General features: G+C 72.1%; 52 protein-coding genes and 1 pseudogene (1 of these 53 running past the window's edge). 28 read left to right on the top strand and 25 right to left on the bottom strand.

The features are described from left to right. The 6 genes from ABGB10_RS29900 to mptB form a co-directional block, all read right to left on the bottom strand. Nucleotides 1-522 carry the 5' portion of a hypothetical protein gene (locus ABGB10_RS29900; protein ID WP_347664331.1) on the bottom strand. 648 nt of this gene lie to the left of the window's left edge, so only the first 522 of its 1,170 coding nucleotides appear in the window; it begins with the start codon at nt 520-522; the stop codon falls past the left edge of the window. A gap of 37 nt (nt 523-559) precedes the next feature. After that, complete coding sequence (locus ABGB10_RS29895) at nt 560-1,501, bottom strand: hypothetical protein (protein ID WP_347664330.1); 942 nt, start codon at nt 1,499-1,501, stop codon at nt 560-562. Nucleotides 1,502-1,663: 162 nt separating this feature from the next. Continuing rightward, entirely contained in the window at nt 1,664-2,038 is a 375-nt protein-coding gene (locus tag ABGB10_RS29890) for a barstar family protein (RefSeq protein ID WP_347664329.1), read from the bottom strand. 82 nt (nt 2,039-2,120) lie between these two features. After that, entirely contained in the window at nt 2,121-2,570 is a 450-nt protein-coding gene (locus ABGB10_RS29885) for a ribonuclease domain-containing protein (RefSeq protein ID WP_347664328.1), read from the bottom strand. Nucleotides 2,571-2,635: 65 nt separating this feature from the next. Beyond that, nucleotides 2,636-3,856, bottom strand: a complete 1,221-nt coding sequence (locus ABGB10_RS29880; protein WP_347664327.1) for a glycosyltransferase 87 family protein — start codon at nt 3,854-3,856, stop codon at nt 2,636-2,638. Further along, the gene (gene mptB, locus ABGB10_RS29875) at nt 3,853-5,286 is read right to left on the bottom strand and encodes a polyprenol phosphomannose-dependent alpha 1,6 mannosyltransferase MptB (protein WP_347664326.1); all 1,434 of its coding nucleotides are present in this window, start codon (nt 5,284-5,286) and stop codon (nt 3,853-3,855) included. The genes ABGB10_RS29880 and mptB overlap by 4 nt, the downstream gene beginning before the upstream one ends. Nucleotides 5,287-5,471: 185 nt before the next feature. On the opposite strand from mptB, the gene ABGB10_RS29870 reads away from it, so the two are divergent. Continuing rightward, entirely contained in the window at nt 5,472-6,302 is an 831-nt protein-coding gene (locus ABGB10_RS29870; RefSeq protein ID WP_347664325.1) for a hypothetical protein, read from the top strand. 121 nt (nt 6,303-6,423) lie between these two features. On the opposite strand, the gene ABGB10_RS29865 is transcribed toward ABGB10_RS29870, so the two are convergent. The 4 genes and pseudogenes from ABGB10_RS29865 to ABGB10_RS29850 all read right to left on the bottom strand — a co-directional run. After that, nucleotides 6,424-6,993: a peroxidase gene (locus ABGB10_RS29865; RefSeq protein ID WP_347664324.1), complete on the bottom strand. Its 570-nt coding sequence runs from the start codon at nt 6,991-6,993 to the stop codon at nt 6,424-6,426. A gap of 291 nt (nt 6,994-7,284) precedes the next feature. Continuing rightward, on the bottom strand, nt 7,285-8,235 hold the full coding sequence (locus ABGB10_RS29860) for a DUF559 domain-containing protein (protein ID WP_347664323.1): 951 nt from the start codon (nt 8,233-8,235) through the stop codon (nt 7,285-7,287). 225 nt (nt 8,236-8,460) lie between these two features. Next, nucleotides 8,461-10,086, bottom strand: coding sequence for an anibiotic ABC transporter (locus tag ABGB10_RS29855; RefSeq protein WP_347664322.1), 1,626 nt, complete (start codon nt 10,084-10,086; stop codon nt 8,461-8,463). Nucleotides 10,087-10,238: 152 nt separating this feature from the next. Further along, a pseudogene (locus ABGB10_RS29850) lies at nt 10,239-11,108 on the bottom strand (ABC transporter ATP-binding protein); the annotation flags it as partial. A gap of 109 nt (nt 11,109-11,217) precedes the next feature. On the opposite strand from ABGB10_RS29850, the gene ABGB10_RS29845 reads away from it, so the two are divergent. After that, a complete protein-coding gene (locus tag ABGB10_RS29845; protein WP_347664321.1) occupies nt 11,218-12,108 on the top strand; it encodes a TetR family transcriptional regulator in 891 nt (296 codons plus the stop codon). 45 nt (nt 12,109-12,153) lie between these two features. On the opposite strand, the gene ABGB10_RS29840 is transcribed toward ABGB10_RS29845, so the two are convergent. After that, nucleotides 12,154-13,932, bottom strand: a complete 1,779-nt coding sequence (locus tag ABGB10_RS29840) for an ABC transporter ATP-binding protein (RefSeq protein ID WP_347664369.1) — start codon at nt 13,930-13,932, stop codon at nt 12,154-12,156. 97 nt (nt 13,933-14,029) lie between these two features. Here ABGB10_RS29840 and ABGB10_RS29835 point away from each other — a divergent pair, with 97 nt between their 5' ends. Next, on the top strand, nt 14,030-14,461 hold the full coding sequence (locus tag ABGB10_RS29835; protein ID WP_347664320.1) for a MarR family winged helix-turn-helix transcriptional regulator: 432 nt from the start codon (nt 14,030-14,032) through the stop codon (nt 14,459-14,461). 163 nt (nt 14,462-14,624) lie between these two features. Next, nucleotides 14,625-16,409, top strand: coding sequence for an N-acetylglutaminylglutamine amidotransferase (locus tag ABGB10_RS29830; RefSeq protein ID WP_347664319.1), 1,785 nt, complete (start codon nt 14,625-14,627; stop codon nt 16,407-16,409). 27 nt (nt 16,410-16,436) lie between these two features. Here the strand turns inward: ABGB10_RS29830 and ABGB10_RS29825 are convergent, their stop codons facing one another. From ABGB10_RS29825 to ABGB10_RS29815, 3 genes are all read right to left on the bottom strand, one after another. Then, the gene (locus ABGB10_RS29825) at nt 16,437-17,573 is read right to left on the bottom strand and encodes a glutamate--cysteine ligase (RefSeq protein ID WP_347664318.1); all 1,137 of its coding nucleotides are present in this window, start codon (nt 17,571-17,573) and stop codon (nt 16,437-16,439) included. An 88-nt stretch (nt 17,574-17,661) separates the two neighbouring features. Beyond that, on the bottom strand, nt 17,662-18,870 hold the full coding sequence (locus tag ABGB10_RS29820) for an RNA polymerase sigma factor (protein WP_347664317.1): 1,209 nt from the start codon (nt 18,868-18,870) through the stop codon (nt 17,662-17,664). A gap of 2 nt (nt 18,871-18,872) precedes the next feature. Next, nucleotides 18,873-19,232 (bottom strand): YciI family protein, encoded by a 360-nt coding sequence (locus ABGB10_RS29815; RefSeq protein ID WP_347664316.1) that lies wholly within the window; start codon nt 19,230-19,232, stop codon nt 18,873-18,875. Between the two features lie 297 nt (nt 19,233-19,529). Between ABGB10_RS29815 and ABGB10_RS29810 the strand changes: the two genes are divergently transcribed. Further along, a complete protein-coding gene (locus ABGB10_RS29810; protein WP_347664315.1) occupies nt 19,530-20,864 on the top strand; it encodes an FAD-dependent oxidoreductase in 1,335 nt (444 codons plus the stop codon). A gap of 114 nt (nt 20,865-20,978) precedes the next feature. Here ABGB10_RS29810 and ABGB10_RS29805 read toward each other — a convergent pair whose 3' ends face one another. Both ABGB10_RS29805 and ABGB10_RS29800 read right to left on the bottom strand, forming a co-directional pair. Further along, the gene (locus tag ABGB10_RS29805; protein ID WP_347664314.1) at nt 20,979-23,612 is read right to left on the bottom strand and encodes a discoidin domain-containing protein; all 2,634 of its coding nucleotides are present in this window, start codon (nt 23,610-23,612) and stop codon (nt 20,979-20,981) included. Nucleotides 23,613-23,837: 225 nt separating this feature from the next. Then, nucleotides 23,838-25,037 (bottom strand): ROK family transcriptional regulator, encoded by a 1,200-nt coding sequence (locus ABGB10_RS29800; RefSeq protein ID WP_347664313.1) that lies wholly within the window; start codon nt 25,035-25,037, stop codon nt 23,838-23,840. Between the two features lie 236 nt (nt 25,038-25,273). On the opposite strand from ABGB10_RS29800, the gene ABGB10_RS29795 reads away from it, so the two are divergent. The 5 genes from ABGB10_RS29795 to ABGB10_RS29775 all read left to right on the top strand — a co-directional run bounded on the left by ABGB10_RS29795 (nt 25,274) and on the right by ABGB10_RS29775 (nt 30,178). Beyond that, entirely contained in the window at nt 25,274-26,572 is a 1,299-nt protein-coding gene (locus tag ABGB10_RS29795) for a sugar ABC transporter substrate-binding protein (RefSeq protein ID WP_347664312.1), read from the top strand. A 14-nt stretch (nt 26,573-26,586) separates the two neighbouring features. Next, complete coding sequence (locus tag ABGB10_RS29790; protein ID WP_347664311.1) at nt 26,587-27,579, top strand: sugar ABC transporter permease; 993 nt, start codon at nt 26,587-26,589, stop codon at nt 27,577-27,579. Next, nucleotides 27,572-28,411 (top strand): carbohydrate ABC transporter permease, encoded by an 840-nt coding sequence (locus tag ABGB10_RS29785; protein ID WP_347664310.1) that lies wholly within the window; start codon nt 27,572-27,574, stop codon nt 28,409-28,411. Before ABGB10_RS29790 ends, ABGB10_RS29785 begins: the two co-directional genes overlap by 8 nt. 29 nt (nt 28,412-28,440) lie before the next feature. After that, entirely contained in the window at nt 28,441-29,817 is a 1,377-nt protein-coding gene (locus ABGB10_RS29780) for a GH1 family beta-glucosidase (RefSeq protein WP_347664309.1), read from the top strand. Nucleotides 29,818-29,929: 112 nt separating this feature from the next. Then, entirely contained in the window at nt 29,930-30,178 is a 249-nt protein-coding gene (locus ABGB10_RS29775; protein WP_347664308.1) for a hypothetical protein, read from the top strand. Here the strand turns inward: ABGB10_RS29775 and ABGB10_RS29770 are convergent. Then, nucleotides 30,165-30,746, bottom strand: coding sequence for a nucleotidyltransferase family protein (locus ABGB10_RS29770; protein ID WP_347664307.1), 582 nt, complete (start codon nt 30,744-30,746; stop codon nt 30,165-30,167). The genes ABGB10_RS29775 and ABGB10_RS29770 overlap by 14 nt on opposite strands. Before the next feature lie 126 nt (nt 30,747-30,872). On the opposite strand from ABGB10_RS29770, the gene ABGB10_RS29765 reads away from it, so the two are divergent. The 6 genes from ABGB10_RS29765 to ABGB10_RS29740 all read left to right on the top strand — a co-directional run bounded on the left by ABGB10_RS29765 (nt 30,873) and on the right by ABGB10_RS29740 (nt 36,056). After that, entirely contained in the window at nt 30,873-31,367 is a 495-nt protein-coding gene (locus ABGB10_RS29765) for a 2Fe-2S iron-sulfur cluster-binding protein (protein ID WP_347664368.1), read from the top strand. Continuing rightward, nucleotides 31,364-32,347, top strand: a complete 984-nt coding sequence (locus ABGB10_RS29760) for a xanthine dehydrogenase family protein subunit M (protein WP_347664306.1) — start codon at nt 31,364-31,366, stop codon at nt 32,345-32,347. Before ABGB10_RS29765 ends, ABGB10_RS29760 begins: the two co-directional genes overlap by 4 nt. Beyond that, a complete protein-coding gene (locus ABGB10_RS29755) occupies nt 32,344-34,425 on the top strand; it encodes a xanthine dehydrogenase family protein molybdopterin-binding subunit (RefSeq protein ID WP_347664305.1) in 2,082 nt (693 codons plus the stop codon). The genes ABGB10_RS29760 and ABGB10_RS29755 overlap by 4 nt, the downstream gene beginning before the upstream one ends. 28 nt (nt 34,426-34,453) lie before the next feature. Next, nucleotides 34,454-34,819 (top strand): metalloregulator ArsR/SmtB family transcription factor, encoded by a 366-nt coding sequence (locus ABGB10_RS29750; protein ID WP_088948476.1) that lies wholly within the window; start codon nt 34,454-34,456, stop codon nt 34,817-34,819. Next, nucleotides 34,819-35,460, top strand: coding sequence for an SRPBCC family protein (locus tag ABGB10_RS29745; RefSeq protein WP_347664304.1), 642 nt, complete (start codon nt 34,819-34,821; stop codon nt 35,458-35,460). Before ABGB10_RS29750 ends, ABGB10_RS29745 begins: the two co-directional genes overlap by 1 nt. An 80-nt stretch (nt 35,461-35,540) precedes the next feature. After that, a complete protein-coding gene (locus tag ABGB10_RS29740; protein ID WP_347664303.1) occupies nt 35,541-36,056 on the top strand; it encodes an NUDIX domain-containing protein in 516 nt (171 codons plus the stop codon). Between the two features lie 49 nt (nt 36,057-36,105). On the opposite strand, the gene ABGB10_RS29735 is transcribed toward ABGB10_RS29740, so the two are convergent. From ABGB10_RS29735 to ABGB10_RS29725, 3 genes are all read right to left on the bottom strand, one after another. Then, nucleotides 36,106-38,049, bottom strand: coding sequence for an ABC transporter ATP-binding protein (locus ABGB10_RS29735; protein WP_347664367.1), 1,944 nt, complete (start codon nt 38,047-38,049; stop codon nt 36,106-36,108). A gap of 75 nt (nt 38,050-38,124) precedes the next feature. Continuing rightward, a complete protein-coding gene (locus ABGB10_RS29730; RefSeq protein WP_347664302.1) occupies nt 38,125-39,573 on the bottom strand; it encodes an ATP-binding protein in 1,449 nt (482 codons plus the stop codon). Next, nucleotides 39,570-41,228: an FAD-dependent oxidoreductase gene (locus ABGB10_RS29725; protein WP_347664301.1), complete on the bottom strand. Its 1,659-nt coding sequence runs from the start codon at nt 41,226-41,228 to the stop codon at nt 39,570-39,572. The genes ABGB10_RS29730 and ABGB10_RS29725 overlap by 4 nt, the downstream gene beginning before the upstream one ends. Nucleotides 41,229-41,380: 152 nt before the next feature. Between ABGB10_RS29725 and ABGB10_RS29720 the strand changes: the two genes are divergently transcribed. From ABGB10_RS29720 to ABGB10_RS29695, 6 genes are all read left to right on the top strand, one after another. After that, nucleotides 41,381-43,621, top strand: a complete 2,241-nt coding sequence (locus tag ABGB10_RS29720; protein WP_347664300.1) for a hypothetical protein — start codon at nt 41,381-41,383, stop codon at nt 43,619-43,621. Between the two features lie 43 nt (nt 43,622-43,664). Further along, nucleotides 43,665-44,156, top strand: coding sequence for an SsrA-binding protein SmpB (gene smpB / locus ABGB10_RS29715; RefSeq protein ID WP_347664299.1), 492 nt, complete (start codon nt 43,665-43,667; stop codon nt 44,154-44,156). 442 nt (nt 44,157-44,598) lie between these two features. Then, nucleotides 44,599-45,021, top strand: a complete 423-nt coding sequence (locus ABGB10_RS29710) for a TOBE domain-containing protein (RefSeq protein ID WP_347664298.1) — start codon at nt 44,599-44,601, stop codon at nt 45,019-45,021. A gap of 35 nt (nt 45,022-45,056) precedes the next feature. Then, nucleotides 45,057-45,827, top strand: a complete 771-nt coding sequence (gene modA, locus ABGB10_RS29705) for a molybdate ABC transporter substrate-binding protein (protein WP_347664366.1) — start codon at nt 45,057-45,059, stop codon at nt 45,825-45,827. An 86-nt stretch (nt 45,828-45,913) separates the two neighbouring features. Beyond that, nucleotides 45,914-46,684, top strand: a complete 771-nt coding sequence (locus ABGB10_RS29700; RefSeq protein WP_347664297.1) for an ABC transporter permease — start codon at nt 45,914-45,916, stop codon at nt 46,682-46,684. Then, a complete protein-coding gene (locus tag ABGB10_RS29695; protein WP_347664296.1) occupies nt 46,681-47,748 on the top strand; it encodes an ABC transporter ATP-binding protein in 1,068 nt (355 codons plus the stop codon). The genes ABGB10_RS29700 and ABGB10_RS29695 overlap by 4 nt, the downstream gene beginning before the upstream one ends. A gap of 46 nt (nt 47,749-47,794) precedes the next feature. On the opposite strand, the gene ABGB10_RS29690 is transcribed toward ABGB10_RS29695, so the two are convergent. The 3 genes from ABGB10_RS29690 to ABGB10_RS29680 all read right to left on the bottom strand — a co-directional run bounded on the left by ABGB10_RS29690 (nt 47,795) and on the right by ABGB10_RS29680 (nt 50,158). After that, entirely contained in the window at nt 47,795-48,208 is a 414-nt protein-coding gene (locus ABGB10_RS29690; RefSeq protein ID WP_347664295.1) for a type II toxin-antitoxin system Phd/YefM family antitoxin, read from the bottom strand. A 42-nt stretch (nt 48,209-48,250) separates the two neighbouring features. Further along, nucleotides 48,251-48,811 carry a GNAT family protein gene (locus ABGB10_RS29685; protein ID WP_347664294.1) on the bottom strand — a complete coding sequence of 187 codons (561 nt, stop codon included), beginning with the start codon at nt 48,809-48,811 and terminating at the stop codon, nt 48,251-48,253. A gap of 120 nt (nt 48,812-48,931) precedes the next feature. Then, the gene (locus ABGB10_RS29680) at nt 48,932-50,158 is read right to left on the bottom strand and encodes a hypothetical protein (protein ID WP_347664293.1); all 1,227 of its coding nucleotides are present in this window, start codon (nt 50,156-50,158) and stop codon (nt 48,932-48,934) included. A 175-nt stretch (nt 50,159-50,333) separates the two neighbouring features. Between ABGB10_RS29680 and ABGB10_RS29675 the strand changes: the two genes are divergently transcribed. The 3 genes from ABGB10_RS29675 (at nt 50,334) to ABGB10_RS29665 (ending at nt 52,994) form a co-directional block, all read left to right on the top strand. Then, complete coding sequence (locus tag ABGB10_RS29675) at nt 50,334-51,893, top strand: NAD(P)/FAD-dependent oxidoreductase (RefSeq protein WP_347664292.1); 1,560 nt, start codon at nt 50,334-50,336, stop codon at nt 51,891-51,893. A 118-nt stretch (nt 51,894-52,011) separates the two neighbouring features. Beyond that, nucleotides 52,012-52,530 carry a sigma-70 family RNA polymerase sigma factor gene (locus tag ABGB10_RS29670; protein WP_347664291.1) on the top strand — a complete coding sequence of 173 codons (519 nt, stop codon included), beginning with the start codon at nt 52,012-52,014 and terminating at the stop codon, nt 52,528-52,530. Further along, nucleotides 52,527-52,994, top strand: coding sequence for a hypothetical protein (locus tag ABGB10_RS29665; RefSeq protein ID WP_347664290.1), 468 nt, complete (start codon nt 52,527-52,529; stop codon nt 52,992-52,994). The genes ABGB10_RS29670 and ABGB10_RS29665 overlap by 4 nt, the downstream gene beginning before the upstream one ends. Before the next feature lie 5 nt (nt 52,995-52,999). Here the strand turns inward: ABGB10_RS29665 and ABGB10_RS29660 are convergent, their stop codons facing one another. Beyond that, the gene (locus ABGB10_RS29660) at nt 53,000-53,497 is read right to left on the bottom strand and encodes a YcxB family protein (protein ID WP_347664289.1); all 498 of its coding nucleotides are present in this window, start codon (nt 53,495-53,497) and stop codon (nt 53,000-53,002) included. Between the two features lie 89 nt (nt 53,498-53,586). On the opposite strand from ABGB10_RS29660, the gene ABGB10_RS29655 reads away from it, so the two are divergent. After that, nucleotides 53,587-54,525 carry a PaaX family transcriptional regulator C-terminal domain-containing protein gene (locus ABGB10_RS29655; RefSeq protein ID WP_347664288.1) on the top strand — a complete coding sequence of 313 codons (939 nt, stop codon included), beginning with the start codon at nt 53,587-53,589 and terminating at the stop codon, nt 54,523-54,525. Nucleotides 54,526-54,717: 192 nt separating this feature from the next. After that, nucleotides 54,718-55,926 carry a cellulose binding domain-containing protein gene (locus ABGB10_RS29650; protein ID WP_347664287.1) on the top strand — a complete coding sequence of 403 codons (1,209 nt, stop codon included), beginning with the start codon at nt 54,718-54,720 and terminating at the stop codon, nt 55,924-55,926. Nucleotides 55,927-56,014: 88 nt separating this feature from the next. Here the strand turns inward: ABGB10_RS29650 and ABGB10_RS29645 are convergent, their stop codons facing one another. Beyond that, a complete protein-coding gene (locus tag ABGB10_RS29645; protein ID WP_347664286.1) occupies nt 56,015-56,602 on the bottom strand; it encodes a hypothetical protein in 588 nt (195 codons plus the stop codon). A gap of 520 nt (nt 56,603-57,122) precedes the next feature. On the opposite strand from ABGB10_RS29645, the gene ABGB10_RS29640 reads away from it, so the two are divergent. Continuing rightward, nucleotides 57,123-57,671 (top strand): hypothetical protein (locus tag ABGB10_RS29640; protein WP_347664285.1); only part of this gene is annotated, 549 nt, incomplete at its 3' end.

Below are 57,671 nucleotides of genomic sequence, written 5' to 3'. Positions count from 1 at the left end.
GTCCGCGACGTAGGTGGGGTTCTTCTCGGTGGCCGGGTTGACCATGGCGAACCCGAGCCGCCGCTGGCCGGCCGCGGACATCGTCTCCACGTGCGCCTTGAGGGCGTGCAGCCCGGTGGGCGCGCCCGCGCCGGCGGGGTTGCCGACGCTCGACTCGTTGGCCAGCGACACCATGGTCACGTCGTCGGCGGCTTCCAGACCACCGAGCGCGGCGGCGTAGTCGTCGCCGGCGACCTTGACCCCGTACACCTTGGACGGGCGCGGGTCCTGCAGGAACGCCAACTCCAGCGAGTTGTAGAGGGCGTTGCGGACCACGTTGCCGGCCTGCCGGCGGGCGAAGTTGGTGACCGCGTCGTCGAGGGTCTCGATCCGGACCGGCGTGTTCGCCGGCGCCGAGCCGCCGTCGGCCGTGGCCGGCGCCTTGCCGACCACGGCGATGACGCCCGGAGAGCGCTGCGCCAGCGGCGCCGGTGGTGGCACGATCCGGACCTCGATGAACGGGAATGCTGCTGTCGGTGCCACGGGTCCTCCCGGACGAAGTTGCTACTGGTCTGAGTTCTCAGGTCGAGACGGCGGCGAGTCCGATGCCGCTGCGGGCGAGCCACTGGCCGGCCCTCGCGAACCGGGCGGCCCGCTTCTGTGCGTCGGTGCCGGTGTCGCCGCCGGGCCAGCCGTCGTCGTCGAACGTCTCGACGGGGACCACCCAGACGGCGACCACCCGATGTCGTCGCCGGACGTCGTCCGGTGCGGGCACGTCCAGCCCCAACTCCTCGGCGCGGGCCCGCACCAGACGGGTCTCGACGAGCAGGTCGGCCAGGGAGAAGCCCTTGTCGCGGACCAGCACGGCTGCGGCGAACGGCAGTGGGCGCGGAGTGGGTGGGGCGGCCGACGGCGCGGCGTAGCGCAGCTTCACGGTGGCGCCGGCGGCCTGCCCGCGCATTCGTGTCACCAGGTCACCGGCGTTCGTGGCGCCGACACCCGCGAGCAGCCGGTCCAGGTGCGCGTCGGTGAACGCGGCCGGCTGGTGCAGCCCGGCCCGCAGTCGGGTCACCAGCCGCGTTCGGCGCTCGGTCTCCAACTGCGCCGGGTCGGACGGCAACGCGCCCAGGTCGGCGATGATCTGCGGGTCGACGTCGAAGGCGGGCACCGCCACGTCGAGGTCCTCGACCCGGTCCCGGGCGGCGCTGGTGCGCACCACCAGACTGCCCCGCCACAACGCGTCGATCCGCAGCGCCGAGCCGCCGAGGCCGTGCAGGCGCACCCGCAGCTCGGTACGGGTGGTCCCGGCGGAGCCCAACCACTCCCCCTCGGCCACGGTGACGGGGGCGGCGGCGAAGCCGAGGGTCAGCTCGTCGAAGACCGCCGCGTACGGCGGCGCGACCGGCATCGCCTCGGTGTCGTACGCGGCCTCGACCAGGTGCGCCAGCGACGCCTCGTCGAAGAGCGACGCGCGGGTGCCAGGGTCGGCCAACCGCACCAGCACCCCGTCGACGAAGTCCACCGCACGGCCTCCCCGTTGCCCGCGCCGGTGCACCCTGCCCGGCTCGGCACGAGGATCGCGAAGGGCCCGTCACCCGAGCGTCACCACCACCGTCACCGCACCCGCGTGCTGCCCCGACTGTCGGGAACTGAGCACCCACACAGGCGCAACCGCGGAAAGCGATCAGGAGGGCGGGGCCTCCCGAAGGACGACGCGCAGCGGGTGGGATGCGGTGGTGGCGAGGTCGCCGAGCACGGTGAGCAGCAGGGCGTACTGATCGGCCGGCTCGTCGGCGAGCAACTGACCGGCGTCGTCGACCAACAGGGTGAGCGGGCCGGAGTCCAGCCGGTCCCGGAGCACGTCGACGAGGGCATCCCACGTGTGTCCGAGATGGGTGGGCAGGGCCAGCGCGTCGGCCATCGCGGCGAAGAGCGCGGGCCGCGTCCGGGTCGCCGCACCGGCCAGCACCGCCGCGCCCCGCACCCCCGGCGCTTGCGGCGCGTCGTCACGGCACACGGTCAACCAGTCCGGCCACCGCCCGTCGTCCTCGTCGGCCATCACGTGCCTCCTGGTCTGGTCGGGTACCGAAACCGCAGGGCCGGCCGGCCGCAAGGACCGCGACCGACCGGCCCGGGGTCGGTCAGAGCCGGTAGAAGTCGGTGTAGTGGTTGGGCGAGAACCAGGTCACCCCGGTGCTGCGGTTCACCACGATCCGGTACGCGTCCCGGGCGGCGCCCTGGGTGCGGGGGTAGACGTCGTACTCGTTGTAGGTGGCGTTGGCGGGCAGTTGACCCTCGTAGTTGTAGAACTGACCGCCGGCGAAGTTGGACTTCCCACCGCTCCAGGAGTACCAGCCGCGGCTGGTCGGGAAGCCCTTGGCGGACCACCCCGAACGGGCTGCGCGGGCGTCGGCGCAGCGGCTCATCGTGCAGGAGCTGTAGACCGACGCCGAGGCGGAGTCGGTCAACCGGGGGGACACCACGGACGGGCCGACCAGCGCGGCGGCGACCATGGCGAGGAGCAGGGCGAGGGTGGTGGTACGCCGACGGATCGCGCCGAGCGTGGCCAACGGGGACACGAGGGTGGACACAGGCTGCCTCCAGACCATCCAGTGCATCGATCTGCGTGATTGTCAGATCGAGCCCAGTCTCACCTCTAGCGGCCGGTGCCAACACCCCTCGGCACCTCAACTGCTCCACAATGCTCGGTTAACCCAGGATGATCGCTCCCCGCGTCGGCACGTCGCACCGGAAGCAGCACGAGCATCCCGATGCTGACCCAGACGTTCGCGTTGGCGCCGAGGAATCCCAGCGGCCCGGCCGACCCGTTGGCGAAGATCCAGACCAGCCCACTACAGAGCACGACGTACCCGGCGACGCCGGCACGTGCGCGACGACGGGCGGACGGGTCGACCGGCGGCCACGGCAGCGTGGACGCCGCGATCACCACCAGCCCCGGGACAAGCCACACCAGGTGGTGCACCCAGGTGACCGGGCTGACCAGGCACGCGACCACACCGGTCAACGCGAAGCCGGCCCGGTCGTCGCCGTCCCGCACCGCGCGGCGTACCCGCGCCGCCCACACCACCAGCGCGACGACGACGAGCGCCAACCACAGCCGCCGGTCCGGGTGCGCCGGGTCGAGCCGGGCGACCACGCCGAGCAGGGACTGGTTGGACACGTACGCCAACCGGCCCACCCGGTCGGTGTCCCACAGCGCCTCGGTGAAGAACGTGCGGGTGGCGTCCGGCGCGACTGCCGCCGTGACCGTGGTGGCGGCGACGGCGGTGCCGATGGCCGTCGCGGCGGCCCGCCAGCGACCGGTGACCAGCAGATAACCGATGAACACCGCCGGGGTGAGCTTGACCGCCGCGGCCAGGCCGGTCCCGACGCCGGCCAGCCGACTGCCCCGCTCCAGCAACCACAGGTCCAGGTAGACCAGCGCCACCAGCACCAGGTTGACCTGCCCGAAGCTGACCGTGTCCCGCACCGGGTTGAGCCCGGCCAGCAGACAACACGACAGCGCGAGGGCGTACCAGCGGCTCCACCCGTGCCGCCGGGCCAACGGGTCCACGAGCAGATGCAGCAGGAACGCGACGGCCAGGGCGGTGAGCAGCAGGTTCGCCACGATCGTCGGGTACCAGGCCAGCGCGGCCATCGGCAGCATGCTCGCGGCGGCGAACGGCGGGTAGGTGAAGCCGTACCCGTTGCTGGTGGTCCACTCGTACAGGTCACCGCCGCGTACCCAGTGCCCGACCGCACCGTGGTAGACGCCGACGTCGAACCAGCCCCGGTGACCGGGGAGCACCGCGATCGCCACCGTGAGCGCGACCGCCAGCCCGGCCACCGTCGCCGCCCGACGCCGGTTGGCGCTCATCGGGCCACCTCCACGGCAGCCGGTGGCAACAACAGGCGCAGCGAGCCGACCGCGAGCAGCCCCACCAGTACCCCGGCGGCGGCCAGCACCGCCTGCGCCGCGTCCGGTCCGAATCCACTGGGCAGCGCCACGAACGCGAGCACCACCGCGCCCAGCGCCGCCACCGGCCGGGCCCGCCCGTTTGCCGCCGCCGCGACCAGGACCAGACCCCAGAGCGCGTACCAGGGCCGGGTCGCCGGGCCGAGCAGCGCCGCCGCCAGCAGCACCAACCCCAGCGCGTACGCCGGGCCGAGCCGCCGCCGATGCCACCACGCGGCGACCGCCACGGCCAGTACGGCGGCCACCCCCAGCGCCAGGCAGAGCCGCATCGGGGCGTCGCCGAGGTGCAGACCGGCCCGCCCGGCCGCCCGCAGCGCCACCCGACCGAGCGCGCTGGAGATCGACCAGCTGTGCCGGTACATCGGAGTGCCGAGTGCGCCGATCCACCCGTACCCGATGCCGGTGGCCCAGGTGACCGCGGCGGCGGTGCCCACCGCGACCCCGGCCGTGCGGGCCACCGAGGTCGGGAGCCCGCGGTGCCGCGCGGCGAGCGAGACGACCACCAGCAACCCGACCACCGCCGGCACCTTGACCAGCGCGGCGAGGGTGACCAGCACGGTCGCGGCACCGTAGCGGTGCTCGAAGGCGAGGCTGAGCCCGGCCACCAGCAACCCCAGCATCACCGCCTCGTTGTGCGCGCCGGCGATGAGGTGCAGCGGTACGAGAGGGTTGAGCACGCCCAGCCAGAGCGCGGCCGACGGGTCGACGCCACAGTGCCGGGCCAGCCGGGGCAGGTACGCCACCAGCAGCGCCACCCCGGCCACCGCCACCAGGCGGAGACCGAGCACACCCAGCACCAGTTTGCCGCCGGTCAGACCACTGACGACGGCCGCCACGGCGAGGAACACCGGCCCGTACGGCGCGGGGGTCTGCTGCCACATCTGCGGCACCTCGACGGCCAACGCGCCGCCCAACTGGGCCACCCCGTGCCGGTACACGTCGATGTCGGCGAGGACCATCGCGCCCTGCGCCAGATAGCTGTAGGCGTCCCGGCTGAACAGCGGCGGCGCCACCAGCAGCGGCCCCGCCCAGCAGGCCAGGGTGAGCGCGGCGGACCGCCGTACCGTCCGAGGTTCCGCTGCCGGCGCGGCGCGCTGGGCGGTTTGTGCGGGGCGCAGGTCGCGGCCCGCCCACCACCAGGCGGTCACGAGCAGGGTCAGGCCCGCGTACCCACAGAGCAGCCCCGGCCCCGCGAGTTGCCGCAGCGCGCTCCACCAGGCCGCGTGCGCGCCGACGGGCAGCGCCCCGGCGGCCAGGCCGGCGCAGGACAGCAGCGTGGCACCGACGCCCCCGAGCAGCCGGTACGCGACGACGGTCGGCAGTGTGCGCACTCGGGCAGGATGTCGTCCCCGACTGACCGGCACACGACGCCCCGACGATCACCAGGCGACGGCGTGGTGTCGCACCGGCGTGACCGACCCCGGTGGCCCCGGTCCGGCAGTGACGGCGTGGCTACGGGCAAATCGGGCACTGGTTGTTAGCGTGACACGCGGATCCGAGGCCGTGGAGGGGTGCCATGACGGACGCCCCCGACGGCAGGCCGAGGCCCACCGACAAGTGGCGACACCGGGGCATTCGCGCGCTGGTCGTCGCCCGCGACGGCAGTGTCCGCGGTTGGCGCTGGTGGGCGCGAAACTGGGATCGGCTGGTCGCCGCGCTCCAGGACGAGGCGCCCGTCGGATCCGGTGCCGCGCCGACACCCTCCGGTCCCCTGATCGAACAGCGCGACGCGCCCCGACTGATCGCCGTCCCCGCCCGGGGCTACGTGTACTCGTTCTACATCCGCGCCACCTTCGCCTGGTCGTCACCGGCGAGCATGCGAGCCGAGGTGCTGAGCTGGTATGTGCAGTACTTCCAGCCCAACGCGATCCAACGGCTGACCCGGCTCGCCGCCGACGCCGCCCGGGACCTGCCACCGCACCGGGCCGGAGACCTGGAGGTGGCGTTGCAGCAGGCGCTGGCCGAGGACCCCCGGTGGCACTACCAGCGGGGCGACATCGTCATCACCTGCCGCCCCGACGCCGCCGTCCGCCTCGACGAGCGGATCATGCCGGCGCTCCAGCCACACGTCGACCGCCTGGTAAAACTCGAATACCAGTTCGAGGAGCAGATTCGAAAGGCCCGGTACGCCGAGGAGCTGAGCCGCCAGTGGGCGACGATCCTGAACGACGACGCCGACGACCAGGACGTGGCCGACGCTCGCGACCAGATGCTCACCGCGCAGCGGGAAGCCGCCCGCTGGATCACCGAACTCCTACGACGCCACGGCGACCACCCGCCAGACCCGCCGACCACACCCCCGGTCCCACCCCAGAGCCGTCCTTCGAGATCACTTGATGGTGAGTAGCGATCCAGGGCTACAAACAGCTACGGAGCATCAAGTGATCATGCGCAGAGGCCGCGATTGCCGAGGTATCGAGGTGGCCGTGCTCAACGAGACGGCGCCTGGTCGGTGCGTTTTCGCTGGTCTAACCGCCGAAGCTCAGCGCCTGCCGCAGATCCACGTCCAGGCTCTCGTTGTACTGCGGATCGGGCTCAGCCCCGCCAGCGCTGAGGACGGTACTGAAGAAGCATCTGGCGCCGACGGCGAGGATCACACGGAAGATGTCCGCGTCATCGAGACCGTGACCGCGCAGGCCCGCGACGTCAGCCTCGGTGACGGAGTTCGCATCGGCCGCGGCCTTTCCGGCGAAGTTGACGACTGCGACCTCCTGCGCGGAGAGACCGGCGCTGCCGTGGTCGGACGCGATGGCGGCGACGGTCGGCGCGTCGAAGAACTTGTCGCGTAGGACCTTCCCATGTGCCAGGCCGCAGTAGGAGGATTTCAGGGCCCGGGCAGCGGCGAGGGTCGCCAACTCATAGCGGCGCAGCTCCATTCCGACCTTCACCGCACCGTTGAGCTGCTGCCATGCCAGATACACCGCCGGGTCGTGGGCGAACAACCTGGTGTAGTTGGGCAGGTAGCCCATCGCCTTCGTGTCCGTATCGAACATCCGCTCGGTGTCCGGCGACTGCTCTGCCTGCTGCAGGAAACTCATCCGACTCCTCCCCATGCCTGACCCGGAACGCTACGCCGGTGGGACTGTGGACGCTGTCGGGAAATCGGCCGTGCACGGGCGCCCGACGAGTTCCACCAGGCACGGTAGGGCTCACTGTCCGACAGCAGCGCCTCGGCGTGCGCCAGCGCCTCCCGCTCGTACGCGAACTGCGACGGCAAATCGTCGTCCGCTCACGAGCGGATCATGCCGGCGCTCCCAAAGCCGTCCTTGGAGATCACTTGATGGTGAGTAGCGATTCAGGGCTGCAAACGGCTACAGAGCATCAAGTGATCATGCGCGGAGGCCGCGATTGGCGAGGATGGTCAGGGTTTCCTGACGGACCTGAACCGGATCTGCGGTGAGGCGCCGATGACTGAAGCGGACGACGAGAATTCCGACGGTGGCGAGTAGTGCGTCGCGGCGGAGGTCGATCTCGCGTTCGACCGGGTCACCGTGGCTCGTCGCACCGTCCAGCTCGATGTTGACCCGTTCGGCCTCGGCGAACATGTCGAGGTAGATGGTCCGGGCGCTGACGCGCACCCGTGCCTGCCGAATAAACACCGGCATGCCCGGCCCGATGAAGACGTGATCGTGGCCCCAGATCTCCAATGGGCTCCGACAGCCGGCAGCGAGCCGATCCATCAATCTGCGCAGCGCCCTGCGGTCGGGCAACCTCGGCACCTCGCCGAGAGCGGTGACAAGCCTCTGCGGGGTGGTAAGCCGGCTGTTGACCGCACGGATGAGCAAGCTTGGTCGGTCGACCGTAGGCAACAGCGGCCAGCAGTCCACCAAAGTCCGGTCGAGCCGGGTGACCGGTGAGCCACCTCTAATCACCACGTGCGGAGGCTCAACCGCGAAGCCGGGACGGTGACGCACCACGAGGTGTGGCCACGAACGCCGACCCGATCCGGTGGGCAGGTCGAGATGCACCGGCTCGCGCGGCGGTTGCCGCCGCAGGCCCCACACGTCGAGCGCGGTCAGGCGGCTGAGTGCGGCGTTGCGACCTCCATACGCCAGCGCGGCACGGCGAGCCAGTTCCGGCTCGATTCGCGCGAGGACTGGCAGCTCGGATCGAGTGTCCCGAAGGAGCTCAGCATCGACGTAGACCTCCGGCAGCACCCGGACCATCCGACCGGCCCGGCAGGCGCCCTGGAGTGACCAGGGCGGCGCAACGCTGAGCATGTCGCGCCGTGTGGCCAGTCCACCACGCCGATCGAGCAGGGTTTGCAGGCGCGCGTTCACAAGCCCACCCTGCCGTTGAACACCGCCCTCGCGGGAGCTGCTGTGGACAGCGACGGCACGTGTGGACAGCGACCCGGGTCCTACCCATCTGTGGTACGCGCCCGTCAGTCGCTGAGCTGTCACTGGACGCCGCAGGACTCAGTCACACCCTGTACGCCCTCGAAGGCGTCGCTGCCGAAGCAGGGAATGGGTGAAGCACCGACGCCATCGTGCCGACAAAGGACGTCACGACGGGACGTCGCGGTGGCGGAAGGCCGCCACTCCGACGGCGAGCAAAGCCGCGGCGACCGCCGTCAGCACCACCAGGGGCAGCGCCGACGGGTCGACCGCGGGCACGGACGGCACATGGGTGTACGGCGACAGGTCGAGCGCGGCCTGGGGCAGCTTCAGCACCGCACCGAGTTGCCCGAGCAGCAGGAAGATCAGCAGGATCGTCCAGGACAGCACCACCGACCAGCGGGGCAGCAGCCCGAACAGTGTGGTCACCACCCCGGCCACCACGAGTAGGGCGGGTAGGCGCAGCAGCGCGGCACCGCCCAGGTCGACGGCCTGGCCGAGCGGGTCGTCGGTGACGAGGCCGTAGCCGAGCCCGGTGGTCAGGCCGGCGAGGAGCAGCAGCGCGACCGCGCCGAGGGTCGCGGCGAGCACCTGGGTGCCGAGCCAGCGGGTACGGCTGACCGCCGTGGCGAGGGCGGCTTCGAGCACTCCATCGGTTTCGTCGCCGCGTACCCGGAGGAGGGCCTGCACCACGTACGCCCCGATGGTCAGCGCGAAGAGCCCGAGCATCGCGGCCAGGTACGCGTCGATCAGGTTCGCTCCCCCGCCCATCGCGTTGATGGCCTCGGCGGCGGCCGGATTCGCATCGATCATGGCGTTGAACTCGTCGGCGGCGACGCCCATGGAGAAGCCGAGCACGGCCAACCCGACCGCCCAGCCGAGCAGCGTGCCGCGCTGCATCCGCCAGGCCAAGCCGGCGGGGCTGAGCAGGCGCGGCGCGGCACTCGCCGGTCCGCGTCGGGGCGCGATCAGCCCGGCGCCCTGGTCGCGTCGCTCCGCGAGGGCGTACGCCACCGCCACTCCGGCGAGCAGCAGCGCGACCGGGAGGGCGAGCACCCACCAGCGTTCACCGCCGAAGGCGCGCACCTGGTTGCCCCAGCCGAGCGGGGAGATCCACGAGGGCCAGGCGCTCTGCACCCGGGTGCCGTCGGCGCTCTGTTCGCCGAGCACGTCACCGCCGGCGCGCAGCACGAAGGAGATCCCGACGGCGGCGGCGGCGAGCGCGTTGGCGCCCCGGGAGGTGACGGAGAGCTGGGCGGTGACCGCGGCGATCGCGGTGAAGGCGACCCCGACACCGCCGATCGCGGCGGCGGCCGCGACGGAACCGGCCGCCGGTAGGCCGGCGCCCACCAGCGCGAACGCGAGCAGGACGGCGGCCAGCGTGTTCGCCGCGACGATGACGAGCAGCGCGGCGGTGAGCGGCGCGTACCGGCCGACCACGGAGGCGCCGAGCAACTCCGCCCGGCCGGTCTCCTCGTTCTGCCGGGTGTGCCGGGTCACCGCGAAGGTGCTCAGCAGGGCGACGATCAGGGCCAGGGTCACGTACGTCTCGGCGACGACCACGGCACCGAGGTCGGTGCCGGCGATCGGGCCGTTGAAGGCGCGGGCGACGAGGCTGGACGCCGAGGTGGTGGCGTAGCCCTGGCGGGCGGCCTGGTCCGGGTAGATGCCGGCGACGCTGCCGGCGAGGGCGTAGCCGAGCAGCGGTGTGCCGAGCACCCAGATGGCGAGGCGAACCCGGTCGCGGCGTAGCACGAGCCGGGCCAGCAGGGCCGTGCCGGTGAGGGCGCTCACCGGGCACCGGCCTGCGGGACGTCAGCCTGCGCGTCGGTGTCCGGGACACCGGCGGCCGAACCACCGACCGACGCGGCACCCGCGGCCGAAGCGCCCGCCGAAGCGGCACCCGCGGCCGAAGCACCGGCCGGAGCGGCGGCGGGGTCGTCGCCGTAGTGGCGCAGGAAGAGCTGTTCCAGGGTGGGTGGGGTGCTGGTCAGGGCACGTACGCCGGAGCGGACGAGCTGACCGAGCAGCTCGTCGAGGTGCGCCGGCTCGACCTCCAGGTGGGTGCGCCCGTCGACCTCGTGGATGTCGTGCACACCGGGCAGCGCGTCCAGGCCGGTGAGGGGGCGGGCGGTCTCGACGGTGACCGCCGTGCGGGTGAGGTGGCGCAGCTCGGTGAGGGTGCCGGACTCGACGGTACGGCCCTCGCGGATGATGCTGACCCGGTCGCAGAGCGCCTCGACCTCGGCGAGCACGTGGCTGGAGAGCAGCACGGTGGCACCGGCCTGCTTGACCCGTCGGACCTCGTCCTGGAAGACCGCCTCCATCAGGGGGTCGAGGCCCGAGGTGGGCTCGTCGAGCACGTACAGCTCCACCGGGGAGGCGAAGGCGGCGACGATGGCGACCTTCTGCCGGTTGCCCTTGGAGTACGTGCGGCAGCGGCGGGTCGGGTCCAGGTCGAAGCGTTGCAGCAGTTCGTCGCGGCGACGCCGGTCGAGGCCGCCGCGCAGCCGGCCGAACAGGTCGATGGCCTCTCCGCCGGTGAGGTTGGGCCAGAGGCTGACGTCGCCCGGCACGTACGCCAGTCGGCGGTGCAGACGGACCGCGTCGCGCCACGGGTCGGCGTCGAGCACCTGGGCGTCTCCGGAGTCGCGGCGGAGCAGCCCGAGCAGGATGCGGATGGTGGTGGACTTGCCGGAACCGTTGGGCCCGAGGAAGCCGTGCACCTCCCCCTGCTCGACCCGCAGATCCAGCCCGTCGAGTGCCCGGATGGCGCCGAACGTCTTGACCAGGTTGCCGATCGAGATGACGGGCATCGCCCCTCCTGCCGTTGAGTGCGTCGACCGCTTCCACTGTACTGACCGATGGTCAGTCGAATCAACGGTGATTGTGCCCACCGGTCAGGACGTCGCTAGGCTGGCCGGCATGACCGCCGATCCCGCGGACGACACCCGCACCCGGATCCTGCGTGCCGCGCTCGACCTGTTCGCCGAGCACGGTTACCAACGCACCTCGCTGCGGCAGATCGGCGAGCGGTTACGGCTGACCAAGACCGCGATCCTGTACCACTTCCCGGCCAAGGAAAATTTGCTCGCCGCCCTGGTCGAGCCGCTGGTGGCCGACCTGGAGGCGATGCTCGACACCGCGCGGACGCAGCCCACCGAGCAAGCGCGGTGGACGGTGCTGGAGGGCTGGGTGGACGTCATGCTCGCCCATCGCCGGCCGCTCGGCATGCTCTTCCACGACATCGCGCTGGTCGGACGCGGCGACACCTACCACCGACTGATGGAGGTCGCGATGCGGGCCAACGACCTCATCGCCGGGCCGGACGCCGGGCGCCGGGAGCGGGTCCGTGCGGTGCAGGCGGTGGCGGCGTGCAGCGATCCGATCGTCTTCTTCACCGACGTGTCCGACGAGGTGCTGCGCGCCGACATGCTCGACGGCGTACGCCGACTGCTGGCTTCGTCGCCCGTGGACGACGCGGCCCGGCCGGGCGCGACCACGCCGATCCCGACGATGGTGCGCGAAACCCCGACGCCCGCCACCGCGAGTGACTCGACCCCGAGCGGCGCGGCCGTCACCGACGCGGTCCCCGCCGTCCCGGACGCCGGGGACGCCGTCCGGGACCCCACGACTCGGCGGGACGCGGGAACGGCGAGTCGGCGTCGGCGGCCGGGGCGACCGCGGGCGCTGGGTCGCGAACAGGTGGAGGCGGCCCGGCGGATGCACGCGACGGGCACCCACTCGGTGGATGCCATCGCCGCCACGCTGGGTGTCTCGCGGGCCACCGTCTACCGACACCTTGGCGCGGAATAATGAGACAGTTTTAGCGACGGTTTCGAGACGGTTGTGAGCGGACGCTCAGGCCGCCAGTGTGGCGTAGCGGCCGTTGCGGTCCAGCAGGCTGTCATGGGTGCCGGCCTCGACGATCCGGCCGTGGTCGAGCACCGCGATCTGGTCGGCGTCGCGGACGGTGGAGAGCCGGTGGGCGATGGTGATGGTGGTCCGGCCCTCGGCCAGCACGTCGAACGCGCGTTGCACGGCGCGTTCGGTCTCGGTGTCCAGCGCACTGGTGGCCTCGTCGAGGACCAGGATGCGCGGGTCGCGCAGCAGCGTGCGGGCGATGGCGAGACGTTGCTTCTCGCCGCCGGAGAAGCGGTGGCCGCGAGAGCCGACCATGGTGTCGTAGCCGTCGGGCAGCCCGGCGATCAGGTCGTGGATCTGGGCCGCGCGGGCGGCGTCCTCGATCTCCGCGTCGGTGGCGTCCGGCCGGGCGTAGCGCAGGTTCTCCCGGACGGTCGTGTGCAGCAGGTACGTCTCCTGGCTGACCACGCCGACGATCGCGGCCAGGTCGGCCAGGCGTAGGTCGCGCAGGTCGACGCCGTCGACGGTGATCCGGCCGGAGCTCGGGTCGTGCAGCCGGCTGACCAGCCCGGCGAGGGTGCTCTTGCCGGATCCGGTCTCCCCGACCAGGGCGAGGCTGGTGCCGGCGGGCACGTCCAGGGTGACCCCGGCGAGGGCGGCGGTGTCGCTGCCGGGGTAGCCGAAGGTGACGTCCTCCAGGCGCAGGTGGCCGCGCACCCGGGCGGGGTCGAGGCTGATCGGCTCGGCGGGGTCGGCCACGTCGACCGGCAGGTCCAGGTATTCGAAGATCCGGGCGAACAGCGCCAGCGACGCGGTGAGCGAGACACCCACGTTGAGCAGGCCCATCAGCGGCCGGAACAGGCCGCCCTGCAGGGCGGTGAAGGCGACCAGGGTGCCGATGCTGAGCGTGCCGGCGGTGCCCGGCAGCCCGGCGGCGAGGTAGATGACCGCCGGCACGGCGGCGAAGATGATGCTCATCGAGGCCATCCGCCAGCGACCGGCCAGCTCGCTGCGCAGTTCCAGGTCGACCAGGCGGGCCGAGGAGGCGCTGAACCGCTCGATGAGCGCCGGGCCGGTGCCGAGGGTCTTGGCCAACTGCACGCCGCTGATCGAGAGCCCTTCCTCGACGGTGACGTTGAGGTCGGCGAGTTCGCGTTGCCGCTGGGCGGTGATCTCCCGGCGCATCCGGGCGACCCGGCGGGTCAGCCAGACGGCGGGCGGCAGCACCACGAGCGAGACCAGGGAGAGTTGCCAGGAGAGGGCGACCATGGCGACCGCGGTGGCGACCACAGTGGTGAGGTTGGACGCGACGGCGGTGGCGGTGGAGGTGACCACCGACTGCATGCCGCCGATGTCGTTGGTGATGCGGGACTGCACCTCGCCGGTGCGGGTGCGGGTGAAGAAGCCCAGCGACTGGCGCTGGAGGTGGCTGAAGACGTCGGTGCGCAGCCGGTGCATGACGTGCTGGCCGACCTGGGTGGAGATCCAGGTCTGCACGACGCCGAGGGCGGAGGTCACCGCGGCCACGGCGACCATGCCGAGGACCAGCCAGACCAGGAGCGTCACGTCGCCCTGCGGCAGGGCCCGGTCGATCACGGCGCGCAGCAGGAACGGGGTGGCCATCGCGACGATCGAGGAGGCCACGATGATCGCGATGACGGCGGCCAGCGCGGGCCGGTGAGGGGTGAACAGACGGCCGATGCGGCGCAGCGACACCTGGCGGGCCTGCGTCTTCTCTTCGGCGCTGACGGTGCGGTGGCCACGGTCGCGGCCCATGGGGGTGGGTTCCAAGGAGCACTGCCCTTCGATCGGGGACATTACTGAGGTTACCTCAACATGAGGGAACAACCGCATCTGCTGCTACGGTATTCCGGTGACCGAGCACACCCCCGCGAACGCCGACGACGAGAGCCTGGCCGAGACGTTCTGGGCGGTGGCGTCCCGTTTGCGGCAGCAGACCCGGGAGTCGTTGGCACCCTGGGACGTCACCCCCAGCCAGTCCCGGGCGCTCGGTGTGCTGGGCCGGCACGGCGAGGTACGCCCCGGCACCCTCGCCGAGCACCTGCGCATCGCGCCCCGCTCGGCGACCGAGGTCGTCGACGACCTGCAGACCCGTGGGCTCGTCGAACGTCGACCCGACCCGGCGGACCGGCGAGCCACGCTTGTCGCCCTCACCGACGAGGGCAACCGGGTCAGCACCGCCATCAGGGCGGCCCGCCGGGCCGAGGCCGACCGCTTCTTCGGCCACCTCGGCGACACCGACCGGGCCGAGCTGGCCCGCATCCTGCGCACCCTGCGCGGCTGAATCGGACGCGCGGGCCCACCGGACGCGGGATCACCGGCGGGTTTGTCCGCCTGCGGCTCGGGTAGCCAGCGGCCCCGTTTCCACCGCGGGCCCCGCCACCACCAGTCGGGGAGACCTGACAGGAGGGGCCAATGTCTGCCCTGAACCAGCACCGTCCCGCCTGATGTGCGGAATCAGCGGGGAGGCACGGTTCGACGGCCGGTCGCCCGACTCGGCAGCGGTCACCCGGATGACCGAGGCGATGCGCTCCCGCGGCCCGGACGACGAGGGCCTGTTCGCCGACGGGTGGGTGACCCTAGGGCACCGCCGGTTGACCATCATCGACCTGTCCGACGCGGGCGGGCAGCCGATGGTCCGGGACGACCTGGGCCTGGCGCTGGTCTTCAACGGCTGCATCTACAACTACCCGGAGTTGCGCGAGGAGTTGCAGAACGCCGGGTACGCCTTCGGATCCACCAGCGACACCGAGGTGATCCTGGTGGCGTACGCGCACTGGGGTGAGCGTTTCGTCGACCACCTGGTCGGCATGTTCGCGATCGGCCTGGTGGACCGGGCGCGGCAGCGGTTGGTCCTGGCCCGTGACCGGCTCGGCATCAAACCGCTCTACCTCGCCGAGACGCCCGGGCGGCTGCGGTTCGCCTCCACCCTACCCGCGCTGCTGCGGGCCGGCGACGTCGACACCGGCATCGACCCGGTGGCGCTGCACCACTACCTGTCCTGGCACTCCATCGTGCCCGCGCCCCGGACGGTGCTGCGCGGTGTGCGCAAGCTGCCGCCGGCCACCCTGCGGGTGATCGAGGCGGACGGGCGCAGCCGCGAGGAGGTGTACTGGCGACCCGACTACGTGCGCGAGCCCGCCGACGCGGGGATGGACGCCGCCGACTGGCGGGCGGCCATCGGGGCTTCGCTGCGCGCGGCGGTACGCCGACGGCTGGTCGCCGACGTACCGGTAGGCGTGCTGTTGTCCGGTGGTCTGGACTCCAGCCTCATCGTGGCGCTCCTCGCGGAGGCCGGCCAGCAGCACCTGCGGACGTTCAGCATCGGCTTCGACAGCCGTGACGGCGAGTCCGGCGACGAGTTCTACTACTCCGACCTGGTGGCCCGTGCCTTCGACACCGACCACCATCGGATCCGATTGGCCGACGACGACCTGGTGCCCGCCGTACGGCGGGCCGTGCTGGCGATGACCGAGCCGATGGGCAGCCACGACGTGGTCGCCTTCCACCTGCTGTCCGAGCAGGTGGCGCAACACGTGAAGGTGGCGCAGTCCGGGCAGGGCGCCGACGAGGTGTTCGCCGGCTACGGCTATCACCAGCCGCTCACCGAGGCGCCTCGGCACAGCGCCGCCGAGACGTTCGCCGCCGCGTTCTTCGACCGCGACCACGACGAGCTGCGCAGCCTCGTCGGCCCGGAGTACGCGCTGGAGCACGACGCCAGCCGGGAGCTGCTCGCCGGGCATCTGGCCGCGCCGGGGGCGCAGACCGCGCTGGACGCCGTGCTGCGCCTGGACACGCATGTGATGCTTCCCGACGACCCGGTCAAGCGGGTGGACAGCATGAGCATGGCGTGGGGCCTGGAGGTGCGCACGCCGTTCCTCGACCAGGACCTGGTCACCCTGGCCGCGCACTGCCCGCCGGAGCACAAGGTCGCCCAGGGCGGCAAGGGCGTGCTCAAGGAGGTCGCCCGGGAGGTGCTGCCCGCCGAGGTGATCGACCGTCCCAAGGGCTACTTTCCGGTGCCGGCGCTGCGCAAGGTGGACGGCCCGGTGCGCGAGTTGGTCGCCGCGGCGTTGCAGGCGCCGGCCGCGCGCGAGAGGGGGCTGTTCCGACCCGGGTACGTTGCCCGCCTGCTCGCCGAGCCGGACCGGGCCGAGGCGGCGGCGGGAAGTAACAAGCTGTGGCAGCTCGGCCTGCTGGAGCTGTGGTTGCAGACGCACGACGTCCGCTGAGTCCCGCCGCTCGCCGCAGGGTCGCCGTCAGGCGGCGGCCGTGCGGACGGCCAGGTCGTCGATGACGGCGCGCAGGTCACCGGTACGTTCCAGCACCCGACGCTGCCGGGTCGCGCCGGTCCCGTCGCGGCGCAGCCGGGCCAGGTGCGCCAACACGTACCCGAGGTCGCCGTGGCGCAGCAGGGCCGGGGCGATCACCGCCATCAGCTCGTCGACCATCGCCCAGGCCGGTCGGGTGCCGCCGGCGCGCAGGTCGATCAGCTCGCCGTCGAGGCCGTCGTGGGCGGCCCGCCAGTGCGCGGCGGCGACCAGACAGTCCCGGGTGTGCGGCGCGGTCACCCCGGCGCGTACGTCGTCGGCGAGGGTGGCGACGAGCGACCGGACCAGCGCGGCAACCAGCACCGTGTCGTCCACGTCGGAGCAGACGTCGCCCACCCGCACCTCCACCGTCGGGTAGGCCGACGACGGGCGGGCGTACCAGTAGACCATCGCGGCGTCGAGCATGATGCCGGCGGCGATCAGCTCGTCCACGGTCCGGTCGTAGTCGGCGGCGGAGTCGAAGTACGGCGTCGGACCGATGCTGGGCCAGCGTTCCAGCTGCATCGACCGCCAACTGGCGTGGCCGGTGTCGCGCCCGTCGTGCAGCGGCGAGTTGGTGGTGATCGCCTGGATCACCGGCAGCCACGTGCGCAGGTGGTTGCAGACCAGCACGGCCAGTTCCCGGTCGGGCAGCCCGACGTGCACGTGACACCCGCAGACCGCCGGGTCGTGCGCCACCGGGCCGTACCGGCGCGACATCGCGTGGTAGCGCGGCCGGTCGGGGACCGTCCGGTGCGGCTCGGCCACGGGGGTGGCGCCGACGGCCACCAGTCGGGCACCCGCCGCCGTGGCGGCCTCGGCGGCGAAGTGGCGCAGCGACACCAGGTGCGTGCGTAGCTCGTCGAGGTCGGCGCAGACCGGCGTGACCATCTCCACCATGCTGTGCCGGAACTCCTGGCGGCTCTGGTCGCGGGCGGGGCCGCGCAGCGCGGCGAGCACCTGGTCCGCCACCGGTAGGTTGCGCCCGCTGTCCGGGTCGAGCAGGAGGAACTCCTCCTCCACGCCGAGCGTGAGGGTGGACAGGTCGGGCGGGGTGTCCGTGGTCGTCGTCGCACGGTACGCCATGGCCGTCTCCATCCACTCCTGCGACCACGGGTGGACCGGTGGCCGGGGCGCCTCGGTTTCCCGGCCCGGCACTGCGGCAAACGCGCGGTCAGCGCGGGGCGAGGGCCGTCGCGCGTGCGGTGAGGAAGGCCCGTTCGGCCTCGTTGTCCGTCAACGCGACGGCTGTCCGGTACGCGTCGACCGCCTCCGCGTCCCGGCCGAGCCGGGCCAGCAGGTCGGCGCGTACCGCGTGGTGGACGTGGTAGCCGTCCAGGTCGAGACGATCCACCTCGGCCAGCGCCACCGCCGGCCCGGCCACCTCGGCGAGCGCGACGGCCCGGTTCAGCGCGACCACCGAACTGGGCGCGATGACTGTGAGGTGGTCGTACAGCGCGAGGATCTGGTCCCAGTCGGTGTCGGCGGCGCGCGGTGCGGCGCTGTGCACGGCGGCGATCGCGGCCTGGATCTGGTACGGCCCGGGTCGGTCGCGGCGCAGGCAGCGGCGGACCAGCGCCTGCCCTTCGGCGATCAGCTCGGCGTCCCACCTGCCACGGTCCTGCCGGGGCAGCGGAACGAGGTCGCCGTCGGCCGTGGTCCGCGCGGCACGGCGGGACTCGGTGAGCAGCATCAGCGCGAGCAACCCGAGCGCCTCGGGCTCGTCCGGCATCAGCTCGACCAGCAGACGGGTCAGCCGGATCGCCTCGACACACAGCTCGGCGCGGAACAGGTGCCGCCCGGTGCTGGCCGTGTGCCCCTCGTTGAAGATCAGGTAGAGCACCGCGAGCACGGCGTGCAGCCGGTCGGGCAGGTCGGCGTCGCGCGGTATCCGGTACGGGATCCGGGCGTGGCGGATCTTCGACTTGGCGCGGACCAGCCGCTGCGCCATGGTCGGCTCCGGCACCAGGAAGGCTCGGGCGATCTCGGCGGTGCTCAGTCCGCCGAGCAGGCGCAGGGTGAGGGCGACCCGGGCGGTCGGGGCGAGCGCCGGATGACAGCAGGCGAAGATCAGCCGTAGCCGGTCGTCGCGCACCGGGCCCTCCTCGACGGTGCCGTCGGCGGCGAACAGCAGGGCCGCCTGGGCATGCCGATCAGCCCGGGAGGTCTCGCGGCGCAGCCGGTCGATCGCCCGGTTCCGGGCGGTGGTGATGATCCAACCGGCTGGGCTGGGTGGCGGGCCGGTCGTCGGCCACCGCGCCACCGCGATGACGAAGGCCTCCTGGACGGCCTCCTCGGCGAGGTCGATGTCGCCGAGGAGGCGCACCAGGACGGCGACCGCGCGCCCGTACTCCGCGCGGAACACCGCCTCGACGTCTGTCACGGTCAGTCTCCGGCCCCGTCGTGGAAGGGGCGGACCTCGATCGGCAGCGTGGTGGCCAGCGCGTAGCGTCGGCCCCAGTCCAGGGCGGCGTCCAGGTCCGGCACGTCGATGATGGTGACGCCGCCCAGGTACTCCTTGCCCTCGACGAACGGCCCGTCGGTGACCAGGACCTCGCCGCCCTCGCGGGCCCGCAGCACGGTGGCGGTCTCCGGGCCGTGCAGACCCTGCCCGAAGACCCACGACCCGGTGGAGATCAACTCGTCCCGGAACTCACCGAGCTGGCGCATCACCCCGGCCAGGAACTCCGGGTCCGGCGGCAGCTCACCCTGTGGCTGGTGAAGGCTGAGCAGGTACAACGTCATCGTTCCTCCTCGCGGGGCGGCCGGCCTCGCACCGACCTCTCATCCTCCACACGATCGGCCACCGCCCGGATCGACAGGCCGGCAGAAATTCTCGGCGTCCGGCCCGGCCCCGGTGTCGGCGCGCCCTTTGCTCTGCACCCACGTCCTTTGCTCTGCACCCACGGATGCGACGGTGCGCCGGCCCGGGTGTCGCCTCGGTGGGTGCAGAGCAAAGGACGAAGGACAGGGGGTACGGTCCGCCCCGCGCCGCGACCGAGCCGGCAGTCATGCCTACGGCGGTTCTGGGTAGACCCCGGTGTGGCCGACGGCTTGCGGGTGGTCGTGGTCGGCGCCGGTTTCTCCGGGCTCGCCGCCGCGCTGGCGCTCACCCGTGCCGGCGCCGAGGTGCGATTGCTGGAGGCCCGTGACCGGGTGGGTGGTCGGGTGTTGACCCGCTGGCTGCCCGACGTCACCCAGCTCGACCTGGGCGCGCAGTGGATCGGCCCGACGCAGGACCGGATGTACGCGCTGGTCGCCGAGCACGGGCTGGCCACGTTCGCGTCGGCGGCGCTCGGCGCGCCCACCGTGCTCTGGGCCGGCGAGCGCCGGGCCGAGCCGCCGGCGCGGGCCGCCCGGGTCCTCGGCCTGCTCGACGAGTACGCCGCCCGTCTGGACCCGGCCGCGCCCTGGCAGGCACCGGAGGCCGCGCAGTGGGACCGGACGATCCTCGGCGGCTGGCTGCGTGCCACAGCCGGGGACGACGACACCGCCGACTACCTGGGGCGGCTGCTCGCCGGCGGGCTGCTGGCCACCGGCGCGGACGAGGTGTCGTTGTTGCACCTGCTGTTCTACCTGCGCAGCGCCGGCGGGACCGGGCCCCTGCTCGGGATGGCGGGCGGCGCGCAGCAGGACCGGATCGTGGGCGGGCCACCGGCGCTGGCCGAGCGGATGGCCGCAGCCCTTCCGCCGGGGGCGCTGACGCTGGCCGCGCCGGTGCGGGCCGTGGAACAGAACGTCGACGGGGTGACGGCGTGGACCGACACCGGGCGCGTGAACGGCGACGCCCTGGTGGTCGCGCTGGCCCCGGCTCTGGCGGGCCGGATCCGGTACGCTCCGCCGCTGCCTCCGTTGCGCGACGGGTTGACCCAGCGGATGCCGATGGGTTCGGCGCTGAAGGTGCACGCCGTCTACCCGGAGCCGTTCTGGCGGGCCGACGGGTTCTCCGGGGTGTCCACCAGCACTACCGGTCCGCTCACCGAGACGGTCGACAACTCCACCCCGACCTCCCCGCTCGGCGTGTTGACGGGGTTCAGCTACGCATCGGACGCGGCCGTGCTGCGCGAGATGTCTCCCGAGGGGCGCCGACGGTGTCTGCTGGACGCGTTCGCCACAGTGGTCGGGCCACGCGCCGGCGACCCCGTCGACCTCGTTGAGTACGACTGGTCGACCGAGGAGTGGACGCGGGGCTGCTTCTGCGGTGCGCTCACCCCGGGGGCCTGGGGCGCGTACGGCCCGCACCTGCGGGCACCGGTCGGGCGGGTGTACTGGGCGGGTACCGAGACGGCGACCCGTTGGACGGGCTACCTGGAGGGCGCGGTGCGGGCCGGTGAGCGGGCGGCGGCCGAGGTACTGGCCGGCCGACGTGCCGGCTGAGGGCGGCACGACCGTGGCCGGCCCGGTCTCGGCGGGACCGGGCCGGCCTCGGCCCTGGGTGCCACCCGGCCGACCCGGTCCGATGAGACGACCGGGCCGGCGCGGGTGCCCCGGTCAGGGGTAGGTGGTCAGGTACACCTGCTGGTTGGCCGCGTTCGCGGTGCCACCGGCGTTGTTGATCACCCGGTTGATGGTGCCGACGCCACCGAGCGAGACGGTGACCATGTTCGTGAAGCGCACGTTCGGGTTGTTGGGCACCTCGAAGGACCGCTCCTCGACCACCGCGGGGTTGACGTTGAAGTAGCTGTAGCTGCCCAGCCCCCACGCCTGGTGACTGGTCACCGAGTCGGCGACCTTGTACGCGGCGTAGCCCCGGGTCGACCCGTTCATCCAGGCGGCCTGGTTGGGTGGGTCGTACGGCAGCTCGTTCTGGTAGAAGTACGTCCGGCCGCCGTTGCCGTTCCAGATGGTCTGGTACTTCTGGTAGTGCTCGACGAAGAGGCCGTACATGGTGACGTTGTCGCCGTTGACCGTGAGCCCGGTGTCGGCGGTGTTCAGCGTCCACCCGGTGGGCACGCCCTCGGCGGCGTGGTCGGCCCGCCACAGCCACATGTGGTCGCCGATCACGTTGTCGCTGTTGACGGTCAACGTGTTGGTGGCCTTGCCGACGTGTGGCCCGCCGATGCGGAAGAACACGTCGTGCAGCGAGGTCGGGTTGGAGGCGTGGCTCGCGGACGAACCGGACGGCCCGACCTCCATCAGCACCGGCGAGTTGGTCGTACCGGCCTCGAACATGATGCCGGCGACCTTGACGCCGTCCACGTCGGCGACCCGCATTCCCACGGTGCCGTTGTCGGCCTGGATGGTGGCCAGACCGAGGCCGAGGATCACCGTGTCGGCCCGGTTGACCTGGATCGGCTCGGTGACCCGGTGCACGCCCGGCGTGAAGAGCAGGTGCCGGCCCTGGGCCAGGGCCGCGTTGATGGTGGCGGCGCTGGTGCCCGGCTGGACGACGTAGAACTGCGACAGCGAGATGGACGAGCCGGCCGGGGTCTTGTTGTACCAGCTGGTGCCAGTGGAGTTGGTGCGCAGCGCGGGCACGAAGACCCGGTACTCACCGGTGCCGTCGACGTAGAGGAACGGCTTCTCCCGGACCTGCGGAGTCTGCCCGATGACGGTGTGCGACGGGTTCGGGAAGCTGGGCGCCGGTGCGCCGGTGACGCCCTGGAAGACCATGTTCCACACCGAGCCGGTCCAGCCGTTGCCGAACTCGCTGTTGCGGGAGTACCACTGCTGCTGCGAGCCGGAGACGACCAGGCCGTCGACGCGGGTGTCGGCCATCAGGCCGCCGCTGGACCAACCGTCGCCGCCGTTCCAGAGCTGGATCTGGTTCTGCGCGCCGCGCAGGTGCATCCGCCGGTACGGGGCGGCCTGGGACACCGCCCACCGCTCCACGGTCTGCCCGGCGGGCAGGGTGACGGAGAGGTTCTCGGCGGCCCGCCAGAAGTTCTGGGTGGCGTTACCGCCGAACCAGAACGCCTCGGTGCGGACGTGCCCGTTGAGGTTGACGTCGTCGGGGCTCATGCCGAGCCCGGCGACCTGGGTGAAGAAGCCGAGGTTGACGTCGGCGGTGTAGGTGCCGGGCTTGAACAGCACCGCGTAGCGCTGCGGGCCGAACTGGTTGGTCTCCTGCTGGGTGAAGAGGGTGTTGAGTCGACTCTGGATGGTCGACGTGGGCGTGCTCGGGTCGAAGACGAACGTGTTCGGCCCGAGGTTGGGGTTGCGCGGGTCGGTCGTGTCGACCGGCGGCTCGCTGGTGCCGCCGGTGGTGTTCACCGCCAACTCCCAGAGTGAGTAGCCGTAGGCGGTGCCCCGGGCGGTGCCGTACACCCGCAGGTATCGGCCGCTGCCGCTGACGTTCAGGGTCTGCGTGCCGCCGGTGCCGGTGGTGGTCGAGTAGACGCTGGTCCAGGTGGCCCCGTCGGTCGAGGTCTGGATCTGGAAGGCCCGGGCGTACGCGGCCTCCCAGGTGAGGACCACCCGGCAGATGGTGCGGGTGCTGCCGAGGTCGACGCGCAGCCACTGCGGGTCGCTGGCGGCGCTGGCCCACCGGGTGCCGGTGTTGCCGTCCACGGCGGCGGAGGCCGCGAGGCCGGCGTCCTGGGTGGACGAGGCGGTCGCCGGGCTGCCCTGGGCCACGTTGGTGCTGCCGCAGGTCGGCGTGGTGCCACCGGTCTCGCCGTAGACCTGGAACTCCCAGAGCGAGTAGCCGTAGCCGGTACCCCGGGCGGTGCCGTTCATCCGCACGTAGCGGCCGGCGCCGGCGACGGTGAGGTTCTGGGTGCCGCCGGTGCCGGTGGTGGTCGAGTAGATCGTGGTCCAGGTGGCCCCGTCGTCGGAGGTCTGGAGCTGGAACGCGCGCCCGTAGGCGCCCTCCCAGGCCAGGTTCACCTGACTGATGGTGGCGCGGGCGCCCAGGTCGACCTGGAGCCACTGCGGGTCGCTGAACGCGCTCGCCCAGCGGGTGCCGGTGTTGCCGTCGACCGCGGCGGCGGCCGGGGTGCCGGCGTTCTCGGTGGACGACGCGGTGGCGGGCCGGCCCTGGGAGAGCAGGGTGGGTGCGGCCTGCGCGGGCGCGGTGGCCACGGCCGGGGTGAGCGCCGCGACCAGGGCCACGGTGAGCCCGACGATCAGGTGCCGGACGGCCCGTCGGGAACGCGGGCGTACGGATGTTGCACGAGATGTCATGACATCGCCTGTCGCTAGGGGGTACGGATGCCGGGCGGATGGGATCGGGACGGCCCCGTGACGCGCCGTGTGAGGGTCGGCGGCGCCGCAGACCTGAGAGCGCTCTCGTAGGAGTGTTGCGGCGAGATTGCGACGGCGTCAAGACATCGATCTATAACTTCGTTATTTATCCCGAGGATTCTTTTTGTGTAATTCGCCGCAGCCGCCACCGGTCGCGCCCACCCGCTAGCGGCGGACGCCACCCTCGGTGAGGAAGCGGGCGATCGGGAGGGTGGCCGCGCCGAGCGCCACGGCGTCCACTCCGAGTCGGCACAGCTCGATCGACGCCTGGCCGTACGGCTGACGCAGCGCCTGCCGACCGGCGGCCTCCCGGACGGCCGGCAGCAGGTCGCCCAACGCCATCGCCGCCCAGCCGCCGAGCACCACCCGCTCCGGGTTGAACAGGTTGATCAGGTTGGCCACCCCGGCCCCGAGGTAGCCGGCGGTGTCGTCGAGGACCCGTCGCGCGGTGGCCGAGGTGTCGGCGGCGGCGACCAGGGCGGCGATCTGGGACTCCTCGTCCTCACCGGGCACCGGTCGACCCCGGCGCGCCTCCCGGTAGCGGTCGATGATCGCCTCCGCACCCACGTACGCCTCCAGGCAGCCGCGCGCGCCGCACCGGCAGGCCCGGCCGCCGTACACCAGGGTGGTGTGCCCCCACTCCCCCGCGCTGCTGGACGCACCCCGGTAGGTGGCGCCGTTGGTCACCACCGACGCGCCCACTCCCGAGCCGACCAGGGCGAAGACGGCGTGCCGGGCGCCCCGACCGGCGCCGAACCACATCTCGGCCTGACCGAGGGTCTTCGCGCCGTTGTCGATGTGCAGCGGCAGGTCCGTGCCGGCGCCGATCAGGCGCTCCAGCGGCACCCGGTCCCAGCCGAGGGCCTGGGCGTGCACGACGGCCTCGGTGCCCTGCTCGACCACGCCGGAGACGCCGATGCCGACGCCGAGCACGTCGGCGGGGGCCACCCCGGCCCGGCCGGTCACCGCGTCGATGCCGGCCAGCACGTGCCCGGCCACCAGCTCCGGCTCGGTACGCGCCGGGTCGAGCGGGTACTCGACGCTGGCCAGCAGGGTCATCGCGAAGTCGAACAGCTCCACCCGGACCCGGGTCTCGCCGACGTCCACGCCGACCAGGAACGCGAAGCGGGGCGCGATCCGCAGCAGCATGCTGGGCCGACCGCCGTCGGACTCGGCGGCCCCGGCCTCGGCGACCAGCCCCTCGTCGATCAGGTCGGCCACCACGTTGCTGACCGCCGGCTGGCTCAGCCCGGTGCTGCGCACCAGGTCCTGCCGGGTGAGCGGACCGTCGAGGAAGAGCCTGGTCAGCAGGGCGGACCTGTTGCGCAGCCGCACGCTGCGGTTGGTGGCACGCGCCAGCTCCACTCGTCACCTCGTTCCCGTCGGCCGTTCGAGGCGACTGTAACCGCCTCGTGCTTGACGACCCACCGGCCAACAACTTTAATGACGACATAAATTAAGCCGTGATGTAACTCCCGGGAAACGCCGACGGACCCCCGACGGCGCACCCCCGAACCCTGCCCGCAGCCGGCCACCCGTCGCCCGACCCCTATCGGCGACGACGGTCGGCGGACCCCCACCACGCACCGGAAGGGCTGACCGTGTCGAGACGACACCTCGGGATATTCACCGCCGCCGTACTGGCCGCCGCATCGCTGACCGCCTGCGGCGGCTCCGGCGACGACTCCGCAGCGTCGCCCAAGACGCTGACCTACTGGGCCAGCAACCAGGGCGCCAGCCTGGAGGCCGACAAGACCATCCTCCAGCCGGAGCTGGACAAGTTCGAGAAACAGACCGGGATCAAGGTCACCGTCGAGGTGGTCCCCTGGTCGGACCTGCTCAACCGCCTGCTCGCGGCCGCCACCTCCGGCAAGGGCCCGGACGTGGTCAACATCGGCAACACCTGGTCGGCGTCGTTGCAGGCCACCGGCGCGCTCGTCGAGTTCGACGACGCCACCCTGCAGGCCGTCGGCGGCAAGGACCGGATCGTGCCGGCCGCACTCGCCGCCGCCGGGGCCCCCGGCAAGCCGCCGGCCGCCGTGCCGCTCTACAGCATGGCGTACAGCCTGTACTACAACAAGAAGTCGTTCGCCGACGCCGGCATCACCGCACCGCCGACCACCTGGGAACAGCTCGCCGAGTACGGCAAGAAGCTGAGCACCGGCGGCAAGTGGGGCCTGGCCATCGAGGGTGCCAACCCGTCGGAGAACGCCCACCACGCCTTCACCTTCAGCCAGCAGTACGGCGGCGAGTGGTTCGACTCGGCCGGCAAGCCGACCTTCGACACCCCGCAGAACGTGTCGGCGATCAAGCGGTACGTCGACTTCATGGCCGCCGACAAGATCACCAACCCGAGCAACGCCGAGTACGCGCAGAACCAGTCGGTGTCCGACTTCGCCAACGGCAAGGCCGCCATGTTGCTGTGGCAGTCCGCCGGCTCGAACCTGAAGACGCAGAACATGCCGGCCGACGCGTACGGGGTGGCCCCGGTGCCGTTCCTGGCGAACCCGCCGGCCGGTGGCAAGAAGGTCAACAGCATGGTCGCCGGGATCAACATGGCGGTCTTCAAGCACACCAAGAACCGTGACGGCGCGCTGAGCTTCGTGAAGTTCATGACCAGCGACGAGGAGCAGACGATCCTCAACAAGACGTACGGCTCGCTGCCGGCGGTGAAGACCGCGGGCGCCGACCCGGCGTTCAGCGCCACCGAGCAGAAGACCATCCAGGAGACCCTGGTCACCACGGCGGCCCCGCTGCCGCAGGTGCCCGAGGAGAGCACCTTCGAGACCCTGGTCGGCACCGCGATGAAGGAGCTGTTCGCGGACGCGGCCAGCGGCAAGCCGGTCACCGAGGCGTCGGTGAAGGCGAAGCTGACCGACGCGCAGCAGAAGATGCGCTGACCCAGGCGTCACCGATGGCAACCAGCACCACCGCGCCGGACGCCGACCGGCGCGAACCCCGGGCCGGGTCACCGGCACGGAGGCCGGCCCGCCGGCCCCGCGGCCCACGCCGCTCACTCCTGCCGTATCTGCTGCTCGCCCCGGCCATCGTGCTGGAACTCGCCATCCACGTGATCCCGATGGTGGTCGGCGTCTGGATGAGCATGCTGGAACTGACCCAGTTCCACATCCGCGACTGGTCCACCGCACCCTTCGTGGGATGGGAGAACTACCGGGCGACGCTCGACCTGAACAGCGCCGCCGGCAAGGACCTGCTGCACTCGTTCTGGATCACCCTGGCCTACAGCGTGCTCTCGGTCGGGTTCGCCTGGCTGCTCGGCGTCTCGGCGGCGGTCGTGCTGCAGCGGCCCTTCCGGGGGCGGGCGATCCTGCGGGCGCTGTTCCTCACCCCGTACGCCCTGCCGGTCTACGCCGCGGTGATCACCTGGAGCTTCCTGCTGCAACGCGACACCGGCCTGGTCAACCACGTCCTCGTCGACCAGCTCGGGCTGCTGGGCGAGCGCCCGTTCTGGCTGATCGGCGACAACAGCTTCTGGTCGCTGCTGGTGGTGTCGGTGTGGCGCAACTGGCCGTTCGCGTTCCTGTGCCTGATGGCCGGACTGCAGAACGTGCCCGGTGAGCTGTACGAGGCCGCCGCGATCGACGGCGCCGGGTTCTGGCGCCGGCTGCGCTCGGTCACCCTGCCCATGCTGCGGCCGGTGAACCTGGTGCTGCTGCTGGTGCTGTTCCTGTGGACGTTCAACGACTTCAACACCCCGTTCGTGCTCTTCGGCGGTTCCGCTCCGGAGCAGGCCGACCTGATCTCCATCCACATCTACCGCAGCTCGTTCAAGACCTGGGACTTCGGCTCCGGCTCGGCGATGTCCGTGGCGCTGCTGCTGTTCCTGCTCGTCGTCTCGGCCGCGTACCTGCTGATCACCAACCGTCGGAGGGACGACCATGCGTGAGACCGCCGGTGAGCGCTGGGGCCGGCGCATCGTGCTGACCCTGCTCACCCTCTTCGTCGTCATCCCGCTCTACGTGATGGTCACCTCGGCGGCGAAGCCGTTGCAGGACGTGCAGAACGGCTTCACCTGGTGGCCCAGCCGGCCCACCCTGCAACCGTTCGTCGACATGTGGAGCACCGTGCCGCTGGCCCGGTACCTGGTGAACAGCCTGGTGGTGTCGAGCATCGCGGCGATCTGCTCGGTGACGGTGGCGATCTTCGCCGCGTTCGCGGTGAGCCGGTACCGGTTCCGCGGCCGGGGTGTCTTCTCGGTGACGGTGCTGTCCACCCAGATGTTCCCCGGCATCCTGTTCCTGCTGCCGCTGTTCCTCATCTACGTCAACCTGGGCAACGCCACAGGCATCGAGCTGTACGCCAGCCGCACCGGCCTGGTGATCACGTACCTGACGTTCTCGCTGCCGTTCTCGATCTGGATGCTGGTCGGCTACTTCGACTCGATCCCCCGGGGGTTGGACGAGGCGGCGCAGGTCGACGGCGCCGGGCCGCTGCGCACCCTGTTCCAGGTCATCCTGCCGGCCGCCGTGCCCGGCGTCGTCGCGGTCACCGTGTACGCGTTCATGACCGCCTGGGGTGAGGTGCTGTTCGCGTCGGTGATGACCGACGAGGGCAGCCGCACCCTGGCCGTCGGCCTGCAGGGCTACTCCACCCAGTTCAACGTCTACTGGAACCAGATCATGGCCGCCTCGCTGGTGGTCAGCATCCCGGTCGTCGTCGGGTTCCTGGCCCTGCAGCGGTACTTCGTCGCCGGCCTCACCGCCGGCGCGGTCAAGTGAGTCATCCGATCCCAGAGGAGAACCATCCCGTGCCCGACCTGTCCAAGCTGCCACCCGACTTCCTCTGGGGCGTCGCCACGGCGGCGTACCAGATCGAGGGGGCCGTCGACGTCGACGGCCGGGCGCCGTCCATCTGGGACACCTTCTCGGCGACCCCCGGCAACGTCGACAACGGCGACACCGGCGCGGTGGCCTGCGACCACTACCACCGGTGGCCGGAGGACCTGGCGCTGCTGCGTCGGCTCGGCGTGGACGCGTACCGTTTCTCGGTGGCCTGGCCCCGGGTGATGCCCGACGGCGTCGGTCGGGTCAACCCCGCCGGGCTGGACTTCTACGACCGGCTCGTCGACACGTTGCTCGCCGACGGGATCCGGCCGTTCGTCACGCTGTACCACTGGGATCTGCCGCAGGCCCTGCAGGACTCCGGCGGTTGGCCGGAGCGTGCCACCGCCGAGGCGTTCGCCGACTACGCGGCGGTGGTGGCCGCCCGCCTCGGTGACCGGGTGGCCGACTGGAACACGGTCAACGAGCCGCTCTGCGTGTGCTGGATCGGGCACCTGGAGGGGCGAATGGCCCCCGGTGAGCGGGACCTGACCCGCGCGGTGCACGCCTCGCACCACGTGCTGCTCGGCCACGGCCTGGCCACCCAGGCGATCCGGGCCAACGCCGCCCGTCCGGCCTCGGTGGGCCTGGTGCTCAACCTCAGCCCGATCGAGGCGGCGACCGACCGGCCGGAGGACGTCGCGGCGGCCCGCCGGGCGGACGGGCACGTCAACAGGTGGTGGCTGGACCCGATCCACGGGCGCGGCTACCCCGCCGACATGATCGCCACCTACGGCGTCGAGCCACCGGTACGCGGCGACGACCTGGCGGTGATCTCCACGCCCACCGACTTCCTCGGGGTGAACTACTACTTCCGTCAGTTGGTGGTCGACGATCCGACCGGTGCGGCGCCGTACGCCCGGCAGGTGCCGGTCCCCGGATCGGTGGAGACCGCGATGGGTTGGGAGGTGTACCCGGCGGGCCTTGAGCGGCTGCTCGTCGACGTGCACGAGGAGTACCGGCCGGGCCGGATCATCGTCACCGAGAGCGGTTCGGCCTGGCCGGACGAGGTCACCGCGGACGGCACCGTGGAGGACAAGGAGCGCACCGACCACCTGGAGCAGCACCTGGCGGCGTGCGCGTCGGCGGTGGCCCGGGGCGTGCCGCTGGACGGTTACTTCGTCTGGTCGTTGCTGGACAACTTCGAGTGGGCCTACGGCTACGACAAGCGCTTCGGGTTGGTGCACGTCGACTACGCCACCCAGCGGCGGACGATGAAGGCGAGCGGCCTGCGCTACGCCGAGGTGATTCGCGCCCACCAGCGAGCCGCCCGGGCGGCCGGCACCGCGACACCGGTGGCCTGAGCGGCGGGCAGCGCGACGGCCGTCCGGGGGATGACCCTGGGCGGCCGTTCGTGTCCCAGCCGGACCAAACCGCCACCGACCACCACGCCTGTACGCGCTGTCCGCGGCGTTGATGTCGGCTCCCTGGCTGGTGTTCTTCGGCTACCTGCACCGCCACCCGGCGCTGCACGAACGCCGGGTCAGCCCCGGGTACGTGCGGGCGCAGCGACTGCGACCGGTCACCGGCCTCGTCCTGTACGGGCTCAGCGGTCTGCTCGGCTGGTTCGTCAATCCGTTGCTGGGCCTGATCGGCGTCATCGTCATGATCAGCTATCACGCGGTGACCAGCGAGGGGCTGCCTCGGTGGCTCACCCGTCGGTGAGGGTGCGCAGCCGGAGCAGATCGGCCGGGGTGTCCACGTCGACAGGCGAGCCGACGTCGTCGCAGGGCACCTCGACCACCAGGTCCGGACGCTCGCGGAGCAGGTCGCGGGCACCCCGGTCGCCCACGGCGTACCTGTCCAGCAGCGGCCAGGTCCGCCGCCCCAGCAGGATCGGATGACCGGGCCGGCCGGCGTAGGTGGCGACCACCACGACCGCCTCGCCGGCGTACGCCTCGCGTACCCGGCGGACCGCGAGCGGGCTGAGCAGCGGTTGGTCGACGAGGACCACGACCGCGGCCGGCACGTCGGCCGGCAGTGCGGCCAGGCCCCGGCGTAGCGACGAGCCCAGCCCTTCGGACCAGCGGTCGTGGCGCACCGGCACCGCGCCGGGCAGGGCGGGCACCTCGTCGGCGCCCGCGCCGAGCACCACGTGCACAGGTGTGCAGCCGCCGTCGCCGAGCAGCCGGACCCCGCGCCGCACCAGCGGCTCGCCGTCCAGCTCGACCAACGCCTTCGGGCGGCCGTACCGCCGGCCGGCGCCGGCCGCCAGCAACAGTCCGGCGATCACCGTCGTCCCCTCCCGTACGAAGGGCTTTGCGTTATTCGCCCCGAAATATACCGACAAAGCTAGTCTGGGCCGGTGCAGGGCGGACCGGAGAACGCGACGACGACCGACGAGCGCCACTCGTCCCGGGTGACGGTCGAGGTCAACGGCGCCTCCCGCGAGGTGACGCTGGACAACCGCACCACCCTGCTCGACACGTTGCGCGAGCACCTCGGCCTGACCGGGGCGAAGAAGGGCTGCGACCACGGCCAGTGCGGCTCCTGCACGGTGCTGCTCGACGGCCGCCGGGTGAAGAGCTGCCTGGTCTTCGCGGTCACCGTGGACGGCCGGTCGGTGGTCACCGTCGAAGGGCTGGCCGGACCGGGCGAGCTGTCCCCGCTGCAGGCCGCGTTCGTCGCGCACGACGCGTTCCAGTGCGGCTACTGCACCCCCGGGCAACTCTGCTCCGCCCGGGGCATGCTCGACGAGGTCGCCCGGGGCTGGCCGAGCGCGGTCACCGACGACCTGAGCTCACCGACCGAGCTGACCGACGCGGAGATCCGCGAGCGGATGGCCGGCAACCTGTGCCGCTGTGCCGCGTACCCGCACATCGTCGCGGCCGTCCGCGAGACGGCGTCCTCGTGAGGGCGTTCCGCTACCACCGGCCCGCCGACGTGGCGGAGGCGGTCGCCGTGCTGACGGCCGAGTCGAAGGCCGCGTACCTGGGCGGCGGGACCAACCTGGTGGACCTGATGAAACTCGGGGTGCAGCGCCCCGACGTGCTGGTGGACGTGACCCGACTCCCGCTGGACACGGTCGAGGATCTGCCCGACGGCGGGCTGCGGATCGGCGCGACCGTCCGCAACAGCGACCTCGCGGCCCACCCGGCGGTGCGCCGGGACTACCCGGTGCTGGCCCGCGCCCTGCTCGCCGCCGCCTCCGGGCAGCTGCGCAACATGGCCACCACCGGCGGCAACCTCTTGCAGCGCACCCGCTGCGTCTACTTCCAGGACACCGGCAAGGCGTGCAACAAGCGGGAGCCGGGCAGCGGTTGCGCCGCCCTGCACGGCCAGAACCGCGACCTGGCGGTGCTGGACTGGTCCGAGCAGTGCGTGGCCACCCACCCGTCCGACCTGGCCGTCGCGCTGGCCGCCCTCGACACGGTGGTGCAGGTGCACGAGGTCGACGGCCCCCGCGACATCCCGATCGCCGAGTTCTACCGCTCCCCCGGCACCCACCCGGAACGCGAGACCACCCTGACCCGGGGCGCGCTGATCACCGCCGTCCGGCTACCGCCGCTGCCGGCCGCGCGCCGCTCGACGTACCTGAAGGTGCGCGACCGGGCCTCGTTCGCGTTCGCCGCCGGCTCGGTGGCCGCGGTGCTGGACCTCGACGGTGACACCGTCCGCGACGTGCGGTTGGCGTACGGGGCGGTGGCGCACCGGCCGTGGCGGGCGTACCGGGCCGAGGAGGTGCTGCGGGGGCGTCCGTTCAGCCCGGAGCTGGCGGCCCGGGCCGCCGACGCGGAGCTGGCCGAGGCGCGCCCGCTGCGGCACAACGGCTTCAAGCTCCCGCTGACCCGGGCCATCACCGTGCGGGCGCTCAGCGAACTGGCGTCGTCGTGAGCACCGGGGCGGTCGGACGGGCGTACCCCCGGTTGGAGGGCCCGGAGAAGGTCACCGGCACGGCCCGGTACGCGGTGGAGTACCCGGTGGACGGGGTCACCTACGGCTGGGCGGTGCCGTCGGCGGTGGTCCGGGGTCGGATCACCCGGGTGGACGCGGCGGAGGCGCTGGCGTCGCCGGGCGTGCTGGCCGTGCTGCACCACGGCAACGCGCCCCGGATGGCGCCCGGCCCGCAGCCGGAGTTGTGGCTGCTGCAGGAGCCGGCGGTGCACTACCGGGGGCAGTACGTCGCCGTGGTGGTGGCCACCAGTCTGGAGGCCGCCCGCGAGGGTGCCCGGTTGGTCCGGATCGACTACGACGCCGGTCCGCACAGCACGGTGCTCACCGACGACCATCCCGGCCTGTACAAGCCGGACCAGGTCAACCCCAGCTATCCGACGGACACTGCCGAGGGTGACTTCGACGCCGGGTACGCGGCCGCCCCGGTGCGGTTGGACGTCACGTACCGGACGCCGGCGTACCACAACAACCCGATGGAGCCGCACGCCACGACGGCGCAGTGGCACGACGGGCGGCTGCTGGTGCACGACTCCACCCAGGGCGCGTCACCGGTCCGCGCCACCCTCGCCGAGCTGTTCGAGCTGCCCCCGGAGTCGATCCGGGTCGTCGCCGAGCACGTCGGCGGCGGCTTCGGCAGCAAGGGGTACGCCAAGGCCTCGGTGGTGCTGGCCGCGCTCGCCGCCCGACACGTGGACCGCCCGGTCAAGCTGGCGTTGACCCGCCAGCAACTGTTCGGGCCGGTCGGCTACCGCACCCCCACCATCCAGCGGGTCCGCCTCGCCGCCGACGCCGACGGGCGGCTCACCGCGATCTGCCACGACGCGATCAGCCAGACGTCGACCATCCGGGAGTTCGCCGAGCAGACCGCCGTCTACACCCGCAGCATGTACGCCGCGCCGCACCGCCGCACCACGCACCGGTTGGCCCGCCTCGACGTGCCCACGCCGTTCTGGATGCGCGCCCCCGGCGAGTGCCCGGGCGCGTACGCGCTGGAGTCCGCGATGGACGAACTGGCTGTCGCCGTCGGTCTCGACCCGGTGAAGCTGCGCATCCGCAACGACACCGCTGTCGACCCCGACCAGGGGCGGCCGTTCACCAGCCGCAACCTGGTGGACTGCCTGCGCGAGGGTGCCCAGCGGTTCGACTGGGCCGGCCGGGACCCGACGCCCCGCGCTCGGCGCGACGGACGCTGGCTGATCGGCACGGGGGTGGCCGGGTCGAGCTACCCGGCCCGGGCCAGGCCGTCGACCGCAACCGCAACCGCCCGGTCCGACGGGAGCTTCCTGGTCCGGATCAACGCCACCGACATCGGCACCGGCGCCCGCACGGCGATCTGGCAGGTGGCCGCCGACGCGCTCGAGGTGCCGCCCGAGCAGGTGGAGATCCAGATCGGGGACAGTGAGCTGCCGACCGCCCCGTTGGCCGGCGGCTCGATGGGCACCGCGAGCTGGAGCTGGGCGGTCATCCGCGCCTGCCAGGCGCTGCGGGAGAAGCGGCGCACCAACCCCGGCGAGGTCACCGCCGAGGCCGACACCTCAGACGAGGTGGGCGGGCAGCCCGCGCTGCCCCGGTACGCGTACGGGGCGCAGTTCGTCGAGGTGCGGGTGGACGCCGACACCGGCGAGGTACGCCTGAACCGGCTGCTCGGCGTGTTCGCCGCCGGCCGGGTGGTGAACCCGACGACGGCGCGCAGCCAGCTCATCGGCGGCATGACGATGGGGTTGTCGATGGCGCTGCACGAGGAGGGCCTGCTCGACGAGCGGTACGGCGACTGGGTCAACCACGACCTGGCCACGTACCACATCACCGGCTGCGCGGACGTGGAGTCCATCGAGGCGTACTGGCTCGACGAGCGCGACGACGAGCTGAACCCGGCCGGGGTGAAGGGCATCGGTGAGATCGGCATCGTCGGCACCGCTGCGGCGATCGCCAACGCGGTGCACCACGCGACCGGCGTACGGATCCGGGACCTGCCGATCCGCCTCGACAAACTCATCGGATCATCAGAGTTGGCTTAAATAAGCGGGCAGTGATACAACTGTCGTCGTGCACGCCTTCGACGTGCTGGGCGATCCGGTCCGGCGCCGCATCCTGGAGTTGCTCGCCGACGGCGAGCAGACCGCCGGCGCGGTCAGCGCGGTCATCCGCGACGAGTTCGGCATCTCCCAACCCGCCGTGTCCCAGCACCTCAAGGTGTTACGGGACAACGGCTTCGCCACCGTGCGGCCCGAAGGCACCCGGCGGCTGTACGCGGTCGACCCGCGCCCACTGCGCGAGGTCGACGGCTGGCTGGAGCACTTCCGCCGGTTCTGGACCCCACCCCTGGCGGCACTCGCCACCGAGCTGGCCCGGGGCCGACGCGAACGTCGACTCCGCGGGCCCGCCGACCCACCCGACGAGAGGAACACCTGATGTTCGACGCGACCGAGCAGATCAACGCCGTCCAGCGCAAGGTCGGCAGCCGCACCCTGGAGGCCGGCGAGGCTCGGGTGACCACGATCAGCCAGACCTACCAGGCGACGGTCGAGGACCTGTGGGACGCCTGCACCAACGCCGAGCGCATTCCACGCTGGTTCCTGCCGATCTCCGGCGACCTGCGGCTGGGCGGCACGTACCAGCTCCAGGGCAACGCGCACGGCACCATCGAGACCTGCGAACCGCCACGCCGCTTCACCGCCACCTGGGAGTACGGCGACGAGGTGAGCTGGATCGAGGTGCAGCTCACCCCGGTCGACGACGAGCGGACCCGCCTCGACCTGGACCACATCGCGCACGTCGACCAGGACCGGTGGGCGCAGTTCGGGCCGGGCGCCGTCGGGGTCGGCTGGGATCTGGGCCTGCTCGGGCTCGCCTCGCACCTGGCCGGCGACGGCAGCGGCATCACCCCGGACCAGGCTGCCGAGTGGACCGCCTCCGATGAGGGACGACGGGCCATGGAGTTGAGCAGCCACCTGTGGTGCGAGGCGAGCATCGCCGCCGGCACCGACGCCGACGAGGCGAAGGCCGCGGCCGAGCGCACCACCGCCTTCTACACCGGCACCCCCGAGGTCTGAACCCGGGGCCGGGGCGCGGGGCGGCGGCGCGGGGCGGCGGCGCGGCAGGTTGGTGGGTTGTCGGAGTAGCGTGCTGCGGCATGAACGGCACGCCGTACTCGCACTGCTCCTACTGTGGCGTCGCCTACCCGCCGGCCGCCGGCTGGCCCCGGGTCTGCGCGGCCTGCGGCGAGACCGTCTGGCGCAACCCGCTGCCCGTGGCGGTCGCGGTGCTGCCGGTCCGCACTGCTGAGGGCCTGGGCGTGGTGGTGGTCCGCCGGGACATCGAGCCGGCCCGCGGCCTGCTCGCGCTGCCCGGCGGCTTCATCGAGTACGGCGAGGAGTGGTCCGACGCACTCGTCCGTGAGCTGCGGGAGGAGACCGGCCTGGTCGCGGCGGCCGAGGATGCCCGACTGTTCGCGGTGCACGGCGCCCCGGCCGGCGGCACCATGATGATCTTCGGGGTGCTGCCCGAGCAGCGGGCCGAGGACCTGCCAGTGTCGGCGCCGACCGAAGAGGCGACCGAGTGGCTGGTGCTCACCGACCCGGTCGAGCTCGCGTTCTCCACCCACACCCGGGTGCTCGCCGACTTCCTCACCCCCGACCGCACCACCTGAGCCCGCCCCGACGCGACGGGCGTGATCGAGCGGGTGCCCGGGTGGATGGTCAGCGGGGCAGGGCGTCGTCGCTGCCGGTCAGGTAGCCGCTGGCCTGCAGCTCGAACAGCTCCCGGTAGAGGCCGCCGGACGCCATCAGCTCGTCGTGGTTGCCCTGCTGGACGAGTCGACCTCGTTCCAACACGAAGATCCGGTCGGCGTGCCGGACGTTGGCCAGCCGGTGGGTGATCAGGACGACCGCCCGGTCGGGGCTGCGGCGTAGGTGTTGGAACAGGGCGTGTTCGGCGCGGGCGTCCAGGGCCGCCGAGGGTTCGTCGCAGATCAGCAGCGCCGCGTCCCGGTACAAGCCGCGGGCGGCGACCAACCGCTGCCACTGCCCGCCGGACAGCTCGTGGCCGTCCTTGAACTCCCGGTCGAGCAGGGTGTCGTAGCTGTTCGGCAGACCGACGATCATGTCGTGCGCGGCAGCCGCGCCGGCCGCCTCCTGCACGCTCGGGCCGGATCGCTCCGGTGGACGGTCGTGCCGCCCCACCCGGATGTTCTGCCCGGCGGTGAACGGGAACTTCCAGTATTCCTGGGTCATCACGGCCACCTGGCCACCGAGGGCGCGTGGGTCCAACTCGACGGCGTCGACGCCGTCCCAGCGGATCACCCCACCGGTCGGCCGGTACAGCCCGGCGATCAGCTTGGCCAGGGTGGTCTTGCCGGAGCCGTTCTCGCCGACCAGCGCGATCACCTCCCCTCGACGGACGGTCAAACTCACCCGGTCCACGGCCGGCGTGTCGGTGTCCGGATAACTCAGGCTCACCTCGTCCACCTCGATCACCTGGACGGCGTCGGCCACTCGGTCGCCACCGATCGGCACCCGGGCGTGGGCGCGGGCCAGGAAATCCCGGTAGTCCTGGTAGTAGAGGGCGTCCTCGTAGAGCGAGTTCGTGGCGATGACCGCGACACCCAGGCTGTTCCGCGCCGACTGCAGGGCGAGCAGGGCGGTGGCCGCGGCGGCGAGGGCCACCATCCCGGCCAGCAGAAGGCCACCGAGCACCGCGTACACCCCGAAGGTGGCCACGCCCGCGACGGTCGCGCCGGCGACCCGCGTGCCGGTCTGCGCGCGGACCAACCGCAGTTGGGCCCGGGTCTCGACGGCCATCACGCCGCGATACTCGCTGAGGAGGAAATCGCGCATCTGGTACGCGCGCACCTCGGCGGCGGTGTGCCGGTTGGCCATCAGGTGGGCCAGCATCCACATCCGACGCTGTCGGGTGATCCGGGCCAGCATCGCCAGGTACTCACGGCGGGCCATCCGCACCGCGGTGATCGCCTGGGGCACCGCGGCGAGCAGCAGACAGGGCAGCAGCAGCGGTTGGATGACCGTCACCGCGACGGCGGTGGCCAGCATGCCGACCACGCCGGTGACCAGGTTGACCGTGTGGTCGACGATGTACGCGGCCTCCGCCATCCCCCGGTCCCGGGCCCGGTCCATCTCCTCGGCGAAGCCGGCGTCGTCGAACGCGGCCAACTCCACCGCCGTGGTGGCCTCGAACAGGCGCAACTCCACCTGATAGTTGATCTGTGGGGTCAGCCGGGCCTGCGCCCAGCCGGCCGCGATCGCCAGGCCGCCGCGCGCCGAGACCGCCGCCGCCGCCACGACCAGCGCCGGCAGGGCCGCCCGGACCCGGTCCGGTGTGGGACCGACGGCGAACAACTCGCTCAGCACACTTGTCGTGGCCAGCAGACCGAACGTGGTCATCACACCTGCGGCGACGTTCAGGCCGATGGAGGCGACGGTGTCCCGACGGTTGGTGGCCCAGGCCAGACCGACCGCCTCGCGAACCAACCGGGGCAGCCGGCGGGCCACCGCCCAGAAGCCGGTGTGGGCGAACTCGTGCGCGTGATGCAACCAGTCCGGGTCCTCCAGGTCCGGCAGCATCGTGCCGGTCGGCGGATCACCCGGCTGGTCGTCGTCCTCGGCGGCGGTGCGCTGGCGGGCCATCGACTCCACGGACCCTCCTCGGGGCGGGGATCACCAACGCTGCCCGAGACTACTGCCGGCGACGGCCCGCTGTCTCTAGGTAGCCGGCGCGTCGTCCGGCGCACCCTCCACGATCGGCAGCAGCACCCGGAACGTGGTCCGCCCCGGCTCGGTCTCCACCCGGATGTCGCCGTGGTGCTTGTGCACCACGATCCGGTACGAGATGTCCAGCCCCAACCCGGTGCCCGCGCCGACCGGCTTGGTGGTGAAGAACGGCTCGAAGATTCGCGGCCGCACCTCCGGCGGGATACCGGGACCCGTGTCGGTGATCTCCACCGCCAGCAGGTCGCCGACGAGTCCGGTGCGGACGGTCAACACACCCTTCTCACCCATCGCGCCCAACGCGTTGTCGATCAGGTTGGTCCACACCTGGTTCAGCTCGGCCGCGTACGCCGGAACCGGCGGAAGGCCACGGTCGTACTCGCGGACCAGCTTGACCTCGGCGGGGATCTTCCCCTTGAACATCACCAGCGTGGCGTCGAGCAGGTCGTGCACGTCCACCACCCGGTGCGGCGCACGGTCCAGCTGCGAGTACTGCTTGGCGGCGCCCACCAGGCCCGAGATCCGGGTCACCGCGTCGCCGATCTCCCGCATCAACAGTTCGGTGTCGACGGTGTACGTGAGCCACCGCACCGCCGCCTCCAGGTCGGCGGGGCCGACCGCGGCCTTCACCCGCGCCAACCAGGCCGTGTCGAGCCCGCCACCGACCAGGATCGGCGCCAGGTCCCAGGCACCGTCGACTCCGCGCTCCTCCAGCCAGTCGGTGAGGGCGTCCTCCGCGTCGGCGGTGGCCACCGGAGTCAACTTCGGCGCGGTGGCGACCCGGGCGACGGCCTCCTCCTGCAACGCGACAAGGCCCTGCAGGGCGCTGCCGTCGAGCCGACCGTCAGCGATCATCGCGAGCTTGTGGCGCATCCCGGCAACCCGGTCACGCAACACCGACGTCGCCCGCACCGCCGCCGCAGCCGGATTGTTCAGCTCGTGGGTCAGCCCCGCCGACAGCGAGCCGAGGGCCAGCAGCCGCTCCCGTTCACCGACGATGGCCTGCGAGTCCCGCATCCCGAAGAACAGCCCCTCCAACAGGTGCATGGGCATCGGGAACCAGGACCGCAGGGCGTACGCGAAATCCTCCGCCGGCAGCACGAAGAAGTCCGCGTCGGTCACCGCCCGCAGGCTGTTGCGGTAGACCTGGTCGACCTGGTCACCCAGGTACGCCTGGGTAGCTCCGCCGTACACCCCGCGCTGCTCGGTCCGGCTGACCTCCACGTCGTCGCCGTGCACCAGACGGCTCAACGCCACCGCCCCGCGCACCAACACGAAGAAGCAGGTCGCGGGCTCGCCCTCCGCGTACACGAGAGTCCCCCCGGCCCGCTGCTCGACCCGGCCACGCTCGGCCAGCCAGTCGAGCTGCCCGTCGTCGAGAGCCTCGAACAGGAACAGGGTACGCAGCTGCGCAGGTGTCAGCCGATCAGACTGAGTGGTCATTGGGCCTCCAGGTAGCGGTGCACGAGCGAGACGGCCATCGCGCCCTCGCCGACGGCCGAGGCGACCCGCTTGACCGACTCGGCCCGCACGTCGCCGGCGGCGAACACGCCCGGCACGCTGGTCTCCAGGTGGTACGGGTCGCGGGACAGCGACCAGCCCGCCGGCCGCCGCCCTCCGGCCAGCAGATCCGGGCCGGTGACGATGAAGCCGCGCCCGTCGCGGACCAGCACCCCGTCCAGCCAGTCGGTGCGCGGCTCCGCACCGATGAAGATGAACAGCCACGAGGCGTCGACCGAACGGGCCTCCCCGGTGCGGGTGTCGCAGAGGGTCAGCCGTTCCAGGTGCCCCTCCCCGGCCGCACCGACCACAGCGGTGTGCGGGTGCACGGTGATCCGGTCGATCCGCTCCAACTGGTCGATCAGGTACCGCGACATCGAGGCGGTCAGGTCCGCACCACGGATCAGCAGGTGCACCCTCGACGCGTACCGGGAGAAGTGCACCGCGGCCTGCCCGGCGGAGTTGGCCCCGCCGACGATGTAGACGTCCTGCTCGACGCAGCTCGGCGCCTCCGTGGCGGCGGCGCCGTAGAACACCCCCCGGCCGGTGAAGTCGGCCAGCCCGGGGACGTCGAGCACCCGGTACGACACTCCCGTCGCCAGCACCACCGTGTGCGCCGCGATCTCGCTGCCGTCGCCGAAACGCAGCAGCCGGGCACCGCCCGCCTCGCTGAGCCCGACCACCTCCCGGGCGCTGAGCAGCTCCGCGCCGAACTTCACCGCCTGCCGCCGGGCCCGGTCGGTCAACTGTGCGCCGGAGACGCCGTCCGGGAAACCAAGGTAGTTCTCGATACGGCTGCTCTGGCCGGCCTGCCCGCCGGTCGCCCGCCGCTCGACGAGCACGGTACGCAGCCCCTCCGACGCCCCGTACACGGCCGAGCCGAGACCGGCCGGGCCGCCGCCGATCACCACCAGGTCGTAGAAGTCACACGCCGGCACCACCGTCAGACCGGCCAACGCGGCCAGCTCGGCCTCGCTGGGGGCGATCAGCGCCTTGCCCTCGGGGGTCACCACCAGCGGCACGTCCGCCTCGGTGGCACCGGCCGCGTCGAGCAACCGGACACCCTCCGGGTCGTCGGACAGCAACCAGCGGTACGGCACCAGGTTGCGGGCCAGGAAGTCGCGGACCTTGAACGACGGCGCCGACCACCGGTGCCCGACGACCCGGATCTCGGCACTCGCCGCGTCCGGCGTGGCCGCCCACGCCTCCAGCAGCCCGTCGACCACCGGGTACAGCTTCTCCTCCGGCGGATGCCACGGCTTGAGCAGGTAGTGGTCCAGGTCCACCACGTTGATCGCCTCGATCGCGGCGTCGGTGTCCGCGTACGCGGTGAGGAGCACCCGCCGCGCGGCCGGGAAGATGTCCATGGCCGCCTCGAGGAACTCCACGCCGGTCATCTCCGGCATCCGGTGGTCGGCCAACAGCAGCGCCACCTGTTCGCCACGCAGCTTGACCTCCCGCAGCGCGTCCAGCGCCTCCGGCCCCGACGAGGCCCGCAGTACCCGGTAGCGGTCGCCGTAGCGGCGCCGGACGTCCCGGGCCACCGCCCGGGACACCACGGGGTCGTCGTCGACGGTCAGGATCACCGGATTCGCCATGGCGCCATGAAACCACCTGCCGTGGGTCGACCGCACCATCGCGGGACCCGGCTCACGGTTGACCGCCTCGGGGATGGGTAAGCCGGGGAGCCGCGCGGGTGGCCGGGGCATCGACAACCCGCCCGGTTGCCGCGCACACCTCCGGGGGGCCCATGGCGGACGCGACACCGACCGCACCGACGCCGTCGAGCGGAATCGTCGAGTTGCGGGTGCACGGTGTCTCCGGCGCGGGGGCGGACCAGGTGTTGGACCGACCGCACGTGCACCAGGTCGCCGGAGACCGCAGCGGCGGGTTCTACCGACCGCGCCCCGGCTACCCGGACTCGACGGGAACCGACGGGGTGACGCTGGAGGCGTACCGCTGGAGCGACCTGCCGTCCGGCACCGCCGTCCGGACGCTGTCGCTGGTGTTCCTGCTGCCGTTCATGCTCTGCAACGTTGCGCTCTGGATGCGCCCGGCGAACCGTGGCGCGAAGCACACCATCCTGGCGCTGTGCCGGGTGCTGGCCCTCACTCTCACAGCGCTCTACGTGCTCTCCATCGTCGGGGTGGCGCTGGACCTGATCGCCTGGCGCTGCATGGACACCCCGTCGTGCCTGGCCGGCCGGACCTGGCTGTCCTGGCTCGGCGGGCGGCCCACCGGGCTGCGCCTGGGCGTGCTGGCGCTCGTTCCGGTCGCCGCCATCGGGCTCGTCTGGCAGTTGGGCGCCCGCCCGAGCCACTCGTTCGACGCGTTCCGGACCCCGATCGGACCACCAGCTTCCAAGCACCAGTTGAGCGCCGTCGGCCAGTGGGACGGAGAGCCACTGGTGGGTCGACTGCGCTCGGTCCACGTCGCGGCCGCGTTCGCCACGCTGGACGCCAGCCTGCTGGCCGCACGAGCCAGCCAGCACCGCTCGTGGGTGATGGCGACGCTGCTGGTGGCCACCGGGGCGGTGCTGCTGGCCTGCCTGGCCCTGGTCACCGTGGTGCCGAGCATCGACCGCACCGACCCGGCGCCCCGGGTCGACGGCGTCTGCCGCGGGCTACGCACGATCACCGTCGGCCTGACGATGCTGGTGATCGTGCACGTCGTCATCAGCCCGGCGCCGTGGCCACAGGGCGGTGTGCTACCCGGTTACAGCGCAATCGTCGCCTGGCTGTTCGTCAGCCAGACGGTGCTGGTGGTCGCGCTCGCCGCGCTGGTGATCTGGCGGCGAGGTGGCGGTCAGCGCAGGTCACCGCTGCGCGCGTTGGGAGCGCCGGTCTTCATGACGATCTCGGCCGGGCTCGCCGTGGCGTTCTCGGCCGAACTGGTCTACCGGGTGGCGGACCTGCTCGATCGCGAGGGAACGACTGCGGACGGCCTGGAGACCAGCCCTCCCCTGGCGTACAAATGGGCGATCTTCGGGTTTTTCCTGGCGGTGGTGACCGCGCTGCTGGTGGCCGGCCTGGTCACCAGGGTGACCCGGCGCGGGCGGCGGCGGGCCGCGCGGGCGATCGTGGCCGCCGACTTCCCGCACGCGCCGCCGCAGGCGGCGGCGCGGCTGCGCCGGGTCGAGCAGGCGGTGGCCCGGGCCCGTTTCACCGAACGGTTGGAACCGCTCTCCGTGGTGTACGCCGTCCTGGCGGCGTTCGGCCTGGCCACCAGCGTGCTCGGCCTGCTCCAACTCCTACCGGGCGACGTGGCGCAGCGCTACGTCGGAGTGCCGGAGGGCATGGTCAACTTCCTGATCGGGTCGGGTAGCTACGTGATCGCCGCGATCCTGCTCGGCCTGGTGGTGGGCGGCATCTTCGCGTACCGGACAGCGCAGTTCCGCCGGTACGTGGGTGTGCTCTGGGATCTGGGCACCTTCTGGCCCCGGGCGGCGCACCCGTTCGCGCCGCCCTGCTACGCCGAACGGGCCGTGCCGGAGCTGGCCAAGCGGATCTCCTACCTGGTGGAGCAGGGGCATGGTGTGCTGCTGGCGGGACACAGCCACGGCTCGGTGCTGCTCGCCGCCACGGTTCTGCAACTGCCCAGCCGGATCACCGACCGGGTCGCCCTGCTGACCTACGGGTCGCCGCTGGGCCGGCTGTACTCCCGGCTGTTCCCGGCGTACGCCGACGAGCCGGCGCTGCGGGAGATCGGCGAACGGGTCGGTTGGCGTTGGCTCAACCTGTGGCGCGACACCGACCCGATCGGCGGCTGGATCTTCGCCTCCCATCGTCCGGGGGAGGCCGAGACGCTGACCGGGCCGGCGGCGACGGTGGACCGCCGACTGACCGACCCGGCGGATGTGGTGCCCGCCCCCAGCGACAGCGTGCCACCACCGATCCTCGGACACTGGCCGTGCGAGTCGCAGGAGGCGTTCACCGAGGCGGAGCGGGACCTGACGGCGCGACTGCGCCCTGCCCCCCGGGCGCCCGGCTGAACCAGCCGGCGCGGTGGCTCCGGCGGCCGGATATCGTCGCGGGGTGACTCCGTCCAAGCAGCCCGAACGCCGGCTGATCGCCTCGAACAAGAAGGCCCGGCACGAGTACACGGTGCTGCGTACGTACGAGGCGGGCATCGTGCTGGTCGGGACCGAGGTGAAGTCGCTGCGCGAGGGACGGGCCTCGCTGGTCGACGCGTTCGCGCACGAACGCGACGGCGAGATCGTGCTGTACGGCCTGCACATCGCCGAGTACGCCTACGGCACGTGGACCAACCACGCTCCCCGCCGCAACCGCAAGCTGCTGCTGCACCGGGCCGAGATCGACCGGATCCTCGACAAGGTCCGCGAGGGCGGGGTGACCATGGTCCCGCTGTCCATGTACTTCGAGAACGGCTACGCCAAGGTCGAGTTGGCTCTGGCGAAGGGCAAACGCTCCTACGACAAGCGGCAGACACTGGCCGAGCGCGACGCCAACCGGGAGATCGCCCGCGAGTTGGGCCGGCACCTCAAGGGCCACCCCCGCCGCCCCTGAGCTGGTTCCGCACGCCCAGGCGGCAGGCGTTTCGGGCGGGCCGCCCTTGTTGTCGCGCTCACGTGGCCTTCGTGCGGCTGCCGTCGCTCCCGCGCGGGGCCTTCCGGCGAGTGGCCCGACCGCTGACCCCGGACGCCCGCCCAAGATCCGCGCAACAACAGGGAATGCGCTGTCTCAACTCGCCCCGAGGCAGCACCTTCCCCGAAACTGCACAGATTTTGGGCGGGCGTCGACGCGTCCCCCACCACGATCGCGCTCGATCCAGGATGTAGTGGCCTCCTCGACACACCGACACCACTCGATCCTGGATATAGCACGATCTTGGTGCCACCCCGAGGCGCCGGCAGTTGGGCGCATGTGCTGGCGCGAAATCCTGATCCTTGCGCGAATGCTGGCCTTCTGGACCTTCCGTGCTTGCAGATGCGGGCGATAGGGTCAGCCGGTGACGACGTTCCGGATCGGCGAGGCAGCCGACTTGCTCGGTGTCAGCTCCGACACGATCCGCCGCTGGGTGGACGCCGGGCGGCTGACGGCCGGGCGCGACGAGCACGGCCACCGGGTCATCGACGGTGTCGACCTGGCCGCGTTCGCCCGCGCTCAGGCCGCCGACCCGGTTGCGGGCGCCGAGTTCTCCTCCGCCCGCAACCGCCTGCGCGGCATCGTCGTCGACGTCCGCAAGGACACGGTGATGGCGCAGGTCGACATCCAGGCCGGTCCGTTTCGCGTCGTGTCGCTGATGAGTCGGGAGGCGGTCGACGAGCTCGACCTGCGCGTCGGTTCGGTGGCCGTCGCGGTGATCAAGTCGACAACCGTGGTGGTGGAACGGGCCGCACCCGCCCAGACCAGGGGAAGGACCGCCGGATGAGCGCGCGGAAGGACCGCCGGATGAGCGCGCGGGCGATGCGGAGGGCGGCAGCCGTACTGGTGGCGCTGGCCGTTGCCGGCTGCGGCGCGGGCGGTGACCGGGCCTCCGGTGGTGACGCGGACGGCGGGGGCGTCGGCGCGGTGACGGTGTTCGCGGCCGCCTCGCTGACCGAGTCGCTCACCCGGATCGGGAAGGACTTCGAGGCCGCCAACCCGGGCAGCACCGTGACCCTCAACTTCGCCGGCAGCTCCGCCCTGGCCACCCAGATCAACCAGGGCGCGCCGGCCGACGTGTTCGCCTCGGCCGCCCCGGCGAACATGGCCACGGTCAGCGAGGCCGGCAACGCCGACGGCACGCCGAGCACCTTCGCCCGCAACCAGTTGGTCATCGCGGTGCCCCGGGGCAACCCGGAGGGGGTTGACGGGCTGGCCGACCTCGGCAGGCCCGGTGTGAAGGTGGCACTGTGCGCCAAGCAGGTGCCCTGCGGCGCGGCGGCGCGTACCGCCCTGGACTCGGCCGGCGTCGCGCTGACGCCGGCCACCCTGGAGCGGGACGTCAAGGGTGCGCTCGCCAAGGTGAAACTCGGTGAGGTCGACGCGGCTCTGGTCTACCGCACCGACGCGCGGGCGGCGAGCGCCGACGTGACCGGGGTGGAGTTTCCGGAGTCAGCGCGGACGGTCAACGACTACCCGATCGTCGCGTTGAAGGACGCGCCGAATCCGGCCGGCGCAAGGGCCTTCGTCGCGTACGTCCGCTCGGCGTCGGCGCAGGCGGTCCTCGTCGAGGCGGGGTTCCAGGCTCCGTGAGGCAGGTCCGCGACCACGACGCACCCCGGAGGCGCGACGACAACCCACCCCGCGGGCGTCAGGCCACGCCCCGACGGCGGGGGCGGGTGCCGGCTGCGCTGCTGATCCCCGCCGGGCTGGGGTTGCTGTTCCTCGTCCTGCCGTTGGCGGGGCTGCTGATCCGGGCGCCGTGGACGACCCTGCCGGAGCGGCTCACCGAGCCGGGCGCGTTGACCGCTCTGCGGCTGTCGGTGCAGACCGCCACCCTTGCCACGGCGCTCTGCCTGCTGCTCGGGGTGCCGCTCGCCTGGGTGCTGGCCCGGGTCGACTTCCCCGGCCGCCGGCTGGTACGCGCGCTGGTCACCGTGCCGCTGGTGCTGCCGCCGGTGGTCGGTGGGGTGGCGCTGTTGCTGGTCTTCGGCCGCCGTGGCCTGCTCGGCGGCTGGCTCGACGCCACCTTCGGCATCACCCTGCCCTTCACCACCGCGGGTGTCGTCCTGGCCGAGTCGTTCGTGGCCATGCCGTTCCTGGTCATCGCCGTGGAGGGGGCGCTCCGTGCTGCCGACCACCGTTTCGAGGAGGCCGCCGCGACGCTGGGTGCCAGTCGATGGACCACCTTCACCCATGTGACGCTGCCGCTGGTGGCGCCCGGGCTGGCGGCCGGCGCGGTGCTCTGCTGGGCGCGGGCGCTCGGCGAGTTCGGTGCCACCATCACCTTCGCCGGCAACTATCCCGGCCGCACACAGACCATGCCACTCGCCGTCTACCTGGCGTTGGAGACCGACCTGGAGTCCGCGATCGTGCTCAGCCTGGTGCTGCTCGTGGTGTCGGTCGGCATCCTGGTCGCGTTGCGCGACCGCTGGATGACAAGCGCATGAGTGGCCCGCTGCTCGACGCCCGACTCGTCGTCGACCGGGGTTCGTTCCGACTCGACGTGCCGTTACGGGTCGCGCCCGGCGAGGTCGTCGCGCTACTCGGCCCGAACGGCGCCGGCAAGACCACCGCGCTGCGCGCGCTGGCCGGGCTGCACCCACTCACCGACGGTCACGTCACGCTCGACAACATCGAGCTGGACCGTCCGGCGACGCGGGGCTGGGTGCCCACCGAACGCCGGTCGATCGGCGTGGTCTTCCAGGACTACCTGCTCTTTCCGCACCTCAGCGCACTGGACAACGTGGCGTTCGGGCCGCGTCGGCACGGCGTCGAGCGGAGGGCCGCCCGAGCCACGGCCCGGGAGTGGCTGGGTCGGGTCGGGCTTGACGCGCAGGCGCAGCGCCGGCCCCGGCAGCTCTCCGGCGGTCAGGCACAACGGGTGGCGCTGGCGCGCGCGTTGGCCCTCGCGCCGGCGCTGCTGCTGCTGGACGAGCCGCTCGCGGCGCTGGACGCCCGTACCCGGCTGGACACCCGCGCGGAGCTGCACCGCCACCTGTCCGCGCACCCGGGTGCCACGCTGCTGGTCACCCACGACCCGCTGGACGCCCTCGCGTTGGCGGACCGGCTGGTCATCGTCGAGGGTGGTCGGGTGGTCCAGGAGGGTGACGGACCGAGCGTCACCGCCCGTCCGCGCACCGACTACGTCGCCCGGCTCGTGGGGCTGAACCTCTATCGGGGCAGGGCCGAGGGTCTCGGGGTACGGGTGGCTCCCGAGCTGACCCTCGCCGTCGCGGACCGGTTGGACGGCGAGGCGTTCGTGGCGTTCCGGCCGGCGGCGGTGGCCCTGCATCCGAGCCGGCCGGAGGGCAGCCCCCGCAACACGTGGGCGGGCACGGTGGCCGGCGTCCAGCGGCACGGCGACAACCTTCGAGTGCAGGTGGACGGGCCGATCGAGGTGGCCGCCGACGTCACGCCGGCCGCCGCCGCCCAGCTGCGGCTGATCCCCGGTCAGCGGGTCTGGGTGGCGGTCAAGGCGGCCGAGACGCACGCCTATCCGGCCAACGGCTGACCGCACCAGCGTGCACGGCCACGCGGCCCGCGCTGTGGGGAAGCGGTCAGCCGGCGAGCAGGTCGGTGTGCGCGGCACGCAGTCGGGCCAGCGTGGGGTCACCGCCCGGGATGACGCGGCGGTCCAGCTCGGCCCACGCCTCGGCCAGCGCCGCGCGGACCGCACCCAACTCGGCGGCGTGCCGTTGACTGCTGCGGCGGTGCTGCTCGTCGAGGCGTCGGGCCCAGCCTGCGGTGACGGCGGCGAGCCGGTCGGCGTCGGCGCGGGCCTGGGCGCCGCTGCGGGCGGCTGCGGCGGGGACGATCGCGGCGACCGGGCGGGGATCGCCGTCGCGGGTGACGACGGTGACCGCGTCGGTCAGCTCGGCCAGCGCGACGAGCTGGCTGAACCGGGTGCGCGCCTCACGCAGCGGCACGGAACGCGGCGGGTCGGAATGAGGGGTGAGCGCGGGGACGGCCATGAATGCATGGTGCCGCCCGGGTACGACAACAATCCGCCGTCGTCAGTGGACGGTGCGTGGCGCGGCGGACCACTCGTCAGCCAGCACGGACCAGACCTCGAGGTCGATCCGACCGCGCGGACCTGGTCTGAGCTGGCGGAGCGTGCCGTCGAGGCGGAAGCCGAGCCGCCGGGCGAGGGCCTTGCTGCGGGTGTTGTCGGCGTTGGTCCGCCACTCCACCCGCTGGATGCCGCGCTCGCGGACCGCCCAGTCGACGATCCGGCGGACCGCCGGCGCGACCATGCCCCTGCCTTCGGCTGCGGGCTCCAGCCAGCAGCCGACCTCGCAGGTGCCGGTGGTCGCGTCGAACGACACGAAGATGACCCCGCCGACGAGGGTGCCCCGCCACCACAGCCCCCAGATGCCGCCGCTGTCGCTGGCCCAGCGGTCGGCGTACCGCTGCAACACCGCCCGGGCCGACGCCAGGTCGGTGGCGGCGAAGGACGGCGACACCCAGGGCTGGATGTGCTCGCGGGCCCGGTCCAGGTGGGCGAGGAACTCCTCGGCCCGCCACAGGTCCAGCGGGCGCAGCTCGACATCCTCGGTCAACGGCAGGGCGAACACCGGGCCTCCATTCAGGTGCGCGTCGAACGTCGCTAGCAGGCTCGCACAGGCCCGGGCCTCCGGGCCGCACCGGGGCACGCGCCGGCAGACTCGCACAGGCCGGGACCACAGCCGGTGCAGTCAGATGATCATGTGGGTCCAGTAGCTGAGCCAGAGCACGAACAGCGCGCCCTGCACCACGGCGAGCGTCGCGGTCAGCCACACGTCGACGCTGGCATGGCGGGCCCAGCGGGCCAGCACCAGCGCCACCGGGAAGGCGGCGAGCAGGTAGCGCAGCAGGCTCTTGTACACCGCCGGGCCCATCGACAGGGGCACCAGCACCATGAGTACGCCGTACACCAGGTAGGGCAGTTCCCGACGGCGGAACCCGGCGGCCAGCACGACCAGCACGGCCACGGCGAACCAGACCCGGGCGGCGTCACGCGGCTCCCCGGCCAGCCCGTGCAGCAGCACCGGCACCGGGTTCTGCACCCTGATGCCCCAGCCGGTCTCCTGGGCGTGCTGGTAGGCGAACCAGTCGCCGCCGCGCCACCGGCAGTACGCCATGAAGGTGAACCATCCGGCGGGCAGCAGCAGCAACGGCCAGCCGATCCGTAGGTAGCCGAGCAGGGCCCGTGCACCGAGCCGCCAGTCGTGCTGACGGAGCAGCACCAGGGCCAACGGCAGCGCCACGAGCAGGCCGACGGACCGGCTCATCGCCAGGAAGTAGCCGAGCACGCCGACCAGCAGCCAGCGGCGCCGCTCGGCGTAGTAGAACGCGGCCAGCGCGAGACAGACGAACAGCGACTCGGTCAGCGCGGCCTGGAACAGGAAGGCGGTCGGCAGCAGCACCAGGTACCGGGTGAATCGGCGGGCCGCGTCCGCGTCGCCGAGCAGCAGCTCGGCGAGTCGGTAGCCGTACCAGAGGGCCAGCAGGAAGGCGACGTTGCTGATCAACAGCAGGGCGAGCGCGGTGTCGCCGCCGAGCAGCGCGCCGACCGGCCGGGCGAGGAACGGGTAGAGCAGCGGGAAGCCGAAGTCCCGCCACGGCCCGGTCAGGGGCAGCTCGCTGAGCCGCAGGTAGAGCATCGAGTCCCAGGCGAACCAGAAGGAGATCCACCGGTGCCCGGAGATGTCGCGCTGCTGCGCCCACATCAGCGCCTCGTCCGCCGGGGGCGCGCCGGGGATGCCGTCCCAGGCGTGCAGGACCAGCAGACCGAGCAGGGTCAGCAGGAGTTTCGCGCCGAGGAACAGACCGATCACGTACGGCCAGGGGGCCGGCATCCGACGGGCCAGGCGGGCTGCGCCGCGGCCGGCCGCGACCGCGCGGACGGCCAGCGTCGCCGCGCCGCTTCGCCACCGGTGCATCCGCCCCGCTCCCCCGGTCCGCCGGCCCGCCCGCCGCGCGGGGGTGTCGCCCTTCCCGTTGTACGCCGCCGCGCGACCCACCGAAGCGGAAACAACCCAGGACAAGGGTGACATATCGTGCAGAAAGGGTACGCGCGGTGCCTCAACCATGACGGTGAGCAGGGAGCGCGGCAGCATGAGCGAGCAGCACGGCACGGTGGTCATCGGTGCGGGGCCGGCAGGACTCACGGCCGCGTACGAGCTGCTCCGGCACGGTCTGCCGGTCCAGGTGTTCGAGGCCGACGAGGTGGTCGGCGGGATCAGCCGGACCGTGGAACGCGACGGGTGGCGGTTCGACATCGGCGGGCACCGGTTCTTCACGAAGGTGCCCCGGGTGGAGGCGTTCTGGCACGAGGTCCTGCCGGACGAGGACTTCCTGACCCGACCGCGGATGAGCCGGATCTTCTACCGGGGCGCGTTGTTCAACTACCCGCTCAGCGCCATGAACGCGCTGCGCAACCTGGGGCTGCCGGAGGCGGCCCGCTGCCTCGGCTCGTACGCCCGGGCCCGGCTGCGCCCACCCCGGGACCAGTCGCACTTCGAGGGCTGGGTGTCGGCCCGGTTCGGCTGGCGGCTGTACTCGATCTTCTTCAAGACGTACACCGAGAAGGTCTGGGGAATGCCGGCGGACCGGTTGCAGGCCGACTGGGCCGCGCAGCGGATCAAGAACCTGTCCCTGGCCACGGCGATCCGCAACGCGCTGCTGCCCAGCCGCCGGCGCACCGACGTGACCAGCCTGATCGAGGAGTTCCAGTACCCGAAGTACGGGCCGGGCATGATGTGGGAACGCTGCGCCGAGCAGGTCCGCAACCGTGGTGGGCACCTGTCCACGGGCACCTGGGTCACCGCGGTGCACCGCGACCCGAAGCGACGGCGGGCCCTCAGCGTGACGGTCGACGGCGCGGGCGGGCAGCGTACCCAGCCGGCCGACCACGTGATCTCGTCCATGCCGATCTCGGAGCTGGTGGCCGCGCTGCGTCCGCCGGCGCCCCCGGAGGTGCTGGCCTGCGCCGCCGACCTGCGCTACCGCGACTTCCTGACCGTCGCGCTGGTGGTGCCGGCGGAGTTCTCGTTCCCCGACAACTGGATCTACGTGCACGACCCGGGGGTACGGGTGGGCCGCATCCAGAACTTCGGCTCCTGGTCGCCGTACCTCGTCAAGGACGGCCGCACCTGCCTGGGTCTGGAGTACTTCGTGTTCGAGGGCGACGAGATGTGGCGTACCCCGGATGCCGACCTCGTGGCGTTGGCGACCGCGGAGCTGGAGCGGTTGGGGTTGGTCCGCCCCGGCGTGGTGGAGGCCGGCTACGTCGTGCGCATGCCCAAGGCCTACCCGGTGTACGACGAGAGCTACCAGCACAACGTGGACGTGATCCGGGCCTGGCTGGCGGAGGCGGTGCCGAACGTGCACCCGGTGGGCCGCAACGGCATGCACCGCTACAACAACCAGGACCACTCGATGCTCACCGCGATGCTCACCGCCGAGAACATCGCCACCGGCAGTACGCACGACGTCTGGTCGGTCAACGTGGAGCAGGACTACCACGAGGAGTCCTCCGGCGGCGACGGCCACCGCGGCACCGGCCGGGACGCGCCGGTGCTGCCGAGGCGCATCGTCACCGCCCCGATCACGGCATCGGCCGGCGTCCGCGCGGGCGACGACGGTGACCGGTCGGCACAGGTGCCGCTGGTCTGACGAGTCGGACACCTCCGGCCGGTCCCGCACGGGTCACCGACACCCCAGCCTGCGATTGTGGTGGCAGGACGTGAACCTCCCGGGCTCCCACGCCGACTGAACAGGCGAAGGAGGGCCGATGAGCGATGAGTTGCTGGTGGTCCGCTGTCAGCTCGGTGAGCGGGAGGCGTTCGCCGAGCTGGTGCAGGGCTGGCATCCGGCGGTCGAGCGGTACGTCGGGCGGATGCTCGGCGGGTCCGACGACGACGTGGTGCAGGAGATCTGGTTGGCGGTGTTCCGGGGGTTGCCGAAGCTGCGGCAGCCGGACCGGTTCACTCCGTGGCTGTTCGCCATCGCCCGTCGGGCGGTGATGAACAGGCTGCGGGATGCGTACAGCCGTCCCGAGCCGGGGCCGATCGACGACCTGCCGGGAGACGACGAGGCGGAAGAGATCGTCAACCGGGAGACGCTGGCGGGAGCGCTGGCGGCGCTACCCGTCCGGGAACGGGAGGTGCTCTTCCTCTTCTATCTCGAGGATCTGCCGCTGGACGCCTGCGCGCAGATCTGCGCCGTACCGGTCGGCACCGTCAAGTCACGGCTCAACCGGGCCCGCAGGTTGTTACGCAACGAACTGGTACGGAAGGGGTACGAGGCATGACTCCGGAAGAGGTGCTGGCGCGACTCGACGCGCCGCTGTCGCTGCGTAGGCGGGTCGGCTACCTGACCGTGGCGCTCGCCGGTCTCACCGGGAGCGCCCTGATCAGCCTGCTCTGGGCCACCGAGCCGCGGTTACCGACGCGCACCACCGTGGCCTTCGCGGTCCTGGTGGCGATCGGCCTGTGCTGGGCGGTGTTCGGCGGTTGGGCCGTGACCCGACGGACCTCGTTGTTCGCCCGTGATCGGGTGGTCGCCGGATGGCTCGGCCTCGGCGCGTGGCTGGTCTTCACTGTCGGCGCGTTGGTCATCACCCTGCCGCGACACCAGCTCCATCCGTCGCTGCTGGCCGTCGTGCTCACCCTGGGCGCCGTGGCGGTGGTGCACCTGTGGACGGCTCGCCGGGCGAGAGCGGCACTGCTGCGCCGCCGGGACGCGTTGGCCGGGGCAGCGACGCGCCACGAGTGACCGCGTCAGCGGGGTGAAAGCAGGCCGCGATCGACCAGGTAGGTCCGCAGCGTCTCGGCGTCCTCGGCGGACATCAGCCAACGGGGGATCACCGTCGCCGGCATCTGACCGACGTACACGATCCAGAAGTCAGGCGTGTCCTTCACCTGGGTGACCCCGTCCCAGGCGATTCCGCCGGACTCCGAGCCGCTGCGCATCATGATGTTGTCGTCGGTGATGTCGTAGGCACCGTCGACGGCGTAACCACCGGACCGGCGGCGGGCGCGCCACCGCACCCACGGCAGGAACAACATCGACAGCACACCGGCCAGGACCAACGTCGTCCACAGCGAGGTGAGCCGCTCACCGGTCGCGGATCCCCGCGAGACGACGAAGCCGATCACCCCGACCGCCGCCAGAACGGCACCGATATAACGGAACCTGCGCAGCCGGACACCGCCGAGCGCGGCGGCCACCCGGCCCGGGTAGGTGGGATCGGCTGGTACGTCGAAACGGATGTGCACGCCAGAACGATAGTGCCCAGGTGCGCCTCGGACGCCGTCGACCACCCGCCCGCCGACGTCGTGACCACCGGATGAGGCAATCTGGGACGGTGAGCGTCCACCAGCCCGCCGACGACGTCCGGGTGCCTCGGGCCCAGGTCGGGTCCAGCCCGCAGCACCTGCTGGCGACAGTGCTCGGCGAATATCTCGACTCCTCGGAGGCCGATCTGCCGTCGGCGGCGGTCATCGCGATCCTGCGGGAGTTCGGAGTCAGCGAGCCCAGTGCCCGCTCCGCCCTGTCCCGGCTGGTCAAGCGTGGTCTCATCGCGACCCGGGGGAACCGGCGGCCGCCGGTCTACCACCTCACGCCCGGCGCGATCGCCCGACACCGCTCCCGGATGCGGCACTTCCTGACCTTCGGCGCGCACCCGCCGGACTGGACGGGTGAGTGGGTGCAGGCGTCCTTCTCGATCCCGACCTCCGGCCAGGCTTTGCGGCACGCGGTCCGCCGGTCGTTGAGCGCCCTGGGGTTCGTGGGCCTGTACGACAGCGTGTGGATCCGCCCGGGCTCCGACGCCGCACCCGCGCGGGAGGAGTTGAACGACCTGCTGCGTCACGTGGCAGGCGCCCGCTGGTCGATCATGCACGTCCGGTTCGACGAGGAGTCCGGGCCGCACGGTCCCGCCTCCGCGTACGACCTGACCGCGCTCGCCTCGGCGTACTCCGATTTCATCCACCGGTACGCGGACCTGCGGGTGGCCGCCCGGGACGGGACGCTGGACCCGGCCGGAGCGCTGGTGGCGCGGACCTCTGCCATGGACTCCTGGCGCAGGTTCGCGGACGTCGACCCGGATCTGCCCGAGCATCTGCTGCCGCAGCCCTGGCCCCGCCAGCAGGCCAGAGAGACCTTCCTGGACATCCACTCCGCGCTCGGTTCGCTGGCCCAGGCGCGTCTCGTCGAGGTGGCCACCCCGCACTGGCCGGACGCCGCCTCGTGGGTCACGCACTTCCAGGCTCCGGGGGATCTGTCGCAGCCGTTCGCCGGCTGACTCTCACCTCACATTGACACTTATCGTTGCGCCGGTGATAGTAACTGCACAGCTCCCGGCGGAGCGCCGGGTGGTGGACCCGCCCACCCCACCCGGCCCGCGGCCAGCGGCCAGCGCCGACCAGCGTGGTCGAGGCGCGAACCGATAACCGCCGCCGCCGAGAGCACCGTCGCGACATCCGCTGGAGGGCGAATGAGAAGGACAGCGAAGATCTACGTGGGCCTGGCGGCCATCCTCGTCCCGGTCACCTCGGTGATCATGGCGCTCGGCGTGCCACCGGCCAATGCCGCAGTCGGCGGCTCCGGTCCCTATCCCGCCGACTACGAGACCTCGGCCAGCCTGGCGAACCACACCATCTTCCGGCCCCAGAACCTCCCGTCCGAGCGCCTTCCCATCGTCGTGTGGGGCAACGGCGGCTGCTCGGCCAACGGCCTCTCCCAGGGCAACTTCCTCCGCGAGATCGCCTCCCACGGCTTCCTCGCCATCGCCAACGGAGCCCCGAACGGCTCCGGCTCCACCACGTCGCAGATGCTCGTCCAGTCCATCGACTGGGCGTTCGCGGAGAACTCCCGGCAGGGCAGCAAGTACTACAACAAGATCGACACCACGAAGGTCGCCGTCGCGGGCTTCTCCTGCGGAGGCCTGGAGGCCTACGCCGTCTCCAACGACCCGCGCGTCACCACCACCGGCATCTTCAGCAGCGGATTGTTGAACGACGCCGACGACTACCAGCTCCGGAGACTGACCAAGCCGATCGCCTACTTCGTCGGCGGGCCCAGCGACATCGCGTACCCGAACGCCATGGACGACTGGGGCAAACTGCCGGCCGGGCTGCCCGCCTTCATGGGGAACCTGAACGTCGGACACGGTGGTACCTACGACCAGACCAACGGCGGCGAGTTCGGCCGGGTGGCGACGCTCTACTTCAAGTGGCGCCTGAAGGGCGACACCACCGCCGGCGGCAACTTCGTCGGCGCCAACTGCGGTCTGTGCCGCACCCAGTGGAGCGTCCAGCAGAAGAACCTGACGCTCGACGACACCACGCCGCCCACGACGCCTCCGCCCACCACCCCGCCGCCCACGACGCCTCCGCCTACCGGTGGGACGCCCACCTGCACCGCGGTCTATGCCGTCCAGGATCAGTGGAACGGTGGATTCGTCGCCACCGTCAGCGTCACCGCGGGCACCGCCGCCCTCACCGGCTGGCGGGTCACCCTCACCCTGCCGAGTGGGGCCACGGTCAGCTCGCTGTGGAACGGCGTCGCCAGCAGCACCAGCGGCACCGTCACCGTCGCGAACCAGAGCTACAACGGACGACTGGCCGCCGGTCAGGCCACCAGTTTCGGATTCCAGGGCACCGGAAACGGCAGCGGAACCACCGCCGCCTGCACCGGAAGCTGACACCGCTCGGCGGGCCGGCGCATCGCCGCCGGCCCGCCGAGGGCGCTCCGCACGTACGTGATCCGGACCTGCTCGCACAGTCCGTCGGTCAGCGGCCCTTGGGCAATGCCTCGTCCGCAGTCCTGGCCGGCTTTCGCTTCATCATCCATTCGACCGGCCAGATGCCATCCGTCAATCTGACGTCGGGGATGTCCAGACTCTGGCGGGCTGCGGCATAGAATTCGGTACGCGCCCGGCTGGCATTCGCCACGGCCTCTTCCCATCCGTCGGCATCAGCTCCCTCGATCCAACCATGGGCGTACCACTCCATCCGCCAAACGCTCCGGTGCCATGTCCGGGCCGCTTCCACCGTTGCGGGATCGCCCAACAGAAGGACGTGCTCCCAGTCGCGCTCCCGCTGAGCAGCCGCTGCTTCGAGTTGCGGTAGGCCGTCCTCAGGGGACAACGAGGGGGTCTGCGCATGGAGGCCTCTGCCTGCAGCGATTCTGTTCGACAGCTGGTAACAAGCCTTGATGGCGCGACCGTAGCCCGCGTAGGCCGCTGACCGCTGCTCGAACAGCTTTGCCGTGTGGTCACGCCGAAACCGGGCCCGGTCGTTCAACCCGGTACCCACGAACGAGAGGATCGCGCCCGCAAGCACAGCTCCCACCGTGACGAGCTGCTGAGTCACATTCATCGGGACGGCCTCCTCGTCGGCAGCCCTCAGCGTGACAGGTGGTGTCGAACGCACGCGGCATCCGAGGTCCCCGATCGCTCCTACCGCCGCCAGCACCGCCGCGCCGTAGCATTTGCCCACACCTAGACGGGTAAGTCCTGACGGGGCTCGGCAGGTGCGTGCAGTGGGCCACCGTGGCATCGTCCGGCACCTGAGCGCCGAAGCCCCGACTGCTCTGGGCTTCGGCCTGCCGGACGCGACGAATGACACCGGACGGGCCGCCGTAGGCGAGCAGTTCCAGCACGCCGGGCCAGTCGGTCAGGGCGTACGGGCTGACGATCCGGCTGGCACCGTTGCTGATAGTCCAGGCGGTCCCGCCGGGCACGGACGACCGCGACGGTGGCCTGAGGGCTGCGACGGCCGCATTTCCCGTACGCGAGGTAGCTCCTTCCCCCGCGCAGGGGATCGATCTTCGTCCCGCATCGCCGACCGTGGAGCTATCGCAGGGCCGCGACACCGTGGCCGGATCGGGAGGAAGAGCATGCGCAGAATTTTGGGATGGGGAATCGTCGCGGCGGCCGTCGTCGCGGCGGCGGGGGCACCGGCCGGAGCCGCGGACCGTGGCCCGGCACGGGTGACCGGCTCGGCGGAGTTCGCCCTACCGTACGGACAGGACGACGACGTGCGGTCGTTCGCCTTCGACGTCCGATCGGCGCCGTACAGCCGCCCGATCCCGATGCCCAACGGGGAGAACGGCACACCGGCGGATGCGACAGGTACGGTGCGGGTCGCGCACCGGCTGGCCGTGCAGGGCATCACGGTACGGTTCGAAGCGGCGGTCGACTGCATGATCACCAGCCCCGGTCACGCGACCCTGACCGGGATCGTGACCCGCGCGGACGACCTGGCCAGCGACTTCCTCGGCAAGCGTGTCGGCTTCAGCGTGCAGGACGGCGGTCGCCATCGTGACCGAGTCGGTTTCACCTGGTCCGCGAGCATGGACCAGGATGAGTCGGGCCAATGGGGTCAGTCGCGAATCGGCACCTGCCTCGCGCCGGCTGCGTTCGCCACCGTCACGCGGGGGGGGGGG

The organism is Micromonospora sp. B9E7 (genome assembly GCF_039871815.1).
In the GTDB taxonomy this organism is placed as follows: domain Bacteria; phylum Actinomycetota; class Actinomycetes; order Mycobacteriales; family Micromonosporaceae; genus Micromonospora.
The sequence above is the reverse complement of the archived record's forward strand: the minus strand, read 5'-3'. Positions and strand labels throughout refer to the sequence as shown.

Bases quoted from the DNA above. Each gene is read 5' to 3' on its own strand.
- ABGB10_RS29890 (WP_347664329.1), bottom strand. From the start codon at position 2,038: ATGGCCGACGAGGACGACGGGCGGTGGCCGGACTGGTTGACCGTGTGC.
- ABGB10_RS29880 (WP_347664327.1), bottom strand. From the start codon at position 3,856: ATGAGCGCCAACCGGCGTCGGGCGGCGACGGTGGCCGGGCTGGCGGTC.
- ABGB10_RS29870 (WP_347664325.1), top strand. From the start codon at position 5,472: ATGACGGACGCCCCCGACGGCAGGCCGAGGCCCACCGACAAGTGGCGA.
- ABGB10_RS29865 (WP_347664324.1), bottom strand. From the start codon at position 6,993: ATGAGTTTCCTGCAGCAGGCAGAGCAGTCGCCGGACACCGAGCGGATG.
- ABGB10_RS29845 (WP_347664321.1), top strand. From the start codon at position 11,218: ATGACCGCCGATCCCGCGGACGACACCCGCACCCGGATCCTGCGTGCC.
- ABGB10_RS29840 (WP_347664369.1), bottom strand. From the start codon at position 13,932: ATGGGCCGCGACCGTGGCCACCGCACCGTCAGCGCCGAAGAGAAGACG.
- ABGB10_RS29830 (WP_347664319.1), top strand. From the start codon at position 14,625: ATGTGCGGAATCAGCGGGGAGGCACGGTTCGACGGCCGGTCGCCCGAC.
- ABGB10_RS29825 (WP_347664318.1), bottom strand. From the start codon at position 17,573: ATGGCGTACCGTGCGACGACGACCACGGACACCCCGCCCGACCTGTCC.
- ABGB10_RS29815 (WP_347664316.1), bottom strand. From the start codon at position 19,232: ATGACGTTGTACCTGCTCAGCCTTCACCAGCCACAGGGTGAGCTGCCG.
- ABGB10_RS29805 (WP_347664314.1), bottom strand. From the start codon at position 23,612: ATGACATCTCGTGCAACATCCGTACGCCCGCGTTCCCGACGGGCCGTC.
- ABGB10_RS29790 (WP_347664311.1), top strand. From the start codon at position 26,587: ATGGCAACCAGCACCACCGCGCCGGACGCCGACCGGCGCGAACCCCGG.
- ABGB10_RS29785 (WP_347664310.1), top strand. From the start codon at position 27,572: ATGCGTGAGACCGCCGGTGAGCGCTGGGGCCGGCGCATCGTGCTGACC.
- ABGB10_RS29775 (WP_347664308.1), top strand. From the start codon at position 29,930: ATGTCGGCTCCCTGGCTGGTGTTCTTCGGCTACCTGCACCGCCACCCG.
- ABGB10_RS29745 (WP_347664304.1), top strand. From the start codon at position 34,819: ATGTTCGACGCGACCGAGCAGATCAACGCCGTCCAGCGCAAGGTCGGC.
- ABGB10_RS29740 (WP_347664303.1), top strand. From the start codon at position 35,541: ATGAACGGCACGCCGTACTCGCACTGCTCCTACTGTGGCGTCGCCTAC.
- ABGB10_RS29735 (WP_347664367.1), bottom strand. From the start codon at position 38,049: ATGGCCCGCCAGCGCACCGCCGCCGAGGACGACGACCAGCCGGGTGAT.
- ABGB10_RS29730 (WP_347664302.1), bottom strand. From the start codon at position 39,573: ATGACCACTCAGTCTGATCGGCTGACACCTGCGCAGCTGCGTACCCTG.
- ABGB10_RS29725 (WP_347664301.1), bottom strand. From the start codon at position 41,228: ATGGCGAATCCGGTGATCCTGACCGTCGACGACGACCCCGTGGTGTCC.
- ABGB10_RS29720 (WP_347664300.1), top strand. From the start codon at position 41,381: ATGGCGGACGCGACACCGACCGCACCGACGCCGTCGAGCGGAATCGTC.
- modA (WP_347664366.1), top strand. From the start codon at position 45,057: ATGCGGAGGGCGGCAGCCGTACTGGTGGCGCTGGCCGTTGCCGGCTGC.
- ABGB10_RS29695 (WP_347664296.1), top strand. From the start codon at position 46,681: ATGAGTGGCCCGCTGCTCGACGCCCGACTCGTCGTCGACCGGGGTTCG.
- ABGB10_RS29690 (WP_347664295.1), bottom strand. From the start codon at position 48,208: ATGGCCGTCCCCGCGCTCACCCCTCATTCCGACCCGCCGCGTTCCGTG.
- ABGB10_RS29680 (WP_347664293.1), bottom strand. From the start codon at position 50,158: ATGCACCGGTGGCGAAGCGGCGCGGCGACGCTGGCCGTCCGCGCGGTC.
- ABGB10_RS29675 (WP_347664292.1), top strand. From the start codon at position 50,334: ATGAGCGAGCAGCACGGCACGGTGGTCATCGGTGCGGGGCCGGCAGGA.
- ABGB10_RS29670 (WP_347664291.1), top strand. From the start codon at position 52,012: ATGAGCGATGAGTTGCTGGTGGTCCGCTGTCAGCTCGGTGAGCGGGAG.
- ABGB10_RS29665 (WP_347664290.1), top strand. From the start codon at position 52,527: ATGACTCCGGAAGAGGTGCTGGCGCGACTCGACGCGCCGCTGTCGCTG.
- ABGB10_RS29650 (WP_347664287.1), top strand. From the start codon at position 54,718: ATGAGAAGGACAGCGAAGATCTACGTGGGCCTGGCGGCCATCCTCGTC.
- ABGB10_RS29645 (WP_347664286.1), bottom strand. From the start codon at position 56,602: ATGAATGTGACTCAGCAGCTCGTCACGGTGGGAGCTGTGCTTGCGGGC.